General features: G+C 53.1%; 55 protein-coding genes (2 of these 55 running past the window's edge). 47 read left to right on the top strand and 8 right to left on the bottom strand.

Annotated elements, in window-relative coordinates; genetic code table 11:
* The 14 genes from mutS to glnA all read left to right on the top strand — a co-directional run.
* Positions 1-2,365: the 3' portion of a DNA mismatch repair protein MutS gene (gene mutS, locus MKY12_RS16765; protein ID WP_339248927.1), read on the top strand. It extends 494 nt beyond the left edge of the window; 2,365 of the gene's 2,859 nt are visible here — the last part of the coding sequence; the start codon falls outside the window, past its left edge; its stop codon occupies positions 2,363-2,365.
* Positions 2,366-2,813: 448 nt separating this feature from the next.
* Complete coding sequence (gene mutL / locus MKY12_RS16760; protein ID WP_339310015.1) at positions 2,814-4,910, top strand: DNA mismatch repair endonuclease MutL; 2,097 nt, start codon at positions 2,814-2,816, stop codon at positions 4,908-4,910.
* A 41-nt stretch (positions 4,911-4,951) separates the two neighbouring features.
* Positions 4,952-5,731: a class I SAM-dependent methyltransferase gene (locus MKY12_RS16755; RefSeq protein ID WP_339248925.1), complete on the top strand. Its 780-nt coding sequence runs from the start codon at positions 4,952-4,954 to the stop codon at positions 5,729-5,731.
* Positions 5,721-6,701 (top strand): tRNA (adenosine(37)-N6)-dimethylallyltransferase MiaA, encoded by a 981-nt coding sequence (miaA, locus tag MKY12_RS16750; protein WP_339248924.1) that lies wholly within the window; start codon positions 5,721-5,723, stop codon positions 6,699-6,701. The genes MKY12_RS16755 and miaA overlap by 11 nt, the downstream gene beginning before the upstream one ends.
* A 19-nt stretch (positions 6,702-6,720) precedes the next feature.
* Positions 6,721-6,960, top strand: a complete 240-nt coding sequence (hfq, locus tag MKY12_RS16745; RefSeq protein WP_036724623.1) for an RNA chaperone Hfq — start codon at positions 6,721-6,723, stop codon at positions 6,958-6,960.
* A 139-nt stretch (positions 6,961-7,099) separates the two neighbouring features.
* Complete coding sequence (locus MKY12_RS16740; protein ID WP_036724624.1) at positions 7,100-9,751, top strand: penicillin-binding protein 1A; 2,652 nt, start codon at positions 7,100-7,102, stop codon at positions 9,749-9,751.
* A 158-nt stretch (positions 9,752-9,909) separates the two neighbouring features.
* Positions 9,910-10,464 carry a DUF402 domain-containing protein gene (locus MKY12_RS16735; protein WP_036724625.1) on the top strand — a complete coding sequence of 185 codons (555 nt, stop codon included), beginning with the start codon at positions 9,910-9,912 and terminating at the stop codon, positions 10,462-10,464.
* 3 nt (positions 10,465-10,467) lie between these two features.
* Positions 10,468-11,124 (top strand): YdcF family protein, encoded by a 657-nt coding sequence (locus MKY12_RS16730; RefSeq protein WP_339248923.1) that lies wholly within the window; start codon positions 10,468-10,470, stop codon positions 11,122-11,124.
* A gap of 90 nt (positions 11,125-11,214) precedes the next feature.
* Positions 11,215-12,189 carry an AAA family ATPase gene (locus MKY12_RS16725; protein WP_209880048.1) on the top strand — a complete coding sequence of 325 codons (975 nt, stop codon included), beginning with the start codon at positions 11,215-11,217 and terminating at the stop codon, positions 12,187-12,189.
* Positions 12,190-12,221: 32 nt separating this feature from the next.
* On the top strand, positions 12,222-13,511 hold the full coding sequence (gene hflX / locus MKY12_RS16720; RefSeq protein WP_339248922.1) for a GTPase HflX: 1,290 nt from the start codon (positions 12,222-12,224) through the stop codon (positions 13,509-13,511).
* Between the two features lie 174 nt (positions 13,512-13,685).
* Positions 13,686-14,939, top strand: coding sequence for a methionine gamma-lyase family protein (locus MKY12_RS16715; RefSeq protein ID WP_339248920.1), 1,254 nt, complete (start codon positions 13,686-13,688; stop codon positions 14,937-14,939).
* A gap of 28 nt (positions 14,940-14,967) precedes the next feature.
* Positions 14,968-15,501 (top strand): ATP-binding protein, encoded by a 534-nt coding sequence (locus MKY12_RS16710; protein WP_339248919.1) that lies wholly within the window; start codon positions 14,968-14,970, stop codon positions 15,499-15,501.
* Positions 15,502-15,777: 276 nt separating this feature from the next.
* Positions 15,778-16,188: a MerR family transcriptional regulator gene (locus MKY12_RS16705; RefSeq protein ID WP_019910684.1), complete on the top strand. Its 411-nt coding sequence runs from the start codon at positions 15,778-15,780 to the stop codon at positions 16,186-16,188.
* 29 nt (positions 16,189-16,217) lie between these two features.
* Positions 16,218-17,546, top strand: a complete 1,329-nt coding sequence (gene glnA, locus MKY12_RS16700) for a type I glutamate--ammonia ligase (RefSeq protein ID WP_036724635.1) — start codon at positions 16,218-16,220, stop codon at positions 17,544-17,546.
* A 383-nt stretch (positions 17,547-17,929) separates the two neighbouring features.
* Here glnA and MKY12_RS16695 read toward each other — a convergent pair whose 3' ends face one another.
* A complete protein-coding gene (locus tag MKY12_RS16695) occupies positions 17,930-18,517 on the bottom strand; it encodes a GNAT family protein (RefSeq protein WP_339248918.1) in 588 nt (195 codons plus the stop codon).
* A gap of 367 nt (positions 18,518-18,884) precedes the next feature.
* A complete protein-coding gene (locus MKY12_RS16690) occupies positions 18,885-19,010 on the bottom strand; it encodes a hypothetical protein (RefSeq protein WP_339310013.1) in 126 nt (41 codons plus the stop codon).
* A gap of 191 nt (positions 19,011-19,201) precedes the next feature.
* Between MKY12_RS16690 and MKY12_RS16685 the strand changes: the two genes are divergently transcribed.
* The 4 genes from MKY12_RS16685 (at position 19,202) to MKY12_RS16670 (ending at position 20,495) form a co-directional block, all read left to right on the top strand.
* Positions 19,202-19,474: a hypothetical protein gene (locus tag MKY12_RS16685; RefSeq protein ID WP_339248916.1), complete on the top strand. Its 273-nt coding sequence runs from the start codon at positions 19,202-19,204 to the stop codon at positions 19,472-19,474.
* A 15-nt stretch (positions 19,475-19,489) separates the two neighbouring features.
* Positions 19,490-19,849, top strand: coding sequence for a hypothetical protein (locus MKY12_RS16680; protein ID WP_339248915.1), 360 nt, complete (start codon positions 19,490-19,492; stop codon positions 19,847-19,849).
* Positions 19,850-19,940: 91 nt separating this feature from the next.
* Positions 19,941-20,162: a hypothetical protein gene (locus tag MKY12_RS16675; RefSeq protein ID WP_036695469.1), complete on the top strand. Its 222-nt coding sequence runs from the start codon at positions 19,941-19,943 to the stop codon at positions 20,160-20,162.
* Positions 20,163-20,276: 114 nt separating this feature from the next.
* The gene (locus tag MKY12_RS16670; protein WP_036726416.1) at positions 20,277-20,495 is read left to right on the top strand and encodes a hypothetical protein; all 219 of its coding nucleotides are present in this window, start codon (positions 20,277-20,279) and stop codon (positions 20,493-20,495) included.
* A 79-nt stretch (positions 20,496-20,574) separates the two neighbouring features.
* On the opposite strand, the gene MKY12_RS16665 is transcribed toward MKY12_RS16670, so the two are convergent.
* Both MKY12_RS16665 and lexA read right to left on the bottom strand, forming a co-directional pair.
* The gene (locus MKY12_RS16665) at positions 20,575-20,913 is read right to left on the bottom strand and encodes a L,D-transpeptidase (protein WP_076079347.1); all 339 of its coding nucleotides are present in this window, start codon (positions 20,911-20,913) and stop codon (positions 20,575-20,577) included.
* A 188-nt stretch (positions 20,914-21,101) separates the two neighbouring features.
* Positions 21,102-21,728: a transcriptional repressor LexA gene (gene lexA, locus MKY12_RS16660; RefSeq protein WP_036695466.1), complete on the bottom strand. Its 627-nt coding sequence runs from the start codon at positions 21,726-21,728 to the stop codon at positions 21,102-21,104.
* Positions 21,729-21,925: 197 nt separating this feature from the next.
* Here lexA and MKY12_RS16655 point away from each other — a divergent pair, with 197 nt between their 5' ends.
* The 18 genes from MKY12_RS16655 (at position 21,926) to MKY12_RS16570 (ending at position 40,001) form a co-directional block, all read left to right on the top strand.
* A complete protein-coding gene (locus MKY12_RS16655) occupies positions 21,926-22,342 on the top strand; it encodes a LysM peptidoglycan-binding domain-containing protein (protein WP_339248914.1) in 417 nt (138 codons plus the stop codon).
* Positions 22,343-22,451: 109 nt separating this feature from the next.
* A complete protein-coding gene (locus MKY12_RS16650; protein ID WP_036695465.1) occupies positions 22,452-22,661 on the top strand; it encodes a DUF896 domain-containing protein in 210 nt (69 codons plus the stop codon).
* A gap of 47 nt (positions 22,662-22,708) precedes the next feature.
* Positions 22,709-23,236, top strand: coding sequence for a hypothetical protein (locus MKY12_RS16645; protein ID WP_036726420.1), 528 nt, complete (start codon positions 22,709-22,711; stop codon positions 23,234-23,236).
* A 35-nt stretch (positions 23,237-23,271) separates the two neighbouring features.
* Positions 23,272-24,057 carry an HAD-IA family hydrolase gene (locus tag MKY12_RS16640; RefSeq protein WP_339248913.1) on the top strand — a complete coding sequence of 262 codons (786 nt, stop codon included), beginning with the start codon at positions 23,272-23,274 and terminating at the stop codon, positions 24,055-24,057.
* A gap of 163 nt (positions 24,058-24,220) precedes the next feature.
* Entirely contained in the window at positions 24,221-24,697 is a 477-nt protein-coding gene (locus MKY12_RS16635; RefSeq protein WP_051478100.1) for a FixH family protein, read from the top strand.
* A gap of 109 nt (positions 24,698-24,806) precedes the next feature.
* Positions 24,807-28,244: a methionine synthase gene (metH, locus tag MKY12_RS16630; protein WP_339310011.1), complete on the top strand. Its 3,438-nt coding sequence runs from the start codon at positions 24,807-24,809 to the stop codon at positions 28,242-28,244.
* Positions 28,245-28,428: 184 nt separating this feature from the next.
* On the top strand, positions 28,429-29,379 hold the full coding sequence (gene rnz, locus MKY12_RS16625; protein WP_209873631.1) for a ribonuclease Z: 951 nt from the start codon (positions 28,429-28,431) through the stop codon (positions 29,377-29,379).
* Between the two features lie 293 nt (positions 29,380-29,672).
* A complete protein-coding gene (locus MKY12_RS16620; protein WP_339310009.1) occupies positions 29,673-30,461 on the top strand; it encodes a TIGR01457 family HAD-type hydrolase in 789 nt (262 codons plus the stop codon).
* 45 nt (positions 30,462-30,506) lie between these two features.
* Complete coding sequence (locus tag MKY12_RS16615) at positions 30,507-31,322, top strand: DNA-formamidopyrimidine glycosylase family protein (protein ID WP_036726428.1); 816 nt, start codon at positions 30,507-30,509, stop codon at positions 31,320-31,322.
* Entirely contained in the window at positions 31,312-32,163 is an 852-nt protein-coding gene (locus MKY12_RS16610; protein WP_036726429.1) for a deoxyribonuclease IV, read from the top strand. Before MKY12_RS16615 ends, MKY12_RS16610 begins: the two co-directional genes overlap by 11 nt.
* Positions 32,164-32,165: 2 nt before the next feature.
* Entirely contained in the window at positions 32,166-32,489 is a 324-nt protein-coding gene (locus MKY12_RS16605) for a thioredoxin family protein (RefSeq protein ID WP_339310007.1), read from the top strand.
* A complete protein-coding gene (locus MKY12_RS16600) occupies positions 32,489-33,271 on the top strand; it encodes an ATP-binding cassette domain-containing protein (protein ID WP_339310005.1) in 783 nt (260 codons plus the stop codon). The genes MKY12_RS16605 and MKY12_RS16600 overlap by 1 nt, the downstream gene beginning before the upstream one ends.
* Complete coding sequence (locus MKY12_RS16595) at positions 33,268-34,305, top strand: SAM-dependent methyltransferase (RefSeq protein WP_339310003.1); 1,038 nt, start codon at positions 33,268-33,270, stop codon at positions 34,303-34,305. Before MKY12_RS16600 ends, MKY12_RS16595 begins: the two co-directional genes overlap by 4 nt.
* Positions 34,306-34,433: 128 nt before the next feature.
* Positions 34,434-35,960 (top strand): serine/threonine-protein kinase, encoded by a 1,527-nt coding sequence (locus tag MKY12_RS16590; RefSeq protein ID WP_339310001.1) that lies wholly within the window; start codon positions 34,434-34,436, stop codon positions 35,958-35,960.
* A 145-nt stretch (positions 35,961-36,105) separates the two neighbouring features.
* Positions 36,106-37,665: an ABC-F family ATP-binding cassette domain-containing protein gene (locus MKY12_RS16585; RefSeq protein ID WP_339310000.1), complete on the top strand. Its 1,560-nt coding sequence runs from the start codon at positions 36,106-36,108 to the stop codon at positions 37,663-37,665.
* 79 nt (positions 37,666-37,744) lie between these two features.
* Positions 37,745-38,812 carry a ThiF family adenylyltransferase gene (locus MKY12_RS16580; protein WP_339309999.1) on the top strand — a complete coding sequence of 356 codons (1,068 nt, stop codon included), beginning with the start codon at positions 37,745-37,747 and terminating at the stop codon, positions 38,810-38,812.
* A 15-nt stretch (positions 38,813-38,827) separates the two neighbouring features.
* Positions 38,828-39,130, top strand: coding sequence for a Dabb family protein (locus tag MKY12_RS16575; protein ID WP_036726439.1), 303 nt, complete (start codon positions 38,828-38,830; stop codon positions 39,128-39,130).
* A 112-nt stretch (positions 39,131-39,242) separates the two neighbouring features.
* A complete protein-coding gene (locus tag MKY12_RS16570) occupies positions 39,243-40,001 on the top strand; it encodes a winged helix-turn-helix domain-containing protein (RefSeq protein ID WP_339309998.1) in 759 nt (252 codons plus the stop codon).
* A 74-nt stretch (positions 40,002-40,075) separates the two neighbouring features.
* Here MKY12_RS16570 and MKY12_RS16565 read toward each other — a convergent pair whose 3' ends face one another.
* Together MKY12_RS16565 and MKY12_RS16560 are read right to left on the bottom strand one after the other, a co-directional pair.
* Complete coding sequence (locus MKY12_RS16565) at positions 40,076-40,630, bottom strand: C40 family peptidase (protein WP_209873661.1); 555 nt, start codon at positions 40,628-40,630, stop codon at positions 40,076-40,078.
* A 281-nt stretch (positions 40,631-40,911) separates the two neighbouring features.
* The gene (locus MKY12_RS16560; protein ID WP_036726443.1) at positions 40,912-41,553 is read right to left on the bottom strand and encodes a thiamine diphosphokinase; all 642 of its coding nucleotides are present in this window, start codon (positions 41,551-41,553) and stop codon (positions 40,912-40,914) included.
* A 166-nt stretch (positions 41,554-41,719) separates the two neighbouring features.
* Here MKY12_RS16560 and MKY12_RS16555 point away from each other — a divergent pair, with 166 nt between their 5' ends.
* Entirely contained in the window at positions 41,720-42,181 is a 462-nt protein-coding gene (locus MKY12_RS16555; RefSeq protein WP_036726628.1) for a low molecular weight protein-tyrosine-phosphatase, read from the top strand.
* A 213-nt stretch (positions 42,182-42,394) separates the two neighbouring features.
* On the opposite strand, the gene MKY12_RS16550 is transcribed toward MKY12_RS16555, so the two are convergent.
* A complete protein-coding gene (locus MKY12_RS16550) occupies positions 42,395-43,126 on the bottom strand; it encodes an alpha/beta hydrolase-fold protein (protein WP_076079333.1) in 732 nt (243 codons plus the stop codon).
* Between the two features lie 265 nt (positions 43,127-43,391).
* Here MKY12_RS16550 and pdhA point away from each other — a divergent pair, with 265 nt between their 5' ends.
* The 7 genes from pdhA to MKY12_RS16515 all read left to right on the top strand — a co-directional run bounded on the left by pdhA (position 43,392) and on the right by MKY12_RS16515 (position 51,800).
* On the top strand, positions 43,392-44,459 hold the full coding sequence (pdhA, locus tag MKY12_RS16545; protein WP_036726447.1) for a pyruvate dehydrogenase (acetyl-transferring) E1 component subunit alpha: 1,068 nt from the start codon (positions 43,392-43,394) through the stop codon (positions 44,457-44,459).
* A gap of 15 nt (positions 44,460-44,474) precedes the next feature.
* Entirely contained in the window at positions 44,475-45,452 is a 978-nt protein-coding gene (locus MKY12_RS16540; RefSeq protein ID WP_036726449.1) for an alpha-ketoacid dehydrogenase subunit beta, read from the top strand.
* Positions 45,453-45,558: 106 nt separating this feature from the next.
* A complete protein-coding gene (locus tag MKY12_RS16535; protein WP_339309997.1) occupies positions 45,559-47,214 on the top strand; it encodes a 2-oxo acid dehydrogenase subunit E2 in 1,656 nt (551 codons plus the stop codon).
* 3 nt (positions 47,215-47,217) lie between these two features.
* Positions 47,218-48,630, top strand: coding sequence for a dihydrolipoyl dehydrogenase (lpdA, locus tag MKY12_RS16530; RefSeq protein WP_076079331.1), 1,413 nt, complete (start codon positions 47,218-47,220; stop codon positions 48,628-48,630).
* A 243-nt stretch (positions 48,631-48,873) separates the two neighbouring features.
* Positions 48,874-49,668 carry a thymidylate synthase gene (gene thyA / locus MKY12_RS16525; RefSeq protein WP_339309995.1) on the top strand — a complete coding sequence of 265 codons (795 nt, stop codon included), beginning with the start codon at positions 48,874-48,876 and terminating at the stop codon, positions 49,666-49,668.
* A complete protein-coding gene (locus tag MKY12_RS16520) occupies positions 49,665-50,156 on the top strand; it encodes a dihydrofolate reductase (protein WP_339309993.1) in 492 nt (163 codons plus the stop codon). Before thyA ends, MKY12_RS16520 begins: the two co-directional genes overlap by 4 nt.
* 156 nt (positions 50,157-50,312) lie before the next feature.
* Positions 50,313-51,800: a glutamate synthase subunit beta gene (locus MKY12_RS16515; RefSeq protein ID WP_339248884.1), complete on the top strand. Its 1,488-nt coding sequence runs from the start codon at positions 50,313-50,315 to the stop codon at positions 51,798-51,800.
* 115 nt (positions 51,801-51,915) lie between these two features.
* On the opposite strand, the gene MKY12_RS16510 is transcribed toward MKY12_RS16515, so the two are convergent.
* The gene (locus MKY12_RS16510) at positions 51,916-53,916 is read right to left on the bottom strand and encodes a methyl-accepting chemotaxis protein (protein ID WP_339248882.1); all 2,001 of its coding nucleotides are present in this window, start codon (positions 53,914-53,916) and stop codon (positions 51,916-51,918) included.
* 523 nt (positions 53,917-54,439) lie between these two features.
* Here MKY12_RS16510 and MKY12_RS16505 point away from each other — a divergent pair.
* The 3 genes from MKY12_RS16505 to MKY12_RS16495 form a co-directional block, all read left to right on the top strand.
* The gene (locus tag MKY12_RS16505) at positions 54,440-56,170 is read left to right on the top strand and encodes a proline--tRNA ligase (protein WP_339248880.1); all 1,731 of its coding nucleotides are present in this window, start codon (positions 54,440-54,442) and stop codon (positions 56,168-56,170) included.
* Between the two features lie 66 nt (positions 56,171-56,236).
* On the top strand, positions 56,237-56,650 hold the full coding sequence (locus MKY12_RS16500; RefSeq protein WP_339248879.1) for a hypothetical protein: 414 nt from the start codon (positions 56,237-56,239) through the stop codon (positions 56,648-56,650).
* Positions 56,651-56,753: 103 nt separating this feature from the next.
* Positions 56,754-57,671 carry the start of a DNA topoisomerase 3 gene (locus tag MKY12_RS16495; RefSeq protein WP_339248878.1) on the top strand. It continues 1,362 nt past the right edge of the window, so 918 of the gene's 2,280 nt are visible here — the first part of the coding sequence; its start codon is at positions 56,754-56,756; its stop codon lies beyond the right edge, outside the window.

Raw genomic sequence — 57,671 nt, 5'->3', positions numbered from 1 at the left:
TGGCATCTACGAGCCTGCGGAGATTATCGGGGATTCAGCCCTGCTGGAGGAGCTGCGCAGTGAAGCTTCCCTGTTGGCCAAGCCTGTGGTCTATACGCCGTGGGACAAGCAGGAGGAGGCGCTGGCCCGCCGCCAGTTCGGCGAAGCGGCCTGGGTCCGGCTGGAGAAGGAGCGCTGCCGTGCCCTGGCGCTGCTGATCTCCTATTTCAGCGAGACCCAGCGCCGTTCACTGGGACAGCTTACCCAGATTTCTCCTTACGAGCCGGGGAATTATATGATTCTCGATCCGTTCACCCGGCGTAATCTGGAGCTGACCGAGACCGTGAGGGAACGCTCCAAAAAAGGCTCGCTGCTCTGGCTCCTGGACCGCACCGAGACCTCGATGGGCGGCCGCCTGCTGCGCCGCCGGATCGATAAGCCGCTCTTGCAGCGCGCGCCGATTGAGCGCCGTCTGGAAGCCGTCGACTATCTGTATAACCAGTTCATCGTCCGCGAGGATCTGCGCGGGGCGCTGAAGGAGATCTACGATCTGGAGCGGCTGGTCGGGCGGATTGCCTTCGGCAGTGCGAACGGGCGCGATATGAACGCACTCAGGCTGTCCCTGGCCCAGATTCCTGCGCTGAAGGAGATGTGCCTGACCTCTGGCTCTTCTACCTTAAGGGAGATCGGTGCGTCTATGGATGAATGCGCGGAGCTTCGTGAGGATATTGAACGGGCGATTGTGGAGGATGCACCGGTGTCCGTGCGTGACGGCGGAATCATCCGCGCGGGCTACCATGAGCGTCTGGACGAGCTGCGGGAAGCCAGCAGCAGCGGCAAGCGCTGGATTGCTGAGCTTGAGGCGAAGGAACGCCAGGTGACCGGGATCAAATCCCTCAAGATCGGCTATAACAAAATTTTCGGTTATTATATAGAAATTACCCGTTCCAATCTGTCCTCGCTGCCGGAAGGCCGCTATGAGCGCAAGCAGACACTGGCTAATGCCGAGCGGTATGTCACCCCGGAGCTGAAGGAGAAGGAAGCGCTGATCCTGGAGGCCCAGGATAAGATGACAGATCTGGAATACAGTCTGTTCACCGAGCTGCGCGAGCGGATCAGCAGCCAGGTTCCGCGCCTGCAGGCGCTGGCCGAGAAGGTGGCGGAGATTGATGTGTATCAGTGCCTCGCAGCCGTCAGCGCGGAGCACCGGTTCGTGAAGCCGAAGCTGTCCGACAGCTACGATCTGCGGGTTGAAGGCGGACGCCATCCGGTCGTGGAGGCGGTGCTGAAGGATTCGGCATTCATTGCGAACGGCAGCACACTCAGTAAGGACGAGGGGAATATCCTGCTGATTACAGGACCGAACATGGCCGGCAAAAGCACGTATATGCGCCAGGTGGCGCTCATCTGCATCATGGCCCAGATCGGCTGCTTCGTGCCTGCAGCCAGCGCCGAGGTGGCGCTGATCGACCGCATCTTCACGCGGATCGGTGCAGCCGATGACCTGATCGGCGGCCAGAGCACGTTCATGGTCGAGATGGCAGACATTCAGGTCATGACCGAGAAAGCAACCGCTCGCAGCCTGATCATCATCGATGAGCTGGGCCGGGGGACCTCGACCAGTGAGGGGATGGCGATTGCCCAGGCGGTGATCGAATATGTGCATGATACCATTGCCTGCAAGGCACTGGTATCCACACATTTCCATGAGCTGGCCCATCTGGAGCAGAGCCTTAGCGGTCTGCGGAATTATTCGATGGCGGTCCAGGAGAGCGGCGACAAGGTGAACTTCCTCCGCAAGCTTGTGCCGGGAGCTGCGGACAGCAGCTACGGGATCTATTGTGCAAGGCTGGCTGGATTGCCAGAAGGAATTATTGACCGGGCCTACGGGCTGCTCCAGAGCATTGAACAGGCTTCTCCGCCGGGCGCCGCAGCGCTGAATTACGGTACGGGTTACAGTAACCGGAGCGGGGGCGGAACGGTTATACAGGAGCATCAGGCTACCGCTGCGCAGACGCCGGATGCCGGACAAGGAGCTGCCTCAGGCAGCCACTCCTATTCGGCTGAACGCACCGCGCAAGCTCCAGTACATCCGGACCCGTATTCCGAAGCAGCAGCTTCTATGGCTGCCGGACAGCGGGAGGCTGCCGTATCCCTTGCTTCTCCTGTAGAGGAAGAGGACAATGAAGTGGTACAGTTGTCTATCTTTGGCGAGGAAGAGCCGCGCAAGAACCGCAAGGGCGGAGCCGTGGCACCTGCCGTCAAAGACAATCCGCTGCTCAAAGAGCTAATCACCGCCGTGCAAGGCGCGGATCTGATGAACATGACCCCGCTGCAGGCGATGGGCCTGCTGAATGAGCTGAAGCTTAAGGCAAGGGAGCTGTAGTTCAGCGGAACTGCTGCCGTTGAAGGTGTGTTTAAAACCGAATACGATTTGCTGTTACAGCGGAATAAGTAGCAAATATATGTGAAAAACAGCATACATTGTGCTCGCAAGCAGACACACGGCCCGAATATATGTGAAAAACAGCATACATGGTGCTCGCGAGCAGGCACACGGCCCGAATATATGTGGAAAACAACATACATGGTGCTTGCAAGCAGGCATATGGCCTAAATATATGTGAAAAACAGCATACATTGTGCTCGCGCGAAGGTAATCTTATTCATCCGTTAGAATGATTATCTCTCTGATACGGTACGTCCTTTAAAAGGACCGCAAAGGACGGCAATGCCAGTTCTACTTGTTCAAATAAGGCTTTTACAGTCCGTTTTTTACAGTCCGTTAATGTTCAATATTATCTATAAAATAAATACATGCGGGGTGAACGAATATGGCTAAAATTCATGTGCTGGATGAGCATATTGCCAACCAGATTGCTGCCGGGGAGGTAGTCGAGCGTCCTGCTTCTGTGGTGAAGGAGCTGGTCGAGAACGCAATCGATGCGGGCAGCACCCGCATTGAAGTCTCTGTGGAAGAGGGGGGACTGCAGAGCATCCGGGTGAAGGATAACGGCTCGGGGATCGAGCCGGAGGACTGCGAGACCGCCTTCTACCGCCATGCGACCAGCAAAATTGCCAGCGGCCGTGATCTCTTCCAGATCACCAGCCTTGGCTTCCGTGGAGAAGCGCTGGCGAGTATCGCAGCGGTATCGAAGCTGACCCTGCTGACCGCCAGCGGAGACGATGGTAAAGGGCGGGTGCTGGACATCGAGGGCGGAAGGCTGATCCGTAATGAAGATGCAGCTTCCGGCAAAGGCAGTGACCTTACCGTGCGGGAGTTGTTCTATAATACGCCTGCCCGTCTCAAGTATATGAAGAGCATCCAGACCGAGCTGGGCCATATCTCCGATGCCATGTACCGGATGGCCTTGGCCCATCCGGATATCTCCTTCACCCTGCAACATAACAGCAATCAATTGCTGCATACGCTGGGCAACGGAGACCTGCTGCAGGTAATTGCCGCTGTGTATGGCACCTCAGCCGCCAAGGCTATGCTCCCGGTGTCGGCGGAAGATCCGGACTTCCGGATCTCCGGCTATATCAGCCGTCCCGAGTGGACACGCTCGAACCGCAATGCGGTGACGACGCTGGTCGGGGGCCGTTACATCCGCAGCAACGGGCTGAACGCGGCGATCATGCGCGCTTACCATACGCTGCTGCCGATTAACCGTTATCCGCTGCTGGTCCTGAAGCTGGAGATGCACCCGTCACTGGTGGATGTCAACGTGCATCCGGCCAAGCTTGAAGTACGCTTCAGCAAGGAACCTGAGCTGTACGGGTTCATAGAGCAGCAGCTCCGCTCGCTGCTGATGGGCCAGAGCCTGATTCCGCGCCCCACCAAGGAGATCATCGGCGGCAAGAACAGCAGCTCCTTCATTCAGGAGCAATTCGCCTTCTCCAAAGGCGCAGCTCCGGGCAGTATTCAGCAAGGTACGGAAGCGGGCGGTGCGGACAAGTCAGCAGATCCGCGCAGCTACGGCCAGGGAATGCCTGGCGGTGCTGGCGTCGCAGCGGGCAACCAGCTGCCTTCCAGCGGAGGGAGCGGCGCTCCGTTCTCTGGCAGCGCTGGTCGATTAACCGGCCCTGCCGCTGGAGGATCTTATGCTGCTGCCCAAGCATCCGGGAATACCCAGCCTTATGGCGGCAGCAATGCACAGGAGCAGCAGCAGGCCAGAGAGACGGCCGCTGCATACAGCGGCGGGAACGCCACCCAGGGTTCATACCGCCAGCCGTCCTCCGGCCCCCGCGACAGCTACCGCCCCCAGGCAGCTATGGCTGGCCGGGGGCAGCAGCCGGCAGCCGGGGAGCTGTACGCTCCTGCGGAGCAGAGCGGCACTGGTCTTCCACAGTTTCCCGAGCTGAATTATATCGGCCAGCATCACGGAACCTATATTATCGCCCAGAATGACAGCGGGCTGTATTTGATTGACCAGCACGCTGCGCATGAGCGGGTGAATTATGAATTTTATTATGAGAAATTCGGCAAGCCTGAAGATGCCTCACAGGAGCTTTTGCTGCCGATTACGCTGGAGTTCACGCCTTCGGAGAGCAGGCAGCTTAGCGAACGGCTGCACTGGTTCGAGCAGGCGGGGGTTGTGCTTGAGCATTTTGGCGGGCAGACCTTCCTGGTCCGTTCCTTGCCGTACTGGTTCCCGGAAGGGGACGAGAAGGCGGTAATTGAAGAGATGGCAGAGTGGGTCTTAAGCGAACGGTCGATTGACCTCGCCAAGCTGCGCGAGAAATCCTCTATTCTCTGCTCCTGCAAGGCTTCGATCAAAGCCAACCAGAAGCTTACAGAGCTGGAAGTGGAATCGCTCCTCACCCGGCTCGCGGCCTGCCGCCAGCCTTATACCTGCCCGCATGGACGCCCGATCGTTGTGTCGTTCTCGGCCTATGATCTGGAGAAGCTGTTTAAGCGCGTTATGTAGTGGCTATATTGTACATTTATTGAGTGCAGAACGGAGGCAACATGATTATAACGACGGGCTTTGACCCGATACCGCAAGTGGTGGCCCGGGCCCGGGAGCTTGCGGACCGCACAGGCTGCGCCTATGCTCCGAGAGCGAAATTCTCGATGAGCAAGCTGGTGGAGCATTACGGGGACGAACAGATTCTGGTAGTTTTGCAGGAGGCCGTCCGGCTGATTACGCCGGGAATGCCGCCGATGGAATTCCATCCCAGCATGGGCTTTGTCCGCGCCAAAAGAATCTTAAGAGGCGAGCCGGACCCTATGATCGATGCCGCAGGCATGCTCCCCGGCGACAGCGTGCTGGACTGCACGGCCGGACTCGGAGCGGATTCGCTGCTGTTCGCAGTCACCGGAGGGGAGACCTCCAAGGTGACGGCACTGGAGAGCTCGCTGCCGTTGTATGCTCTCCTGCTGGAAGGGATGAGCGGGTATGTCTCTGGCCAGGTGAAGGTGAACGAAGCGCTGCGCCGTATTGATGTGCAGCACGGGGACCATCTGGAATACTTGCGGGCCCAGCCGGACAAGAGCATCGACATCGTATACTTCGATCCGATGTTCCGGGTGCCGCTGACGGATTCGGCGGCGATCTCGCCGCTGCGGCAATTCGCGAATCCTGCTGCATTGTCAGCTGATAGCGTGGCTGAGGCAACCAGGGTTGCGCGCAAGACGGTGCTGCTGAAGGAGAAGGCACTGAGCGGAGAGTTCACCCGGCTGGGCTTCAAGGAGCTGCTGCGGGCCAATGCCAAAACATCGTACGGGGTGATTACCATTGACAACTAAGAAGAAACGCAAAGTGCTTGTACTGCTGGGTCCGACAGCGGTCGGCAAGACCAGACTGAGTCTGGAGCTGGCCGAGGCTCACGGAGCCGAGATCATCTCCGGGGATTCGATGCAGGTCTACCGCGGGATGGATATCGGTACGGCCAAGATCACGCCTGCCGAGATGAAGGGCATTCCCCATCATCTGATTGATATTCATGATCCGCAGGATGCCTATTCCACAGCTGAATTCCAGGAGCAGGGAGCACGGCTGATTGAGGAGATCAGCGCGAGGGGCAAGCTGCCTTTTATTGTGGGCGGTACTGGACTGTATATTGAGTCGTTATGCTACGGCTTCCGCTTCTCCGAAGCGGTGGCTGACGAGGCTTTCCGCGAGCAGCAGGAGGCCTACGCCGAGGAGCATGGGGCTGATGCCCTGCATGCCCGTCTGGCAGCGGTAGACCCGGCCAGTGCGGAGCGGCTGCATCCCAATGACCGCAGGCGGATCATCCGCGCGTTGGAGATTTTTCACCAGACGAACGTCCCGTTATCCGACTCGCTGGCCGGCCAGAACAAGGAGTCTCCCTATGAATTATGCCTGATCGGTTTGACAATGGACCGGAAAATACTATATAAACGTATTGAAGAGCGAATCGATCAGATGCTGGCGGAGGGCCTCGTGCCTGAGGTGCAGCGGCTGCTGGATCAAGGCTACGGCAGGAGTCTTGTGTCTATGCAGGGTCTGGGCTACAAGGAAATTGCCGCCTACCTGGAGGGGGAGATGACGCTTGAGGAAGCCGTGGTGCTGCTGAAGCGTGATACCCGCCGGTTTGCCAAGCGGCAGTTGTCATGGTTTCGCCACATGAAGGAGATTCAGTGGATTGACGTCCTGGAGAGCCAAAACTTTTCTGAGAATTTTGCGAAATTAAATGGTATAATAGCAGGAAAGTTTCTTACAGGTCTTGAATATACTTCTGAACAATCTAATTGAACCATTGGGGGTACGTCATATGAACAAGTCCATTAATATTCAAGATACGTTCTTGAACCAGCTGCGCAAAGAGAATATCCCTGCTACAGTATATTTGACCAACGGCTTTCAAATCCGGGGAATTATCAAAGCGTTCGACAACTTCACCATTGTCATCGACAGTGACGGGCGCCAGCAGATGGTGTACAAGCATGCGATCTCCACATTTACGCCGCAGCGAAGCGTATCACTGATGCAGGACAATAACAGCGAGAATTAAGATTTTACCGTCTTGAAGCGAAACCTTTTTGTTTATAAATCGTTTGAATAGAGAGTGCGAGAGAGCAACCTGAGAAGGTTGTTCTTTTCATTCGTGAACATCATTTACGTTTTTTCCGTTAAGGGAGTCAGGAGGCAGTATGTCCAGAGACCAGTTAACCCGGAGCGGCGGCAACAGAAACAGAGGAAGTCAGCCGCCAAGCTCCCAAGGGAAGCCGAAGAAAAAAAAGAAAAGATTCTTAACCAAAAAGCGTGTACTGTGGAGTTTGTTTTTTTCAGTTGCGCTAGCTATTTTTTGTGCGCTGGGCGGTTATTTGTTCATCATGCTGAACGGGCAGAAGCTGCTGGATGAGAACAGGGACAAGCTGACGATCAATCCGCCGACACAGATTTTTGACCGGAACCGGAACCTGATCGGAGAGCTGTCATTGGAGAAAAGCGATCCGGTGGAATATGAGGATCTTCCCCAGATGCTGGTTAAAGCATTCGTAGCCACCGAGGATAAACGGTTCTTCGAGCATAACGGGGTGGATCTCTGGTCCATCGGACGCGCGGCCGTTAAGGATATTGCGGCCCGCAGTATGGTAGAAGGCGGGAGTACAATTACCCAGCAACTGGCGAAGAACATCTTTCTGAACCGCGACAAGACCTTCTTCCGTAAGGCGACCGAGGTGTCGATTGCCGTTGCACTGGAGAAGCAAGAATCCAAAGAGAGTATTATCACGATGTATTTGAACCGGATTCCGTTCGGCGGAACCACTTATGGGATTAAGGCCGCTTCCATCCGTTATTTCGGGGAAAGCGATCTGAATAAACTTGAGCTTTGGGAAATAGCCACTCTGGCTGCAATGCCCAAAGGGCCGTCCCGCTATAATCCGTTGCGTAACCCTGAGCTGTCGAAGGAACGCCGGGGCGTAGTGCTTCAACTCATGTATGAGCAGAAGCTGATTACCAAGGAGCAGATGGACGAAGCGAAGGCCGTGGATTACAACTACAAGCCGCCTGAGAAGAAGCAGCGTTACCAGGCATTCATTGATTATGCGATTGGTGAGGCTGAGGACAAATTCGGGCTGACCGAGGATGATCTCAATATCGGCGGGTATAAGATTTATACAACCATGGATAAGCATGCCCAGGAGACGATCGAGGATGCTTTTGCCGACAGTGATAACTTCGAGAAAAGTGTGGACGATGAGCTGGTTCAGGGCTCAATGACCATTGTGAATCAGGAGAATGGCAGCGTTGTAGCCTTGATGGGCGGACGTAATTATGAGAAAAAAGGCTACAGCCGGATCGATGGCAGCCGCCGCTCACCGGGTTCTGCCTTCAAGCCCCTGGTATCCTATGCACCGGCACTGGAATCCGGCAAATTCACGAATGATTCCATGCTGAGCAATGAGAAGCAGTGCTTCGGCAAATATTGTCCGAACAATCTGCACGGGTACTCGAAGTCGATCAGCATGGGCGATGCGCTGACGAAGTCGGAGAATATTCCGGCGGTCTGGCTGCTGAATGAGATCGGTGTAAATACCGGCTTCCAGTTCGCCAAGAAGCTGGGGATCAACCTGAAGGATGAAGACAAGAACCTGTCGCTCGCCCTCGGCGGGATGAGTGAGGGAACGAACACGATGGAGATGGCCCAGGCCTACAGTGCGTTCGCCAATGGCGGAGAACTGCGGGAGGCATACTCCATCAAGTCTATAGCTGACGCTGATGACAAGACCGTCTACAAGGCGAACACCAAGGCAGACCGTGTGATGAGTGAACAGACGGCCTATCAGATGACAGAGATGATGCAGCGTGTTGTACAGGACGGTACAGGTAAAAAAGCAAAAATTAACCGTCCGGTAGCCGGTAAGACCGGTACAACACAAAGCGGATATAAGGGCATCAGCTCGAACCGTGATGTCTGGTTCGTCGGCTATACGCCGGAATGGACGGCAGCGGTATGGATGGGCTACGACAAGCCGAGCAAGACCCATCTGCTGAAGAACAGCAGTCCGCTGGCCGCTGCCTTCTGGGGCAAGGTCATGGAGAAGGCGCTCGAAGGTGTGCCTGCCAAGCAGTTCCCGGTACCGAAGGGCGCTGCTGTAGAGGTAGAGGCTACGCCGACGCCTGAAGCGGTATCGGCGGTAACGGGCTTCCAGGCTGCGTATGATCCATCCACGATGACGGTCAATATGAGCTGGAATCCTGCTGCGGCCAGCGGTGTAGAATACCGTATTTACCGCCGCGAGACGTCTGAAGCAGACTTCACCCCGCTCATGAACACCATGGCCTCGAATATCGGGGACATCAGTGCGATGCCGGGACTGTCTTACGAATATTATGTTACTGCATATTATCAGGAACTAGATCAGGAGAGCGAGCCTTCTGAGACTATAACGGTGTCCGTTCAGGATGAGCTTCAGACCCCTGAGCCAGAGATGACGCCTGACCCGAATCTGCCTACGGATAACCCCGATAACGGCGGCGATTCCGGAAATGGAGAGAACGGCGGCAATCCGCCTGACAATGGACCTGGGAATAACGGATCAGGTAATAATGGTCCAGGCAATCACGGTCCAGGTAATAACGGCAATGGTCAAGGAGGGGATAACGGCAGCGGAGCAGCCACAACCCCGCCTGAGATGACACCGCCGCCTGCGGCTGCCACGGCAGAGCCACTACCGACACCGGAGGCGACGACCGGTACTGTCGATCCTGGAATCATCCCTGACCCGAATGCCGGAACCGATCCGGCAAGTGATCCGGGCAGCGGTTTTGTTGAAGGACCCGGCAATGTACATTAGACTGACTTGAAGTCAAATTCATAGCATTAACGATTACCCTGACAGCTCCGGGAGCTCTGCGCTATGCAGAATTGCCGGATGTCGGGGTTTTCTTGTTTTGAGTGTCTCTGCAAAATGTGTTAAGCTGAATGCACCATTATCAGAAGAGGGTTATTCATATGAAACGTAAATTCGGAGACCGGGCCAACTGGCGCAGGATTACCCGCCGCCATTTTGCCTGCCGCTATGTGGAGACCCGGGAGTTCAGCGGTTATATCACACTCTACACTATATACGGGCTGAAGGAGCCGCTATGGAAGAGTTACGGCAGGCATACATACCGCATTGCGGACAAGGGATATTCATGGCTGCAGTATTTTCCCAAGGACAGCCACTATATTGTGACGGCCATGTTTGATGAACGGCAAAATATTGTGCAGTGGTACATTGACACCTGCAAGGTCCAGGGCGTGACCGATCAAGGGGTTCCCTGGTTCGACGATCTGTATCTGGATGTTGTAGTGCTGTGGAATGGTGAAGTATTTCTGCTGGATGAGGATGAGCTGGAGGAAGCGCTGGAGCGGGAAGATATCACGGACAGTGATTATCAGTTAGCCTGGTCAACAGCCAATTCAATTCTGCGTGCGATAGACGCTCATGCCTTTCCGTATTTCTCCCTTTCACTGAAGCATCGTGCCGAATTGTTTCATCACGGAGAATTTAGGAGGAAGTAGATCATGGATTGGTATGTCTACCAACGGGGTTCATCCCCGATCCGCAAAGTGTCGCGCAAGCGCCGCCACCGCACGAAGAGGGTGCTGCTGGTCTCGCTGCTGGTACTGATTGTGGCCGGATTCATCTGGTGCGGAGTAGTCTTTAACAGAATTAACAGTGCAGCAACCACCTCGCCCATGGTGAAGGCGGACGCCGGAGTTATTCTGGGGATGTCGATGTGGGGCGATGAACCGAGCCCCGGGCTGAAGGAACGGCTGGATTATGCGCTTGAGCTGTATAAGTCTGGTGCATTCAGCCATTTTGTTGTCTCTGGAGGGCTGGATCAGCCGGAGTATAAGTACACGGAAGCCGAAGGCATGCAGAGGTATCTGGTTGCCCATGGAGTACCTGACAAGGTGATCTATCTGGAGGACCAGTCTACCAGCACTTACGAGAACCTGCTGTTCAGCAAGACAGTCATGCAGCAGGAGGGATTGTCTTCAGCTGTCGTGATTACCCATGATTTTCATGGCCGCCGCGCCTTGGAGACTGCGCGTAAGCTGGGGTATAAGAACCCGGAGCTTGGCGTCACGGAGTCTAAAGTGATGTCGATGCTTAAGTATAAGTCCCGCGAGATTCTGGCCTACACCAAATGGAAATTGCAGGAGCTGTCGCTGTAAATCTGCTAATTTCCAAAACTGCTAATAACGCCTTTTATACTGGAATAGACTGGTTAGAGCAAGTCAGACCTGTATAATGAGGTGAACTAGGTGAACGGACATGTAGCGGCGGCAAGCAGCGGACGGGAAGAACGCAGACCGTCCAGGCAGATTAACATTGTGCTGAATAATCAGGCTCCGGCCCCGGTGTCCGGCTTGCCGGCTGATAGCGCAGGCGGCACGGCAGCTCCCAAGCCCGGCAGCCATAGCGGACTGTTCCAGGAGCTGAGCCGGGAGCTGGATGCACTTGTAGGTCTGGATAACATCAAAGAGCTGGTCTTCGAGATCTATGCCCTGCTGCAGGTGGCCCAGATGCGCAGTGAAGCCGGACTTGCCACCGGAGGCCAGGCCTACCATATGGTATTCAAGGGCAATCCGGGGACTGGCAAAACCACGGTTGCACGGATTGTGGCGAAGCTGTTCCAGCGGATGGGTGTGCTCAGTAAAGGGCATCTGATTGAAGTAGAGCGCGCAGATCTGGTAGGCGAATATATCGGACATACTGCCCAGAAGACGCGGGATCTGGTGAAAAAAGCGCTCGGCGGTATTCTCTTCATCGATGAAGCTTACAGTCTGGCCCGCGGCGGAGACAAGGATTTCGGCAAGGAGGCCATCGACACGCTGGTCAAATCGATGGAGGACCACCGCAGCCAGTTTGTCCTGATTCTGGCCGGGTATTCCGGCGAGATTGACTATTTTCTGATGAGCAATCCGGGCCTGCCCTCGCGGTTTCCGATCCAGGTTGAATTTCCCGATTATACCATCGACCAGCTGCTGCAGATTGCCGAGCTGATGGCCAAGGACCGTGATTATATTTTGATGCCGCAGGCCATACTCAGACTCAAGCAGCATTTGCTTATGGAGAAGACAGAGAGTCTGCATGCTTTCAGCAATGCAAGATATGTACGCAACAGTATTGAGAAGGCGGTACGCGCACAGGCTGTGCGGCTCTTGAACCAGTATGAGAGTACAAGTCCGGGCAAGCAGGAGCTGATGACGCTGCGGACCGAGGATTTCAAAGGATAGTCCAGGAAGAATAGATGAGGAGCATGGAATGAATGGCAACTACAACACATGACACAGAGACAGAAGTGCAGGACCGGGCGATTCTTGTCAGTCTGGTGACTGACAAGATCAAACGTACCGGGATTGACCCTGAGCTCTCGCTTCAGGAACTGGTACAATTAGCAGAGACCGCCGGGGTAGAGGTTCTGGATGTACTGCGGCAGAATAAGGAGACCCCGGATTCCAGGTGGTTTATCGGTAAAGGCAAGGTGGAGGAGCTTCGGATGGCCGCTGACGGGCTTGGCGCGAATACCGCGATCTTCGATCAGGAGCTGTCCGGGGCGCAGGTGCGTAATCTGGAAGAGGCGCTGGATCTCAAAATCATTGACCGTACGCAGCTGATTCTCGATATCTTTGCTGGACGGGCAAAGACCAGGGAAGGGATCATCCAGGTAGAGCTGGCCCAGCTGTCTTATCTGCTGCCGCGCCTGTCCGGGCAAGGCAAGAATCTGTCGCGTCAGGGTGGCGGAATCGGTACGAGAGGTCCCGGAGAGAGCAAGCTGGAGACGGACCGCCGGCATATCCGTGAGCGGATTACAGAGCTGAAGCGCCAGCTGGATGAGGTGGTCAAGACCCGTGAGCTGCACCGTGAACACCGCCGCAAGAGCGGTGCGGTTCAGGTGGCACTGGTAGGCTATACCAACGCGGGCAAATCCACGCTGCTGAAGCAGCTGACCGATGCCGATGTGTACATCGAGAACCAATTGTTCGCTACCCTTGACCCGACTTCGCGTGTGCTTCAGCTTCCGGGCAGCAAGGAGGTCGTGCTTACGGACACCGTCGGCTTCATTCAGAATCTGCCGCATGATCTAGTAGCCTCCTTCCGCGCTACGCTGGAGGAAGTCAATGAAGCCAATCTGGTGCTGCATGTGGTGGATTCCTCTTCTCCGATGCGTGAGGAGCAGATGGAGGTCGTTCAGACGATTCTGCAGGATCTGGGCGCGGCAGGCAAGCCGCAGATCGTATTGTTCAACAAAATCGATCTGTGTCAGCCGGAGCAGCTGGAGATGCTCCCGACCGGTGAAGGCTTCCTAAAGATCAGTGCTTTTAATGAGGAGGACCTCTCACGGATCACGGAGATCATCAACGATCAGCTGGCCGGGGATACTCTGATCTTCCGCATTCCCGGTGACCGCGGGGATCTGTCCTCTCTGCTCTACCGGGTGGGCGAGGTGCTTGAACAGGATTATGACGGAAGCGATGTACTCTATAACGTGAGACTGAATAAAGAGGACTACGATAAATGGAGCTATAAGCTGGCTGAATTCGTGGAGCCGCAATAATTGCTCAGCTGAACCGTTTGAAACTGACTTGGCTGGTGAGAGAGGAAGCATCTATATCAACGCATTGCAACAGTCTGCTTTGGAGATTGATCCAGGCAGGCTTTGCTGTGCGGGTTTTGCCTGATGCAGAAGCGAGGCCTTATTATACACAATGTTAGGAGAGATGAAGGGAACATGGCAGGATTTGCAGAGGATTTATTACAGGCAGCGGAAGCTGCAGAGCTAGAAATCGAAGGTGCGGTCAAGGCGCTTGACCGGATTGTGGATCATAATCAGTGGAAGGTGATCGAAGCCTTTCAGCGCCAGCATGTGAGTGATTTTCACTTCGCGGGCTCTACCGGATATGCTTACAACGACCGGGGGCGTGAGGTGCTGGATTTGGTCTATGCCGAAGTATTCGGTGCAGAAGCGGCGCTGGTCAGACCGCATTTCGCTTCAGGAACTCATACCATATCTACCGCTCTGTTCGGTGTGCTGCGGCCCGGAGATGAGCTTCTGTACATTACAGGACGTCCCTATGATACGCTGCACAAGGTAGTTGGCAAGCCAGGAGACGGGACAGGCTCGCTGGCGGATTTCGGTATCGGCTACCGGGAGACTGCGCTGACAGAAGAAGGTAAGGTTGACTGGGATGAGGTCGCCTTAGCGATAAATGACAAGACCAAGGTGATCGGAATCCAGCGTTCGCGCGGCTATGACTGGCGTTCGTCCTTCACGGTCGCTGAGATTGGCGAGATGGCAGCACGGGTAAAAGCTATTAAGCCGGATGTCATCGTATTCGTGGATAACTGCTACGGAGAATTCACCGAGACGCTGGAGCCGCCGCAGGTTGGCGCTGATCTGGTCGCCGGTTCGCTGATCAAGAATCCCGGCGGCGGGATCGCTGAGACCGGCGGTTATATCTGCGGCCGCGCAGATCTGGTGGAGCTGGCGGCCTACCGCCTGACAGCCCCAGGAATCGGCGGCGAGGTAGGGGCGATGCTGGGCACAACGCGAGGCCTGTATCAAGGCCTGTTCATGGCCCCGCACACGGTGGGACAAGCCGTGAAGGGCAGTATTTTCGCTGCGGCGGTGTTTCAGCGCTGCGGCTTCATCACCAAGCCTGCCTGGCATGAGCCGCGTACGGATCTGATCCAGGCGGTGGCTTTTGACGGACCCGAGCATCTGATCGCCTTCGTACAAGGTATCCAGCGCGCAGCAGCGGTAGACAGCCATGTCGTGCCTGAGCCTTGGGACATGCCGGGGTATGAGCATCCGGTCATCATGGCTGCCGGGACATTCATCCAGGGCGGAAGCCTGGAGCTGTCAGCCGACGCGCCCATCCGCGCACCGTATATCGGATACATGCAGGGAGGATTAACCTATTCTCATGTCAAATACGGCGTGTTAATGGCCTTGCAGAGTATGAGGGAGCGCAAGCTGCTGTAGTTCTCGAACACATAGGAGGCAGAGGCCGATGTACGAAGCAGAAGCAATCGAGGGATTGTTGCAGAAAAGGAGTGCGGACAAGGCTCCACTAGTCGTCATGATGTGCGGAGTAGCGGGTTCGGGCAAAACGACTTTTGCGCTTAAGCTGGAGCATGAGGGGTTCGTCCGGCTGTCCATCGATGAGGATATCTGGAGTACATATGGCCGCTACGGGATAGATTATCCTGAGGAGGAGTACGAATCCTTGAAGGAACAGTCGGAACGCAAGCTGCGCAAAGAGCTGGTGCAGCTGGTTCAGGCGAAGCGTCATGTGGTGGTGGATTTCAGCTTCTGGCAGCGGCAGCGCCGGGATGATTACAAGCATCTGATCGGGGAGTATGGCGGGAAATGGGCTGTGATCTTCCTCAAGGTACAGCTTGAAGAGCTACGGCGGCGGCTCCTGTTAAGAAGCGAGCGGATGGATGCCAATGCGGCATTCACCATTACCGAGGAGATTCTGACCCGTTTCCTGAACGGATTCGAGACTCCGGCTGGAGAAGGGGAATGGGTCGTTGAAGCGTGACATGCCATGAAACATGTACAGTAAGCCTTTAAGGCCCCCGCAAAGCACCTATTTCGTCATCGGAACTAAAGCCCTGTTATGTGGGCGGATTTTGCCTGCGGATTGCTCTTTGTGATATACTTCGGGGAACCAAATCCCATGCATCGGACACTTTGATCTGTTAATCTCACAATGGGTGAAAGAAATCTTGTGAGAAAAACTCACATACCATTGACACGCCATATAAGGAAATGTACAATGAGATGAGAAAAAGATCATTGGAAGGTTGGATGAGTCATGGGTGATGAAATCCGCAGAAATATGGCATTATTTCCGATTGGAATCGTAATGAAGTTAACAGATCTATCCGCCAGACAAATTCGTTATTATGAGCAGCACAGCCTGATCGTACCTGCGCGTACCTCCGGCAACCAGCGTTTGTTCTCTTTTAATGATGTGGAACGTCTGCTTGAGATCAAGGCGTTGATTGAGAAGGGTGTTAATATTGCCGGCATTAAGCAGGTGATGAATCCTGTCTCGAAGGAATCTGAAGAAGCTACGGTTATTACCCCTGACACAGAGGTGAGACGTAGAGAGTTGTCTGATTCGCAGCTTCACCGTCTGCTGAAGCAGGAGCTGGTTTCCGGTAAAAGACCGGGACAAGTGTCTCTAATTCAAGGTGAGCTATCCCGGTTTTTTAATAAATAATATAGAGCTGTTGAAAGGGAGAGGGTAACGTGAGCTTTACTAAAGAGGATATTCTGCGCATTTCCAAGGACGAGAACGTCCGGTTTATTCGCCTGCAATTCACCGATTTGCTGGGAACGATCAAGAATGTAGAGATTCCGGTAAGCCAGCTTGAAAAAGCACTCGACAATAAAATGATGTTCGATGGCTCTTCCATCGAAGGTTATGTGCGGATTGAAGAATCCGACATGTATCTGTATCCTGACCTGAGCACCTGGGTTATCTTCCCTTGGGTGACTGACAGCCGTGTGGCACGTCTGATTTGTGATGTGTACATGCCGGATGGCACACCGTTTGCCGGAGACCCGCGTGGTATCCTCAAGCGTTGTCTGCAGGAAGCGGAAGAAATGGGCTTCACAGCTATGAATGTCGGACCGGAGCCGGAATTCTTCCTGTTCAGAACAGATGAGAAGGGCAATCCGACTACAGAGCTGAATGACCAGGGTGGTTATTTCGATCTGGCGCCGATGGATCTTGGGGAGAACTGCCGCCGCGAAATCGTATTGACACTGGAAGAGATGGGCTTTGAAATTGAAGCCTCCCACCACGAAGTGGCTTCCGGCCAGCATGAAATTGACTTCAAATATGCCGATGCCATCAAGGCAGCGGATCAGATTCAGACCTTCAAGCTTGTTGTGAAGACGGTAGCCCGCCATCACGGCCTGCATGCAACCTTTATGCCTAAGCCGCTGTTCGGTATGAACGGATCTGGTATGCACGCTCACCAATCCCTGTTCAAAGGCAAAGAGAATATGTTCTACGATGAGAGCGATAAGCTGGGACTTAGCAAGACTGCCCGTTATTACATGGCAGGGATTCTGAAGCACGCACGTGCTTTTGCAGCGATCACTAACCCGACTGTCAACTCTTACAAACGTCTGGTGCCTGGTTATGAAGCACCTTGCTATGTAGCCTGGTCTGCAAGTAACCGCAGCCCGATGATCCGTATTCCGGCTTCGAGAGGACTCAGCACACGCGTTGAGGTTCGTAACCCGGACCCTGCGGCTAACCCTTACCTTGCACTCGCTGTTATGCTGAAGGCAGGTCTGGATGGAATCAAGCGTCAGCTCGATCTTCCAGCTCCTATCGACCGTAACATCTATGTGATGTCCGAAGAAGAGCGGATCGAAGAAGGCATCCCAAGTCTGCCAGCCGATCTGAAGGAAGCCCTGAACGAAATGATCCGCAGCCACGTGATCACAGAAGCCCTTGGCGAACACGCCCTGGCCCACTTCTACGAGCTGAAGGAAATTGAATGGGACATCTACCGCACCCAGGTTCACGAGTGGGAAAGAGATCAGTACATGACGCTTTACTAGGATACAGCAGCCCTTGGCGCTATTCGCGCCGGGGGCTTTTTATATTTTTTAGAGAGTATGATTTACATCTGTCCGGGGATCTAGTGCTCTTACGTATGTGGGGTTCAAGATGTATACAAAAAACCGAACACAATTGGCGGCCGCGAAGGGTTAGTTAGATTGTGGTGAAGACATACCAAAAAAGCAGGCTTCCTAAAGCTAGCACAGCAGTCATACCAAGCAGCACTCCAATAATGACTTTTTCAGATCTGTTGTATTTCTTCAATTTGATCACCTCAACAAACTCTAATATAAAAAACCAACAGCTCTCTTTTACCGAGAAATAAATCCCGGACTGCTGTTGGTATATGGAACTGAACGTCTCTGATTAGGTTAATGTATGATTATATATTTTGGTGATCCTTATGATGAAGATCCCTATATTCATTCTTTGTTAAACCAAACAACATAGAATCATGATATTTACCATTGATATAGAAGATTTGACGTCGGACTCCTTCTTGAACGCATCCTACTTTTCTAAGCATAGCAGCCGATGCCTTATTTCCGTCCAGAACATAATCATTAAATTTATTAAGTCTACGCTCGAAAAATGCATATTTTAAAAGCATGTGCACTGCCCTGGTACCGTAACCCTTACCTCGATAGGGATGATCAATTACAATACCTATGCTGAAAGTACCATTCCTCTCGTCAATGCTGTTTAGATTAATACCACCTACCGTTTCACCGTTCATATTTTCAATAGTAAACATGATTCGGCCATTAGTGGACGAAAATTCAACGTTCTCTTCAACGAATTTCTTCGCACCCGAGATTGTAGGCGGCAATTCAATAGTACATTCCAGAAAACGACGGGCAGGGGTATCGAATGCAGTTAAATATATACTTTCCCAATCCTCAGCCTCTATTGAACGCAATCTAATTTCATCATCCTGCCAATAATAGTTTGTATAATCTATATTTCGCATAAGTACACCTCCAAATAATATCACGATTCTATAAGTTTATCTCATGAAATATATATTTTGGAGGTGCTTTTTGATTATAAGTAATCTTAACATGATGACATTACTTAGATGGTGAAGTTCTAAGATTATTGTTCAAAGTCAAACGGGGGAGGGCGGAAGATCTGCTACATTAGTATATAAGTTATTCCGAAGTATGTTTATAAAAAAGGCGCCTACTCCCACCAAACGTAGTATGTGCCTAGCTGCTCTGTAAGTTGGTTAATCGTAGCGAGGATCTCTGGCGAATATTCGGTGATCAGAACGCCTTGGATGAGCGGCATTGCCTTAAGCGAAAATCCATTCAACGTTTCCTCCCAGGTTTAATAGATTATTCTTCGAGAGGAATCGGGGGCCGGATGATATACCATAGCAGTCCATAAGCTATTCCGAAGTAAAGGATTACACCCAGTATGGATATGGACAGAAGAATGATGATAACTTTATTTCCATTCATACATTTACCTCCTACATAAAAAAAACTCTCCCGATTTTTAGTATGGGGGAGAGGAGTGATGATGACGACTGAACAAAGCTCTCACATCATAATATAATGGAATTATAACTCCAGATCAAATCATTTTACATACTATTCCATCTCCTATATACTTAACCAGAAGAGAATTCTAGTGGCAGACATGGGAGCGGATGATGAAGAATACATATAAGATTATGCTTTCGCTGATGCTCATCCTGGCGCTAACATGTCCGGTGGCTGGGGCGGAAGGAGCGGCTGTGCCAGCGGAGACCCAAGCTAGGCTTATGGAGCAATATGGGCTGGATGCGCCGGCTCTGCCGTTGTGGGATTGGAGCAGCGTTGATGTCGGGGGCAGTGGCATTACAGGTGGGATGCTGTTCGTCTACCGGATGATGTTGAATCCGCTGGGGGTCATGTTGCTAGAGATACTATATATTCTGTAGTAGAGGGGAAAAAGAATGAATTCGCGTTATGATACGCCAAGCCCTGTACGCAGAGTCCGCAGGAGATCGGGCGGTAAGTCGTTACTGGTTCTTATCCTTGTTCTGATTGTGATGGCGGTTACGAATCCGGGAAAGGAAGCATTCAGTGAATATTCTGTAAAGAATCTGGAAAATACGCTCGGTCAGGAAATAGGCGACGGAATTACCAAGCAGGTGGCCCAGCCTGTAATTGAGTCTTTGACCGTGAGGGATAACTACATTTTGTTTTCTGTATTCAGTGTACCGGACCTTAAGAATACCAATTTTTTTACCCGGGATGGCGGGGCCACGAAGAAGTATATCGGATTGTTCAAAATCCTGTTTATTAAGCTGTAAATATGGTTTACATATTGTTCCATGACCCGGTATAATTGAATAGATTCGAGACGGAATCTTTAATATGGTTGTGGAACAAGGAGGAACGAAGTTGAATACGGCTTATAAAGTACTGTCCAGTGATGCTGATCTATTCGCTGCCGCACTGGCACAGGTACAGGTCTACGTCGTTCAGCTGGTTGATGGCAAACCGCATGTGATTGCTGATTATGCCGGACCTGTACAGAAATGGACACCGGAGTACATTGTGCTGGCCGGAATGACTTATAGACGCGATGAATTTGAATTCCGGGTACGATTGAACAAGAAGTAAGCAGATTCGCTGCCCACTACCTGCAGCTCTAACTAACATTACTGCCGAATCACACAATCTTTGGAGCCATTCTTGGCATCTCTTATACTATCCAAGTGTAAAAGAGGTGTAAAGATGAGCCAAAGAGAACGTAACCGGATTCGCAGAGCCATTAATGTCCTGCTGACACAGCGGGCAATCCTGCTGGAGAGACTGGAAGAGATCAATGAGAATCTGCGCAGGGTGCCTAGAGGTTCGCGGGCCAGAAGAGAACTGCTGGCAGCCAGAGAATCGATCCGCGAGGCCATCCGTTTGAATACGGTGGCTATCCGTCTGTTGAGAAGTGTGCTGTAGTCTGTATCCGCTCTAATTTATATGAGTCACAGGAACCCTTGGGACGCAATCTGGCGTCTCAAGGGTTTTTGCGACGTTCCTATTCCCGGATGGTGACACGGGTACCTATGGGAACGAGGGCGGCTAGAGCCAGAACATCTGCGTTATACATTCGAATACAGCCGTGTGAGACCATGTGGCCGATGGAGGATGGGTCATTGGTTCCGTGGATGCCGTAATGCGGCTTGGACAGTCCCATCCAGAAGGCACCGAACGGACCGCCCGGATTGGGCTGTTTGTTAATGATGGTGTATTCGCCTACAGGCGAGACGGTTAACATTTTGCCGATGCCGACAGGGAAGCCTCTGGTGACAACGTCATTATCCAGCAGATACAGCATGCGCTGTGACAGATCGACGATAATTCGGTAATTGGGCATACAGATCAGCACTCCTTTGTAACAGGATATGTGCGGAGCTATGCAGCGGTTCGCAGAAAAAATGGCCAAAAAGCTGAATGCGAACAAATGTTTGTATACAGCTTTTTGGCCACCACACGAAGTAAAATGAACATAAAACAGGCTGCTTCGCATGGTGCGGAGCAGCCTGTTCTTAAGCGGGGAGTAGATTAGTGGATATCGCGGAATAATCCGATGACCCGGCCCAAAATTGTAACGCGGTTGAGGCGGAGAGGCTCGTACGCCGGATTCTCCGGCTGCAGCCTGATATGATCCCGTTCCTTGTAGAAGGTCTTGACAGTTGCTTCATCTTCTTCGGTCATCGCTACAACAATATCGCCGTTGTCGGCAGTCTGCTGCTGGCGCACGATGACATAATCCCCGTTCATAATTCCGGCATCCACCATACTGTCACCAAGGACAGATAGCATAAATACCTTGTTATCACCTACATAATGAGCAGGCAACGGGAAGTAATCCTCAATATTCTCTGTTGCTGTAATAGGAACACCAGCTGTAACCTTACCCACTACCGGGATGCGGGTAACGGTCTGGACGAATTGATGCACATTCTCTGAATCTTCCTGGCCGAGTAATTCAATGGCACGCGGTTTCGTTGGGTCACGCCGGATCAGGCCCTTCTTCTCAAGCCGGTCCAAGTGACCATGCACGGTTGAGCTGGAGGCCAGGCCGACAGCCTCGCCAATCTCGCGGACGGACGGAGGATAACCCTTGCTGCGGACTTCATTACGTATAAATTCCAGGATCGCCAGCTGACGACTAGAAATCTTTGACATCGGTATCAACCCCATATACTATGTTTGGGAAAATTATAACATAGAACTTCCGTTCGTACAAACATAAGTTCTAAAATGAGGAAAATAAGAGAACGGAAATAAAGAGAACAAATGTTCCGAAAAAACTATTGATCGAAACACATGTTCGTGTTATATTATTTTCGAAAGCAAGAACATGTGTTTGGAGGATGATAATCATGTTAAAGTATAGTACATACAACAGCATCTACAATAATGAGGATATCAAGGTGTCCGCTCCCAGTAATCCAACTGCTCATAGTTATGTAACCAAGATCAAGGACGGTATTCTTCATAGTCTCGCTGCGCTCTCATCACTATTCCGTCAGGTCAGCCTGATGAAGCTGGTCCTGGTGCTGATGCTTGTTATTTCGGGATTCACTGTGGTGGGGAATGTTTTTGCCGGTTCGGTCTCGTCGATGAAGCCGGATAAGCGGATCGTAGTCGAACGCGGGGATACCTTATGGAGTATTGCGTTAAGCAACAAGCCTGGGGACATGAAGACAGCCGTATATATAGAAGGAATAATGAAGAGTAATCATTTGGAGAACAGCGTCATTAAGGCCGGAGATATTCTGACTTTACCTTTATACTGAAGGAATGCAGCAGGCTAATGATCGACTCGGAGAGCTTTCAGGGGGTAGACCTTGACAAGCTCTTTTTCTCATGGCAAAGTTAAAATGAATTTAGAGGGAGGGAAACGTATTGAATATTGACGAATTGGTCGCACGCATCAATGAATTGGCACGCAAAGCTAAGAACGGCGGCCTGAATGAAGAGGAACTGGCTGAACGTGCCAAGCTCCGCGAGATTTACCTGGGGAATATCCGCACTAACTTTCGGGCCCAGCTTGATACCATCGAAATTGTGGACAATCCGGAGCATGAAGAAGGCAATAACGGACTTAAGCATTAGCCTGTTGCCTTTTCATAGATAATACAGGATGACTAGGGGGAACTTACATGGCCCGTTCTTGGGAAAGAATGGTTCAACGCAACACGAAGCAAATTAACCAGCAAAGAAAGAAGCAGGGGAAGGACTCCATTTACACTTCCAGCACTAAGACTGCCGCGAAAAGCATCGATATTTTCAAAGGCCGAAATATCGTATTCCCCGTTGTACTGATGCTGCTCGGTATCATGTTCTGGGTGGTCGGCTCAATTGACGAAGCCAAAGGAAGCGGGATTCTGGCCAACTGGCTGGGTGTAGTGCTGTACTTCCTGCTCGCTGCGCTGCTGTTCTTCCGCCGTCCGTTTCTTAAGGTTGAGCGTGCGCGTATCTCTACTATTAAATACAACCGCGAACGCTTCCTGGCTGCGGCGGATATTGAGAAGATCACTTTATCGCGCAGTGTAGTTACCATTAAGTATAAGGGTAAGCGCAAGCAGTGGATTTTCTCCAAGCTGATTAACCGTTATGACACTGCTGCGATGGGGGAACGCCTGGAGCAGTTCGCCAAGAACAACAACATTGAGGTCGTGCACGAATAGCAAGACAGACCAGCATATAGGGAGTGGGAGAACAAATGCCGATTACCGCCGTTCTATTTGACCTTGACGATACTCTGCTGTGGGATGACCGCAGTGTGGAAGAAGCCTTCCGCTATGCTTGTGAGGCTGCTGGAGATTCCGTTGATCCCGGGGAGCTGGAAGCTGCTGTACGCAGGGAAGCCCGTACACTTTACGAATCCTATGAGACGTATCCGTTCACGAAGCTGATCGGTATTAACCCGTATGAAGCGCTGTGGGCGAACTTCACTGCCGGTGAGCAGCCTGAGTTCCGTCAACTGGAACAGCTTGCCCCTGTCTACCGTAAGGAATCCTGGCGCCGTGGCCTGGCCTCACTCGGGGTAGAGGATGAAGCGCTGGCTGCACAGCTGGCTGACAAGTTCGCCGCAGAGCGCCGCAGCCGTCCTTATATCTATGAGGAGACGCTTCAGGTGCTGGACGAGCTGCGCGGTAAGGTGAAGCTGCTGCTGCTGACGAACGGCTGCCCGGCTCTTCAGCAGGAGAAGCTGGATGGTGTGCCGGAGCTTACCCCGTATTTTGACCACATTGTGATTTCGGGAAGCTTCGGCAAAGGCAAGCCGGACAAGGGAATCTTCGAGCATGCGCTCGGACTGCTGGATATTACTCCGGAACAAGGTATAATGGTGGGCGATAAGCTTACGACAGATATTCTTGGGGGCTTGTCTGCCGGACTGACTACGGTCTGGATCAACCGAAATAGCAAAGCCTCCGACCCGGAGATTACACCGGATTACCAGATCAGCCATCTCTCGGAGCTTCTGCCGCTGGTAGACTCCTTATAATTGAATTCTATGAGGCCAGTATCCTATTTTCGGATATTGGCTTTTTTTATAAAGATATGACTATTCTCATGTTCACGAGTGAATCATGCAGCTTCTTTAAGGCAAATTGAATAAAATGTGTATAATAAGAAGAGTAGCGATCTGACTTTCATTGTAATATAGAATGGATATGTTCGTGGATGAAGAAGAATCTACCTATGAACCGGGAGGACTTCAGATGATGAAGCCAAGGATACGCAGGGGACTTATATGCATTGTGATGGGGATGACGCTAGCCGGATGCTCGGGGAATAAGGAAGATGAGATGCAGATGCATGCTGCGGCCAATTCCTCCATGTCACCGATTAAGGTGGAGCTGAGCTGGACCCCGGAGGAAGTAACCGCAGGGACGGCAGTTAGCTTCAAGGCTGTGGTGACACAGGATGGTGAACCAGTGGATGATGCGAGAGAAGTAATGTTTGAGGTCAACGAGGCAGCGGATAAGACCAAGAAGGTTGAAATCAAGGGTGAAAGTGCCGGAGAAGGGGCTTATGTCGGGGAACATACCTTTGCAGAGGCAGGCGAATTCAGTGTCACTTCACATGTGACTGCCCGGACGCAGCACTCCATGCCAAGCAAGAAACTTGTGGTAGCGCCGTAATAGAAATGAAATCAATGGAAATACAAATAATGCAGGGTGGAAAGGAAGGCTTTCCGAAATCCCTTTATTCTGCTAAAATTACTCTAATGTTTCACTGGGGGGATGGAAAGTGGCCAAATACACACTTGCTGAGAGCTTGCAGCAGCGCATATTGATACTGGATGGAGCTATGGGTACCATGATTCAACAGGTGCCGCTCACCGGCGAGGATTTCGGCGGGGATGACCTGGATGGCTGTAATGAAATGCTGGTGCTGACCCGGCCGGAGGTTATACAGGACATTCATGAGAAATACCTGGAGGCCGGTGCGGATCTGATTGAGACGAACACCTTCGGTGCCACTTCAGTGGTGCTTGCCGAATATGATATACAGGACCGTGCCCGGGAGATTAACCTTGCGGCCGCCAGACTTGCACGTAATGCCGCAGATAAATATGATACACCGCAGCGCCCGCGTTATGTTGTAGGAGCTATGGGACCGACCACCAAGACGCTCTCTGTCACCGGGGGAGTCACCTTCAAGGAGCTTATAGACAGCTATGAAGAACAGGCGGTTGCCTTGATCGACGGCAAGGTGGACGCGCTGCTCCTGGAGACATCCCAGGATACCCTGAACGTGAAGGCTGGAAGCATTGGCATCCGTAACGCCTTCGAGAAGAGCGGAATTACGCTGCCGGTGATGATTTCAGGAACGATTGAACCTATGGGAACTACACTTGCCGGTCAGAATATAGAAGCCTTCTATATTTCGCTGGAGCATCTGAAGCCGGTGTCCATCGGACTGAACTGTGCTACCGGACCGGAGTTCATGCGGGATCATATCCGTTCGCTGTCCGCGATCTCTTCAGCGGCCGTCAGCTGTTACCCGAACGCAGGTCTGCCGGATGAGAACGGGAATTATCATGAATCCCCGGATTCTCTGGCCCGTAAGCTGGGCGGCTTCGCTGAGAAGGGCTGGCTGAACATTGCCGGCGGCTGCTGCGGAACGACTCCTGATCATATCCGGGCGATGGCTGAAGTGATGGCGGCTTACCCGCCGCGTAAGCTGGACGGCCAGCATCCTCCGGCCTTATCGGGGATAGAGCCGGTGTACGTGGAGAGTGAGAACCGTCCGTATATGGTCGGTGAACGGACCAATGTCCTCGGTTCCCGGAAGTTCAAGCGTCTAATCGTCGAGGGGAAATATGAGGAAGCTTCGGAGATAGCCCGTGCCCAGGTGAAGAGCGGCGCACAGGTTATTGATGTCTGCGTGCAGGACCCGGACCGGGATGAGACGGAAGATATCATGCGGTTCCTGGAGCTGGTGGTGAAGAAGGTCAAGGTGCCGTTAATGATCGATACGACGGACCCGAAGGTCATTGATCTGGCCTTGCAGTATTGTCAGGGTAAAGCGATCATTAACTCCATTAACCTTGAAGATGGTGAAGAGAAGTTCGAGCTTGTCACGCCACTGATTCATAAATACGGAGCAGCGATTGTAGTTGGCACTATCGATGAGACCGGTCAGGCCATCCTGGCTAAGGACAAACTTGAGGTGGCCAGACGTTCCTACGATCTGCTTGTCAACAAATACGGTCTGGCTCCCGAGGATCTGATCTTCGATACCCTTGTGTTCCCTGTAGGAACCGGGGATGAGCAGTATATCGGCTCCGCCAAGGAGACGATTGACGGCATCCGTCTGATTAAGGAGGCTATGCCTGCTGTTCACACTATTCTCGGTATCAGTAATGTCTCCTTCGGTCTGCCGGAAGCCGGCCGCGAGGTGCTGAACTCGGTATTCCTGTACGAGTGCACCAAGGCCGGTCTGGATTATGCCATTGTGAACACCGAGAAGGTGGAGCGGTACGCATCGATCCCTGAAGAGGAGCGCAAGCTCGCAGAAGAGCTGATCTATAATACGAATGACGATACCTTGTCTGCGTTCGTGGCGGCTTTTCGCGGCAAAAAGGTCGAGAAGAAGGAGAAGATCTCCAATCTCTCCCTGGAGGAGCGCCTAGCTTCCTATGTGGTAGAAGGCACTAAGGAGGGGCTGATCCCGGATCTAGATGAAGCGCTGAAGACCTCGCCTCCGCTGGAGATCATTAATGGACCGCTGATGGCGGGGATGTCTGAGGTCGGACGGCTGTTCAATAACAATGAATTAATCGTGGCAGAGGTGCTCCAGAGTGCGGAGGTCATGAAGGCCTCAGTAAGCCATCTGGAGCAGTTCATGCAGAAGGATGAGACCTCGGTTAAGGGGAGAATCATGCTTGCGACCGTCAAGGGTGATGTGCATGATATCGGTAAAAACCTGGTCGAGATTATTCTCTCCAACAACGGTTATGAGATCGTCAATCTGGGGATCAAGGTTCCGCCAGAGAATATTATTGAAGCCTTCCGCAAGGAAAAGGCTGACGCCATCGGCTTGTCGGGACTGCTGGTGAAGTCGGCGCAGCAGATGGTGCTGACTGCGCAGGATCTGCGGTCCGCCGGTATTGATGTGCCGATTATGGTGGGCGGTGCGGCACTGACCCGCAAATTCACCAAGACCCGAATCCGTCCGGAATATGACGGACTCGTCTTATACGCGAAGGATGCCATGGACGGTCTGGATATCGCCAACCGGCTGATGAACCCGCTGGAGCGGGTGAAGATTGAGGAGGAGGTCCGCGAGGAGGCTGAGGCTGCCGTAGCTGTCGCTCCGCAAGCGCCGCTTCCCGAGCTTACGCGCGCAGTCCGCTCCAAAATCTCGGCTGATGCCCCGGTGTTCATCCCGCCTGATCTGGAGCGTCATGTCCTGCGGAATTATCCGCTGGGACATGTGATTCCTTATGTGAATATGCAGATGCTGCTCGGCCATCATCTCGGTCTGCGCGGCTCTGTAGAGGCGCAATTGGCAGCGCGGGACCCGCGTACGGTAGAATTGAAAGAGACCGTTGACGATATTCTGCATCAGGCGATGCTCGAAGGCACGATCGTCCCGCATGCGATGTACCAGTTCTTCCCGGCCCAGTCACGCGGGAATGACATTCTGATCTATGATCCGCAGGATCAGGCTAAGGTGCTGCATACCTTCACCTTCCCGCGCCAGAATGTGGAGCCGTATCTCTGCCTTGCTGATTTCCTGAAGCCAGTGGAGAGCGGAGTTATGGATTATGTTGGCTTCCTGGTGGTTACTGCGGGACATGGTGTCCGTGAATTATCGACTGAACTTAAGGATAAGGGTGATTATCTCCGTTCCCATGCTCTGCAGGCAGTCGCTCTTGAAGTCGCAGAGGGTCTGGCTGAACGTGTCCATCATATGATGCGCGATACCTGGGGATTCCCGGACCCGGCAGATATGACTATGAAGCAAAGACATGGCGCGCGTTACCAGGGCATCCGTGTATCCTTCGGCTACCCGGCCTGCCCGGATCTGGAGGATCAGGGGCCGTTATTCAAGCTCATGAAGCCTGAGGATATCGGCGTGCAGCTTACCGAGGGCTTCATGATGGAGCCGGAGGCTTCGGTCTCGGCGATGGTCTTTGCCCACCCTGAAGCGCAGTACTTCAATGTGGAGAAGCTCTGAGCCATCCACATGCTAACCGGCCAGAAGGGGCTTTGCCCCGACTTTTCGGAACCTCCCGTTACCGGGAGGTTTTTTGCTGCAAAAGATGCTTTTGCAGCAAAAACAGAGTAGAATTCTTGTCATAAGAACAGACAAGATCACAAAAAATAATGAAGACATCAGAGCGAGAGAGAGGAGGGGCATAATGGAAATCTATTTTCTCGGAACGAATGCCGGGGTGCCGACGCTGCAGCGCAATGTGACGTCGGTTGCACTCCGGCTGCTTGAAGAACGGCGAACCTTCTGGATGTTCGACTGCGGGGAAGGGACACAGCATCAGGTTCTGCGCTCGCCGCTGCGGCTGGGCAAGCTGGAGAAGCTATTTATCACCCATCTGCACGGTGATCATCTGTTTGGCCTGCCCGGACTCATCTCCAGCAGGGGCTACCAGGGCGGGACTTCACCGCTTACGGTGTACGGACCTCCCGGGCTCAAGGCATATCTGGACATATCGCTGTCTGTCAGCCAGTCCCGCATTCCTTATAAGCTGGAGATTGTGGAGCACAGCGGCGGGCTGATTTTTGAGGATGAGACCTTCAAGGTGGAAGCAGGACTGCTGGAGCACCGGATTGACAGCTATGGCTACCGGGTTACGGAGAAGGACAGTCCGGGTAACCTGAATACGGAGCTGCTGAAGAGCTATGGACTGAAGCCGGGACCGCTATATGGCCGGTTAAAAAAAGGTGAGGATATCACGACTGATGAAGGCGTGCTGATCCGGGCGGCCGAGGTGATTCATGCACCCAAGCGCGGACGTATCGTAGTTATTCTGGGAGATACCCGGCCTTGTGCGGGCTCATTGCCGCTGGCGCAGGATGCCGATCTGATTATTCATGAGGCGACATTTGCTCATAGCCTGGCAGAAATGGCTCATCAATATCATCACAGCACTGCACAGCAGGCTGCGGAGCTGGCAAGGGATGCAGGCGGGGCTGAGCTGATCTTGACCCACTTCAGCTCGCGTTACACTTCGCAGGAGGAGCTCGCTCCGCTGCTGAAGGAAGCGCAGGAGATCTTCCCGAATACGCTGCTGGCAGAGGAATTCTGCACCTTCCCGGTCTACCGGAGAACCCCGGGAAATGACGCTGCGGACTGAATTATTTTCCGGGAAAGCGCAGGAAATGACAGGCCTATGCCAAAAATAGCCGGGCGCTGCAGGAGTTCGCTAGCGTTCGACGAAGAACGTTAAATTTAAAGTAAAAGCTGAGGATTAAGCGTACGAAGCAGTAGAGAAAATGCCGAAACGAAGCGGCTAAAAATCGCAGGCAGGCGGGCAATAAATCCATTCACAGCTCACTTCCCGGAGAAGCCGCCGCTGCTCTGAAATATAATTCATAGGGTTAATAATAAATGAGATGAACCACCGAGTTCGAATCGACAGGAGGGGTTATGAACAATATCGGAGGCTTGTTAATTGATCTGGATGGCACCTTGTATCATGGCGGAAGAATGATCCCCGGAGCCCAGCGGCTGATATCAGCGCTTCGTGCGGCGGAGATTCCGTTCCTGTATGTGACGAATAACTCTTCAAGAACACCGGCGAGTGTAGCTGCGCATTTGCGCGGAATGGGCATTGAAGCCAGGCCCGAGGAGGTCTGCACTTCATCGCTGGCTGCGGCGCGTTACATTGCCGGAGAATCTCCGGGAGCATCCGTGGCGATACTTGGAGAAGAGGGGCTGGTGGAAGCCTGCACAGAGGCAGGGCTAACCCTGGTCTCCGAGCATCCGCAGTATGTTGTGCAGGGGATTGACCGTTCTTTTACATATGAAGCACTAGCCCGCGCCTCGCGTTGGATTCGTGAAGGAGCCAGATTCGTCCTGACCAATCCCGACCTGATGCTTCCCTCCGATGACGGAGTGATGCCCGGTGCAGGTACGATAGGTGCAGCTATTGAAGCAGCCAGCGGAGTGGCGCCCGTGGTCATCGGCAAGCCCGAGACGTACCTGGTGACATATGCGACATCTCTGCTCGGCATCAAGCCGGAGGATGCGGTGATGGTGGGCGACAATATGAGAACGGATATCTTGGCGGGTGCCAATGCAGGTTGCCGGACCGTACTGGTGCTTACGGGACTTACCACCCGGGATAATCTGGTGCATTACCAGCAGCTGACCGGAGTCAAGCCTGATGAAATTTGTGCTGATTTAGCTGAACTTATGGTACTGCTCGGTGTATAATGACAAAGGTGACCATTTGACCATCCAAGAAGGGAAGATGACAATATGCCGGAATTGCCGGAAATGGAGAATTACAGAAAGCTGCTTAGCCAGCATCTAATAAACGTACCCATTACAGGGGTAACCGTAAATAGAGAAAAGACTATCAATATGGAGACTGAAGAATTCGTGAAGGGATTGGTCGGTGCCCGAATTGTATTCGTGGAACGCCGCGCCAAGCATATCCTCTTCCACCTGCATGACGGCCGCAGACTGCTGCTGCATCTGATGCTGGGCGGGCTACTGTTCTATGGTACAGAGGAAGAACGTCCTGACCGTACTACACAGGTTGAGCTTGCGTTCGGTGAGCATATCCTCTACTTCATGGGACTGCGTTTGGGCTATCTCCATCTGCTGTCTGTCAAGGAGGGTGAAGCGGCAATGGGGAAGCTTGGACCCGAGCTGTTGGACCGCCGGATGACGGCCGAACGCTTCGCCGGACTGCTCAAGGGACGGCGTGGCGCGCTGAAGAGTCTGCTGGTTAACCAGCATGTTATGGCCGGAATCGGCAACTGCTATGCTGACGAGATTGCTTATGAAGCCCGTCTGCTACCATCTACGCTTGTTCAGAACCTGTCACCGGAAGCGGTGACCCGGCTGTACGACAGCGTGCGTAAGGTGTTAACGGATGCCACTGAAATCGGCGGGTATATGGAAATGCCGTTCATGACCGGCGACACCGTGACCGGTTCTTATAATGATGCCTGTAAAGTGTATGACCGCGAAGGCGAGCCTTGCCTGCGCGGCGGGGGAACCATAGTGAAGACAGAGCTGTCCGGACGCAAGGTATTCTATTGCCCGGATTGCCAGCATGACGCATAGCCCCTTCATAGGGGCGCATGTCAGCATACGCGGCGGGTACGGGCAGGCTGCCCGGTCCGCCAGGGAGAGCGGGGCTACATGTTTTCAGTATTTTCCGAAGAATCCGCGCAGTCTGAAGCTGAAGCCGGTAGACTACCGCGATGCAAGCAGCTGCGCAGAATACTGCCGGGAGCAGGGGATGGCTTCCATTGCCCACACCCCGTATCCGACGAATCTGGCTGCTGGTCCGGGCGACAGAGAGGTGATGATTGCCTCCCTGCGCAACGATCTGGAGATTGCCGAGGCGTGCGGATCGGTGGGCATTGTGGTGCATTTCGGTCATTTTGCCGGGATGGAGCCGTTACAGGGTTATCAAAAAATTATACAATGTATGAACGAGGTGCTGGCAGACTGGACCGGACGAACCAAGCTGCTGCTTGAGAATATGGCAGGGAATCATGGGTATGAAGGCATGACGCCCGAAGAGCTGGTTAAGGTCCGTGAGCTGTGCCGCTACCCGGAGAAGATCGGCTTTTGCTTCGATACCTGCCATGCTTTCGCTGCAGGCATCTGGAATCCGGAGCAGACGGACGAGCTTATCGTACGCGGTGAGAAGCTGGGGTACTGGGCGAATCTGGCGGCTGTGCATTTGAATGACTCCCGGTTCCCCTACGGCTCAAGGCGGGACAGACATGCTGGAATCGGTAGCGGATACATCGGGGGTGCGGCGCTAAGCCAGCTTGTGAAGATGGAGTTCCTGGCTGATAAAGTGATCGTTATGGAAACAGAAAAGGGACCGGATGGCACGCACAGAGCGGAGATTGCTGCTGTGAGGACCTGGTTTGAGGCGGGGGAGGATTGAAGATGAAGGAAATGAATCAGCCGGAGCTGCTGGAGCTGCTGGCCACGAAGGGCGAGCCGCTTGTCCTGTTCCTGCATACCCCGCTATGCGGAACCTGTAAGGCAGCCCGGCGGATGATTGAGGTGGCGGAGCATCTGCTTCCGCCTAATCTTGTGATTGCTGAGGGGAATGTGAATATGCTCCCTGATCTGGTGAACACCTATCAAATCTCAAGTGTGCCCGCTCTGCTGGCCGTATCTGCTGACCGCAGCACTGAACCGGACATCATCTATTCCATTCACTCTGTTGAACGGGTGCTGGCATACATAAGGAGAGTGACATTATAATGATATCTTTACAACATCTGTCCCTGCGCAGGGAGGAGAGCCTGATTCTTGACGATGTATCCCTTACTATGAAGCAGGGGGAGAACTGGGTCATTCTCGGGCGTAACGGCTCCGGCAAAACCACCCTGCTGGAAATGATGACCGGCTACCTGTTCCCCAGCAAGGGCTCTGTTGAAGTGCTGGGGTACAAGTACGGTCAATGTGATCTGCGCGAGGTGCGCAAGCGAATCGGTTATATCGGCCCGTCCCTGATGGAAAAGCTCTCGCTGACCGACCCGGTCTGGGAGGTTGTAGCTACTGGTGCCTATGCGTATTTACGCTTCTACCAGGAGATTCCGCAAAGTGTGAAGGACCGGTCGCTTAAGCTACTGGAGGAGATGAACCTCGGCGAACTGGCTTATCATCCGTTCGGCTTGTTATCCCAGGGGGAGCGTAAGAAGGCTATGCTGGCCCGCTGCCTGATCGCAGAGCCTAAGCTGCTTATTATGGACGAGCCTTGCGCCGGTCTTGATTTATATGAACGGGAGAAAATGCTTGCCGAGATCGACAAGCTGCGGCAGCATAACGTTGGAGTGGTGTATGTCACCCATCATGTGGAGGAGATTGTTCCGCTCTTCACTCACGTGGCGCTGATCCGTGACGGGAAGCTGGCAGGATCCGGTCCCAAGGAAGAGGTGCTGACGCAGGAGATGCTGATGGCTACCTATGATCTTCCGGTCAAGGTTGAATGGGATAACGGACGTCCCTGGATAAAAATAAGTTCTGGAGGCCAAGCGATTTGAACGATGCTACGGAAGACAAGATCATTTCAAGATATATCTGCACAGCGAATCATGGCTTCGCCCCCTATGCACAGGAGGAGCTTAGACGCCTGTTCGGAGCGGTGAAAAGCACCTTGCTGCTGCCGGGAGAAATCTTCCTGGCCACGCTTGAGGCGGAGCCGGAGGAGGTAGTGCAGCGGCTGGCACAGAACCTGCCGATCTTCTTGCGCCACATCCAGCCTGTTGATTTCCAGGACACCGGCGATCTGCCAGCTCTGGAACGGCTGGCGGTATACTTAAGCCGGCGTTCGGAGCTGCAAGGCGAGAAGGTGTCGCTGCATGTCCGTAAAGGCTCGTCCTCCTTCTGGGAGCAGAGTCCTGGTGAGCTGCGTGAATGGCTGCAGGGCAGGCTTGACAGCCTGGACGCCGAGTTCACCGTGCAGGAGCCCGCTTGGGTGATTTCCGTCTATGCGGACGGTGACGCGTTGTATGCCGGTGTATCCCGGCCGGAGGCGAACCTGTCCAGCTGGAATGGCGGCATGATCCGCTTCCGCAAGGAGGATGGACAGATCTCACGGGCCAAATTCAAGCTGATGGAGGCGGAGAAGGAATTCGCCATTCCGTTCTACAGCTTCAAGAATGCGGTCGATATCGGCGCTTCTCCAGGCGGCTGGACCTCGTTCCTGCTGGAACGCGGTCTCAAGGTTACCGCTGTTGATCCGGCGCTGATGCACGAATCCTTACGTAAGAATCCGGCACTCAAGATTCTGCGCAAAAATGCCGGAGAGGTCAAATTCCGTGAGAACGAATTCGATCTGCTGGTCTGCGATATGAGCTGGAGCCCTAAGCTGATGGCGAAGCTGGTCACTGAACTGCTGCATAGCCTGACACCGGGCGGCAGCGCGATTGTTACCGTGAAGCTGATGCACAAGAAGCCAATGGCGGTGATCAAGGAGATCATCACCATGTTTGAAGGCCAGCGGATGCAGGTCCAGCGTGCGAAGCAGCTGTTCCACAACCGGGACGAGATTACACTTTATATGATTAAGTATTAATTCATATTTGCAGGATTATGGGAAAGCATCCCGCAGTCTGCACCTCCGGCTTCTTGCCGGTTCCGGTGCGGGCAGTGGGGGCTTTTTTTTGCGTTATACAACATTCTATATGAACAGGCGGGGAAGAGATGGAATTCACAGGAAAGTTAAGTCCCAGACAGATTCTGGGAGGGCGTTATTATGTAACCGGGCTGATAGGAACAGGCGGAATGAGCCGGGTATATCTCGCGGAGGATGTACGGCTGCCGGGTATGCTGCGGGCCATTAAAGAGAGCGTCATCCGGGAGGGGAGTTATGGTGCGGGCGCCATTCAGGCGGAAGCGGAGCTGTTAATCTCGCTACGTCATCCGCTGCTCCCGCAGATTGCGGATTTCTTTCCGCCGGACGCTGACGGCTACACCTACCTGGTGATGAATTATATCGAGGGCATCACCCTGCATCAGTATATGGCAGAGCATCCCGCTGCAATGACGGGAGAGCGAATCCTCAGCTATGCGCGGCAGCTGCTGGAGGTACTGCATTATTTGCACAGCCATGAGCCGCCAATTATCTACCGGGATCTCAAGCCTTCCAATATCATGCTGACTGGAGAGCATGAGTTGAAGCTCATTGACTTCGGGATTGCGCGCAGGCTGAGGGGCGGCTCCGGTGAGGATACGGAGAAGCTAGGAACAGCCGGATTCGCGGCCCCGGAGCAATACGGCGGCGGGCAAAGCAGCCCGGTATCGGACCTGTACGGGCTTGGTGCGCTGCTGCTGTATATGGCTTCCCGCGGGGAGTTCAGCGCCTGGCAGCCCGGGATGGAGCGGAAGCTGCAGGGTCAGCTCCCGGGCCGGATGATTCCGGTCATACGGCGGTTGCTGCGGCATCACCCGGAGGAACGCTATGGCAGTGCTGAGGAGGTAAGGGCGGCTCTCCAGCAGCTGGAGATTGGCGGTGCGGGGGAAGCCAGACATGAGCGTGAGCGAACGAACATGCTCAAGGCTGCGGAGGACAAGCAAGCGCAGCAGTCTACTGCGGTGGTGGCCGTATTAGGGGTGTCCCCCGGAATTGGGACCACACATACCTCGCTTGCTGTCAGCCGCTGCCTGTCGCCCTCAGGACGGACGGCATGGGTAGATTGTAATCACGGTTCGCAGGTATTTAACCGCATGAAGGAAATGGCGGGAGGTCCTGAAATAAGCGGTGTTCAGGGGACACAGGAGCAGCCGTTCACCTGGATGGGGGTAGACTACTGGAAGCTTCCCCCTTCGGAAGGACTTACGCACCTGCAGGATCAAGCCTATGCTTATATCGTCCTGGATCTTGGAACCGGCGGCGGGGAGGGGGCGCTGGAGGTGTTCACCGGCAGCAGATTCCCGTTATTGATTGCCTCGGGTGCGGATTGGCGGCTGGAGGATACCCTGCACTGGCTGCGCCGCAGAGGTCTGATTCCCCGGCCGGAATGGCGGATCTGTCTGCCGCTGGCCGGGGAGCCTACCGTATCACTGCTGGCTTCCCTGCTTGAACCTGCCAGCGTATACAGCCTGCCGCTTCAGCAGGACCCTTTTCAGAGTAAAGGGAAGCTGGTTCAGGCCATTAGGGGGCTGATTGGTCCGCTTAAGGGTGCACGTTTTCCTGCAAAGAATATTAGATTGTTTCAGAAAAAGAGCTGAACGCTCAGAGCTTTTTGACAGTTTTTCAGAAATCGGGCTTTATTTCTATTTCAGTGCAGGGTGCAGGTGTGCTAGAATGGAGCGATATCTATAATTATTGAACCTCTTGGTATTTACAATATAGAATGGAGCTTGCAGAGAATTTATGAGTTTACTTAGTGTAGAAGACGTTTCCCATAATTTCGGGGACCGGGTGTTGTTCAAGGATGTGTCCTTCCGTCTGCTGGATGGAGAGCATGTGGGAATCGTGGGTGCGAACGGCGTGGGCAAATCGACGCTGATGAATATTTTGACCGGCAAATTATTGAAGGACAACGGTAAGGTGGAATGGACGCCGCGGGTCCGTTACGGATATCTGGATCAGCATACCCTGCTTACCGCCGGTAAAACCGTGCGCGATGTGCTTAAAGATGCCTTCCTGCCGCTGCTGGAGCTGGAGCATGAGATGCTGGCGATTACCGATCGAATGGGGGAGGCGACGCCCGAGGAGCTGGACCTGCTGCTTGAGCAGATGGGCGACATTCAGGAGCAGCTCGATATCGGCGACTTTTACCTCATCGATGTGAAGGTTGAAGAAATGGCGAACGGACTGGGCCTGACGGCGATCGGTCTGGACCGGGATGTCACTTCCCTGAGCGGGGGACAGCGGACCAAGGTTCTGCTGGCGAAGCTGCTGCTGGAGAAACCGAATGTACTGCTGCTCGATGAGCCTACCAACTATCTCGATGTGGAGCATATTGACTGGCTGACGAATTATCTGAAGCAATATCCGTATGCGTTCATGCTGATCTCCCATGATACGGAATTCATGAACAAAGTGGTCGATGTGATCTATCATCTGGAGTTCTCGAAGCTGACCCGCTATACGGCCAATTACGAGAAGTTCCTGGAGATGGCGGGGATGAACAAGGCCCAGCATATTGATGCGTACGAGAAGCAGCAGGATTTCATCAAAAAGCAGGAGGACTTCATTCAGCGCAACAAAGCGCGTGCCTCCACCTCAGGCCGGGCCAAGAGCCGCGAGAAGCAGCTTGGACGGATGGAGCGGATTGACAAGCCGGAAGAGGCGATGAAGCCTACGTTCCAGTTCAAGGAGAGCCGGGCCAGCGGAAAGACGGTGTTCGAGGGCGTTGATTTCGAGATCGGGTATGACAGTCCGCTGCTGCCAAGCAAGCTGAATATGATGATTGAACGCGGTGAAAAGATTGCGATTGTCGGCTACAACGGGGTCGGCAAATCGACGCTGCTCAAAACGATCCTGGGTGTCATCCCTACGTACAGCGGAAAAACCTACCTTGGTGATTATCTGAGTTCTGCCTATTTCCAGCAGGAGCTGAAGGCGGAGAATATCACGCCGATTGAAGACGTATGGAATGAATTCTCCGGTCTGACCCAGAATGAAGTGCGTGGCCATCTGGCCCGCTGTGGTCTCAAAAACGAGCATATCACCCGTCCGATGAACATGCTGAGCGGCGGCGAGCAGGCTAAGGTCCGCCTGTGCAAGCTGATGATGCGTGAGAGCAACTGGATTCTGTTCGATGAGCCTACGAATCACCTTGATATTGTAGCCAAGGCTGAGCTTAAGCGGGCGCTTATGGAATACAAGGGAACGATTCTGCTGGTGTCTCATGAACCGGAATTTTACGAGGATTGGGTGACGAAGGTCTGGAATGTGGAGCAGTGGTCCGCGCAGACCGTATACTAATGGAGTCCGGGAAAAGTGGAGGTTTGCGCTTTTCCCGGTTTTTTACCAAAAACCTACGTACATAGGGGGCTTTTCAGAGATGGGTCCTGATCAAAACACGCCGCTTCCAGCTTCTTTGGCCGGCAGGGACGGCAGATATTCAAGACAGGTCCGCTTCGCGCCGTTCGGCGCAGCAGGACAGCAGGGGCTGGCACGTTCGTGTGTGCTGGTCGTTGGCATGGGGGCACTGGGAACAGGCATCGCCGAGACATTGGCCCGCTGCGGGGTAGGGCGGCTTATCCTTGTTGACCGTGACTATGTGGAATGGAGCAACCTGCAGCGCCAGCAGTTGTATACGGAAGAAGACGCCCGTGTGCGGACGCCCAAGGCGGCTGCAGCCCGTACCCGGCTGATGGCGGTCAATTCGGAGATTGTGATTGAAGCCCATGTGCTCGATGTGCGTGCAGAGGAGCTGGAGAGTCTGCTTCCCGGCGTAGATCTGATTATGGACGGGACCGATAACTTCGATACCCGGCTGATCATTAACGACCTGGCGCAAAAGCACGGCATCCCCTGGATCTACGGAGCCTGTGTCGGAAGTTACGGCATTACGTATACGATTCTGCCGGGTGAAACCCCCTGTCTGAATTGTCTGCTGGGCACTATCCCGCTCGGTGGGGATACCTGCGACACGGCGGGCATTCTTCCGCAAGCGGTGCAGATGGTTACCACGAATGGAACGGCTGAGGCGCTGAAGCTGCTCGGCGGATTCAAGGACAAGCTGCGCGGCAAGCTGCTCACCTTCGATATCTGGCGTAATGAGCAGCAGGAGATTGGGGTTCAGATGGCGAAGAAGTCGGACTGTCCCTCATGCGGTGAATCACGGAACTATCCGTATCTGTCAGCCTCTAACACAGAGCGCAGTGATGTGCTGTGCGGCAGGGATACGGTGCAGATCCGTCCGGCACACCGCAGAAGTCTTGATCTGGAGGAGACGGCCGCCCGCCTGTCCAGGCTTAGCAGCGGCAAGGTGGAGAGCAATCCGTATCTGGTTTCTTTTACAGAGGAGCCGTACCGGATGGTTGTGTTCGCAGACGGGAGAGCCTTAATACATGGAACCAGTGATATCGCTGCCGCCCGCAGCTATTATCACCGGTATTTCGGATAATGGAGGAGAAACGTAATGAACAAGGGAACCATCCGTCATATGGCTGTATTTACACTGAAATCTGCCCCGGATTCGGAGGAGACCAGAGCTTTCCTGCGGGATGGTGCTGAGATTCTTAGCGCTATTCCGGTGGTGGAGAATTTCGAGGTGCTGCGTCAGGTCAGCGCCAAGTGTGAGCACCAGTTCGGCTTCTCGATGGAGTTCGCCGATCAGGCGGCTTATGATGCCTACAATAATCATCCGGCGCATCAGGCTTTTGTGGCAGAGCGCTGGGACACCCAGGTGGCCGCATTCCAGGAGATCGATTTCGTACTATAATTAGTGCCGAAAAGAGACCATTCCCCCGAATGGTCTCTTTGTTTTGCGGGAATTCTAGGTATCATCTGCGGCGGCACAGCCGGTGCAAGACTGGTACAGGGGGACTATCCCGGTGAATGAAAAGATAGCATGGTATATACCCGGTCCGCGCCCGGATAGCCTTGAAGCTGATTCAGACAGAGAGGATAGGGCTGCCGGCCATATCGGGCTTGAGGAGGCCATCCATAGCCTTGGTATAAGAACAGCAATAAGCGAAGACCTGGATAGTCTTCGCTTATTGCTCTCAGGCGGTGAGCCTGTGCTTCTGCTCGCGGAGCTGGAGGAACCCGGAGGCTGGGCGGGCTGGGAAGCTGTCTCGGAGGCGCGGAAGGAGGGGATGGTTCTGCCGGTGATGGTCATATCCGGAGGGGCGCCTGGAGTGAAAGGGGAAGCGGCTGTCTCCGTATTCGATGCCGGAGGCAACGAATACATGGAGAAGCCTGTACATACCGGTGAGTTCAAACACAGAATATTGAATCTGCTTAAGCTGACAGGCCGCCGTAGAGATGCGGCCTCGCTGCTTAAGGTGGACGGATTGCTCCTCGATCGCGGACGCCGGCAGGTCATCCGGGATGGAGCCGAGCTGAAGATGACCCCCAAGGAATTCGACCTGCTGTATTATCTGGCAGAGAATCTGGGTGAAGTCTGTCCCCGTGCTGAAATATTGCAGCAGGTATGGGGGTATCATTTTCAAGCGGATACCAATGTGGTGGATGTGTACATCCGGCATCTGCGACTGAAGGTGGATAAAGGCCGCCGGAATAAACTGATTCATACGGTGCGTGGAACCGGATATGTACTGCGGACACCGGAGAGCGGGGCCACAAGCTGACGGCCGCTGCAAGCAGCTCTCCGGCTAATAGACATGTACTCTCTTGGTACAAGCTATAATAGATCTTCTGGCTGTTACAGTACGCGGCGTGATTTCAGGTAGGTTTTTTTCCAGTTACCCGAATTCAGATCTGAAATGGTCACGCCGGGTGAGCCGTAAGTGTGAAGGATCTTGCCATTGCCGGCATATACAGCCACATGGGTGACGTTCTTGCCATTGGCCCGGCTTCCGCTGGAGAAGAACACCAGATCGCCGACACGCAGATTGGCCTTGCTGACCGATTTACCCACTTTAGATTGGGCAACGGACGTACGGGGCAGATCTACACCATATTTTTTGAAAATATATTGAGTAAAGGAGGAGCAGTCAAAATAACGTGTAGTTGAAGTGGAGGCACCGAACTGGTAACGCGTACCCAGATACTTTTTACCGAAGCTGACCACTTTGGAGCCAGTGGAAGATGCGGATACAGAATCGGCACTTACAGAATCCGCAGATACAGCATCAGCGGATACAGCTGAAGCGGCAGCAGGGGCTGTTCCTGCTCCGGTTGCGAGTAAGGCGCTGAACCCGATTGTTGTGCACAGACCAATTGTCATTGCTTGCTTGAACCAGTGTTGTTTATTCATGTTGTATACCTCCAAGGTTGTAATGAATTCTAGTAGTTTCGTTCGTCTGATTCGTAGTATAGCAGGTTATGACAGGCCTAAATTATGGAAGAGATGGGCTAAATGCAGGCGGGATATGCAATGTAAGCGTTTTATTAAAATCACATTAAAAGTTACAAAATATTAATATTTTCGTAGTGAGTTCGCCGAAAAAAGCCGGGAAACCCTTGATGCACAAAGGGATTCCCGGCTTTACGATTTTGAAACAAAGGTTACAGCGATGTCTCCAAAAATCTATGTATTCAGTCCTTGCTCTGAATAATTAGCAGAAGTCCGCTCTCAATATGAACGGTTCCGCTCTGCTCCAGCAGCACATTGCTCACGGCCAGGGATTGCCCTAACTTGAGGGTGGCGTTCTCCAGAGGATATTGGAAGCCCTGAAGGGTGATGCCTGTTACCTCGGGAGTCAGAGGCAGCAAGGAGACATAGGAATACCCCCGTTCCTCTACAACCGCCTGAGAGCCGGTAAGTGTAATGTAGTTGTTCGCATCCATAATAGAGCAGGCTACCTGCCGTTGCAGTGCTCTTGTCATCATTTGAATGCTGGCCAGCGTATGGTCCATGCGCGTACCCGTTACCCCGATCATCAGAATAGACTGCGGCTGGAGGTTCAGGGCAAGATCCAGGGCCATTTCACTGTCGGTAAGGTCTTTGTTGACCGGATCACAGCTTATAGTCTTCTTGCTTCCCGCCTGAATCCGCTCCAGTGCCTCAGGAGAGACAGAATCGAAATCACCAACGGCAAGCTGGGGGGTGAAGCCATGATCAATCAGGAACAGCGCTCCCCGGTCAGCACCGATAATATAATCCTCTTCATCTAATAAGCGCAGGCATTCCGCGGTCAGTTCACCGCCTGCAACAATTACAATACGCCCGGATGGCAATAGCTCCCCCTCCTTGTTGTTCAATTAAGTTCATCATCCTGAACAGTATATAGCAGTTTCAAAAGTTGTACAATTGCCGCGCTGACGCTAAAATAGGGTTAGTGCGTCTGACCGCACCCATCCATTACGGATGATAAGGAATGCTTGAGCGCAGGAGGTGAGAGGGATCGTTAACGTGTTGTTTGTATGTCTGGGGAATATTTGCCGTTCGCCGATGGCGGAGGCTGTGCTGCGCAGCAAGATTGAACAGCGTCAGCTTACGGATCAGATTACAGTGGATTCTGCAGGAACGGGAGACTGGCATATCGGGAAAGCGCCACATGAAGGGACAAGGCGTATCCTTGATCTGCATGGCATCAGCTATGAGCATATGAGAGCAAGGCTGGTAGCCAGTGAGGATTTCGAGAGATTCGAATATATCATCTGCATGGACAAGTCCAACGGGGAGAATGTGCGCAAAATTCCCGGCGGTGAGCAGTCCAAGCTGTTGTTCTTCATGGATCTGTTGCCGGATGAGGAGCTGCGTGAAGTGCCTGACCCGTATTTCACCGGTAATTTCGAGCAGGTCTATGATTTAATCAACGCCGGTTGTGATGTGCTGCTGGAACGGATTATTCAGGAGAAATAAATTATCCTTCTATTTCTCGCTGAAACGGTACCGTCCTTTAAAAGGACGGCAAAGCCGCTTCCACTTGGCAGGCATAGTGCTACAGCCGGACCGGTTGCCGTCCTTATGATTTAAGGAACGGCACCGTATGTCCGATTCGTGATGAAAGCGCAGTCAATCGTACTGCATACATAAGTTCGTAAGATGTTCACTTTTGGGGTTCTATTTGCTGTTTCAGGAGCTGAAGAAATAGAGTAATGATTCCGGGAGCTCTTTTTGCCAAAAACCCCAAAGATGCTGGCCGTCCTTCTCGCGGTAGGACACCGTGGCTCCCTTGGCTTCAAGCATGGCCTTGGTCTCCCGGTTCATCTCCACGAAATCATAGACGCCGGTATCGGTCTTGTAGTCGCGCTCTTGAAGCCCTACAACCATGTTGATCTGAAGCCAGGAGAGATCTTCCTCTTGTGATAACAGCTCGCGGGTCTCGGGATAGTAGGCGCCGGAGAGGCTGAGCACACGGCTGAATAATCCCGGATACGCCAGCGCCAGGTGGAGGGAGACACTGCCGCCCAGGGAATCACCGGCTACGATCCGCTCCTCCGGTGTGCGCCGGACAGGATAATTATGTTCAATGAAGGGAATAATCTCTTCGGCGAAGCATGCAAGGTACTGCTTGAAGCGGCTGCCGAACGGAGCATATTCAGCGGTGCGGACTGCCACGTTCACTTCGACGCCCACTATAATGAAGGGTTCCACATCCTGCTCCAGAATCAGCTGACCAGCCAAGGTGGCAATCCGGCCGAAGTTGAAGAATTCTTCACCGTCCTGGCAGTAGACGACGGGATAGCTGAGTACTTCATTATATCCGGGGGGAAGATAGATACGCAGCTTGCGCTCTTCCTGCAGGTGTTCGCTCCACAGTGTTTGTTTTACAATTGTACGTTTCAGAAAAACAGGTTCGCTCATTGTCAAATCGTCACCTTTCATGTCGGATTTTGCTTAAGACTTAGTGTTGCGTTAAAATTAACCAAGCGGCAAATGTGGGATATATCATTTACTTGATAAATATCCTTCGATCTGTTATAGGATATTTAAATGCCTGTTATACATACAAAATTTATGGAAACATAAATTTTATGCGTATTTCTTTGACGAAACAGATACAACAGGTGTATAATAATTCTATAACAGAGACCACTGATATTCAAATTTTTTTATTGAGGTGAAGATAATGACTAGAGTTCCTTATGAAGTGTATACAGAGGACGTTGAAGCCCTTACGGTTCTTTCCCCGGATGGAGAAATTATCAACAAGGAAATGATGCCTAACCTTACCGATGATCAATTGAAAGAAATTATGTACCGTATGGTATTTACCCGTACCTGGGATGACCGTGCTGTCAACCTGGGCCGTCAAGGCCGTCTCGGCTTCTATGCACCGGTATCCGGTCAGGAAGCTACAATGATCGGCAGTGAGTACGCTTTGCAGAAGGAAGATTTCGTCTGCCCGGGCTACCGCGATATTCCACAGCTCGTATGGCATGGCCTTCCATTATATCAGGCATTCCTGTATTCCCGCGGACATCAGCATGGCGGACAGATTCCTGATGGCGTTAATGTACTTATGCCGCAGATCATTATCGGAGCACAGATTCTTCATGCTACCGGTATTGCTATGGGCTTCAAATTGAAGAAACAGCAGAACGTTGCAATCACATATACCGGTGACGGCGGTTCGTCGGAAGGCGACTTCTACGAAGGCCTTAACTATGCAGGAGTATACAAGCTGCCGGTGATCTTCTTCGTTCAGAACAACGGCTATGCCATCACCACTCCGTTCTCGAAGCAGACAGCAGCGAAATCCATCGCCCACAAGGCAGTTGCCGCAGGGATTCCCGGAATCAAGATCGACGGTATGGACGTCTTTGCAGTAATCTCTGCTGTACAGCAGGCTGCTGAACGTGCCCGCAAAGGCGAAGGCGCCACACTGATCGAAGCGGTAACCTACCGTTTCCGTCCGCATTCCCTCTCCGATGATGCCAGTAAGTACCGTACGAAGGAAGAAGAAGGCCAATGGAATGAGAAAGATCCGATTGCCCGTCTTGCCAAGTACCTGGAGAAGAAAGGCCTCTGGACTGAAGAGGACACTCTGCGCGTAAGAGAAGAAGCGAAAGCTACTGTCAACGAGCAGATTAAGAAAGCAGAACAGACCGAAAAAATGACCATTCCCGGCTTGATCGACAGCATGTTCGAGGTAACTCCGAAACATCTTGAAGAACAAAAAGCCGATTTTGAATAAGGGGGATATCAGGCAATGGCACAGATGAATATGAAAGAAGCAATTCGTGACGCAATGCGCGTTGAACTGACTCGTGACCCCAATGTTCTTATCTTCGGAGAAGACGTTGGTAATGTAGGCGGCGTATTCCGTGTAACGGAAGGGCTGCAGAAGGAATTTGGCGAGGAGCGCGTCTTCGATACACCGCTGGCAGAGTCTGCCATTGGCGGTTTGGCTTTCGGTCTTGGCGTGCAGGGCTTCCGCCCGATCGCTGAGATCCAGTTCGTAGGCTTCATTTTTGAAGCTCTGGATCAGATCGTTATTCAGGCAGCGCGCCTGCGCTGGCGTTCCGGGGGCAAGTACAATGCTCCTGTAGTCTTCCGCACTCCATTCGGCGGCGGCGTTAAGGCAGCCGAGCTGCATACCGATTCCCTGGAAGGTCTGATCGCCCAGAGTCCTGGGATCAAGGTAGTTATTCCTTCTAATCCTTATGATGCGAAGGGACTGCTGATCGCTTCGATCCGCGACAATGACCCTGTATTCTTCATGGAGCACTTGAACCTGTACCATGCTTTCCGGGCAGAAGTGCCTGAAGGCGAGTATACCGTTGAACTCGGCAAAGCGAATGTAGTACGTGAAGGTACGGATGTATCTATCATTACCTACGGCCTAATGGTACATACAGCGACCAAAGCGGCCGACCAGCTCGAAAAAGAAGGCATCAAAGTCGAAATTATCGACCTTCGTACCGTTAGCCCGATTGATATCGACACCATTGTGGCTTCCATCAAGAAGACTAACCGCGCGATTGTTGTACAAGAAGCTCAGAAGAGCTCCGGCGTAGCCGCTGAGGTTATTGCCCAGATTAACGAAAAAGCTCTGCTGCACCTGGAAGCCCCTGTGCTTCGTGTGGCAGGTCCAGATACAATTTTCCCGTTTGCTCAAATCGAAGATACTTGGATTCCTACCCCTGCACGTGTCATCACGGCAGTTAAGAAAGTCATGGAATTCTAGGAAGTAACGACCTTGCCGTCCTTGTATAAAGGGCGGCAGCCGTTTCTGTCTTCTATCAAACAGGACTGTTGGAATAACTCAACATAATTTATAGGAGGTTATCAAGGTGGCAAAATTTGAGTACCGGTTCCCTGAGCTGGGCGAAGGTCTGCATGAAGGCGAAATTATCAAAATGCATATCAAAGCCGGCGACAAAGTAACCGATGACGATATCGTAATGGAAGTTCAGAACGACAAGGCGGTAGTAGAGGTTCCTTGTCCGGTCAACGGCACAGTGCTTGAAGTCTTCACCAAGGACGGACAAGTATGCCGTGTAGGGGAAGTTGTAGCCATTATTGATGCAGAAGGCGACATCCCTGAGCAAGAGGGCGGCCATCCGGCAGAGCAGGCTTCCCAGGAAGCTGATGCAGCCAAGGGCGGAGCGGATACTACTTCTTCTCCGGCAACCAGCAGCCCGGCTACTGGCGGAGCAACGAACTTCGAATACAAGTTCCCTGAACTGGGCGAAGGCCTGCATGAAGGGGAAATCATCAAGATGCACATCAAGGTTGGAGACAAAATCACTGACGACGATATCATTATGGAAGTTCAGAATGATAAAGCAGTTGTGGAAGTTCCTTCTCCAGTCAACGGTACTGTAGTCGAAGTGTTCACCAAAGACGGCCAGATCTGCCGTGTAGGTGAAGTTGTGGCGATCATTGCTGCAGAAGGTGATGTTCCTCACGAGGAGGGCGGCCATGCTGAAGCATCCGGTGCCCAGGCAGCAGCTCCTTCCCAAAGTACTGCTCCGGCAGCGGCGGCAGCTCCAGCCCCTGACCGTGAAGTGTTGGCAACACCAAGCGTGCGCAAGTATGCCCGTGATAAGAGCGTAGATATCTCCAAGGTGAATGGCTCCGGCAAGAACGGCAAGATCACCCTGGAAGATGTGGAAGCCTTCCTGAAGGGCGGTTCTACAGCCCCGGCGGCATCGGCTCCAGCAGCATCTGCACCAGCAGCAGCAGAAGCGCCAAAAGCTAAGGCAGCAGCTGCACCAGCAGCTTCCTCTTCTGGAAATGCAAGTCTGGAAGAAGAACGTGTACCATTCAAGGGTATCCGTAAAGCGATTGCCAATGCTATGGTTAAATCGGCTTACACTGCACCACATGTTACCATCATGGACGAAGTGGATGTTACGGAGCTTGTAGCCTTCCGCGCCCGTATGAAGCCTGTTGCCGAGAAGAAGGGCGTTAAGGTTACTTATCTTCCGTTCATCGTGAAGGCACTCGTGGCCGCTTCCCGTCAGTTCCCTGCGCTTAACGCCATGATTGACGAAGCTACGAATGAAATTGTCTACAAGAAGTACTACAACATCGGTATCGCTACGGATACAGACAACGGCCTGATCGTTCCTGTCATCAAGGACGCTGACCGCAAGAGCATCTGGATGATCGCAAGCGCGATTACAGATCTGGCTGTACGCGGACGCGACGGCAAGCTGGCTCCGAATGAAATGAAGGGCAGCACGATCTCGATCAGCAATATCGGCTCTGCCGGCGGTATGTTCTTCACTCCGATCATCAACTTCCCTGAAGTTGCTATTCTCGGAACCGGACGTATCACTGAGAAGCCTGTTGTGAAGAATGGCGAAATCGTAGCAGCACCTGTAATGGCTCTGTCCCTGAGCTTTGACCACCGGATTATTGACGGCGCAACAGCACAGAATTTCATGAATTACATTAAGACCCTGCTTGCAAATCCTGATATGTTAGTTATGGAGGTGTAATTAATGGTAGTCGGAGACGCTTCAATCGAAATCGACACATTGGTAATTGGTGCAGGTCCCGGCGGGTATGTGGCGGCAATTCGTGCCGCCCAGCTCGGCCAAAAGGTCATCATTGTAGATAAATCGGAACTCGGCGGCGTGTGCTTGAACCGCGGCTGTATTCCTTCCAAGGCCCTGATCTCGGCCGCTCATCAATTCGAGGCTGCCCAGCACGGTGAAGTATTCGGTGTTACTGCCGAGAACGTTAAGGTTGACTGGTCTAAGACTCAGGCCTTCAAGAACGGCGTAGTCAAGAAAATGACTTCCGGCGTTACCAGCCTGATGAAGGGCAACAAGATCGAAGTATTCAGCGGAGAAGCTATGTTCATCAGCACAAACGAAGCCCGTCTGTTCAATGATCATGAATCCCCGCGTTACAAGTTCAATAACTGCATTATTGCAACGGGCTCCCGTCCGATTGAACTGAAGCCATTCCCGTTCGGCGGACGCATCCTGTCCTCCACGGAAGCGCTGGATCTGCCTGAAATTCCTAAGAGCATGATCGTTATCGGCGGCGGCTACATTGGTGCGGAGCTGGGTCAGATGTATTCCAAATTCGGCACCAAGGTTACCATCATTGAAGGTCTGGATACCGTTCTGCCTGGCTTCGACAAAGACATGACCCGTCTGGTTGCCAAGAATATGGCTAAGACCGGCATTGAAATTGTGACTAATGCCAAAGCCGAATCTGCGGTTCAGAACGACAAGGAAGTTACTGTAAAGTACTCCGTAGGCGGAGAGTCCAAAGAAGTGACTGCTGAATACCTGCTGGTAACCGTAGGACGCCGTCCGAATACTGACGGAGAGCTGGGCCTGGATCTGATCGGCGTTGAGCTGGATGACCGCGGTCTGGTGAAGGTAGACCATCAGGGACGGACTAATATTCCTAACATTTTCGCAATCGGCGATATCGTTCCGGGTCTTGCCCTGGCGCACAAAGCATCTTACGAAGGTAAGATTGCTGCGGAAGCCATTGCCGGACACAAATCGGTTGTAGATTACAAGGTAATGCCGGCTGTAGTCTTCACAGATCCTGAATGCTCCAGCGTAGGTCTGACCGAGAAGGAAGCTAAGGATAAGGGCTATGCGGTTAAGGCCGGCAAGTTCCCGTTCGCAGGCAACGGCCGTGCCGTGTCCCTGAATGCTCCTGAAGGCTTCATCAAGATTGTAGCGAAGAGCGACAACAATCAGGTGCTCGGCGCACAAATCGTCGGTATCGAAGCTTCCAACCTGATCGCTGAGCTGGGTCTGGCGATTGAAATGGGCGCAACGCTTGAAGATATCGCACTGACCATCCATGCGCATCCAACCCTTGGCGAGATCGTTATGGAAGCAGCTGAGCTGGTAGAAGGCCACCCGATCCACGTAATGAAATAATAACCGCTTAAGCTTATGCGGTAAGAACACAAGAGGATGTTCCCGAAGCCATGCAGATGGTCAGGGAACATCCTCTTTTGACTGAGGCCACTGTCGTGAACGTTCGGAAATAGCTGGCAGTCCGCCCAATCCGGGTAGAGAAATGTTTGTTTTTTTGCGTTTTTTTATCATTAGGGAAGTTACAACGACCGTCAGCTCATGGTAAACTGATAGAAGAAAAAAGAGAGTGGGGTGTGATACGGCTTGCGTAATTACTTGGATTTACTACAGGATATTCTCGACAACGGTACAGCTAAGAGCGACCGGACAGGTACAGGCACAGTGTCCGTCTTCGGGCGTCAGCTCCGCTTCGATCTGTCGAAGGGCTTCCCGCTGATGACCACCAAGCGCATTCATCTGAAGTCGGTGGTACATGAGCTTCTATGGTTCCTCAAAGGGGATACCAATACAACGTATCTGAAGGAGAATGGCGTCTCGATCTGGGATGAATGGGCCGATGAGAACGGGGAGCTGGGACCGGTATACGGTTCGCAGTGGCGGGCGTGGGAGAGTAAGGACGGGCAGCATATCGATCAGATTGCGAATGTGATTGAGTCAATTAAGCATAATCCCGATTCACGGCGACATATCGTCAGTGCGTGGAATGTAGGCGAGATCGAGCAGATGAAGCTTCCGCCCTGCCATTTCGTATTTCAGTTCTATGTAGCGGGCGGCAAGCTCTCCTGCATGCTTACGATGCGTTCGGTGGATACGTTCCTTGGGCTTCCGTTCAACATTGCCAGCTACGCGCTGCTTACCCATATGGTGGCGCAGCAGACGGGGCTTGAGGTCGGAGACTTCATCTGGTCCGGCGGAGATGTGCATATATATACAAATCATATGGAACAAGTGGCTACACAGCTTACACGGGAGCCTTATGCGCTGCCGAAGCTTAACATCCGCAGAGTACCGGACAGTATTTTTGATTATACCTTTGAGGATTTTGAATTTACCGACTATGTCTATCATCCGGGAATCAAGGCACCGGTTGCTATATGAGCATTACCATGATATGGGCGATGGCCTCAAATGGCGTAATTGGCAAAAATAATGATATGCCCTGGCATTTGCCGCTGGATTTCGCTTATTTCAAAGCTGAGACACTCGGCAAGCGGATGCTGATGGGCCGAAAAACCTGGGAGTCGCTGGGCAGCAAGCCGCTGAAGGGCCGTACCAGCCTGATTCTGACCCGCGATAAGAGCTTCGCACCCGAAGGGGCTGAGGTCATCCATACGCTGGCTGAGGCGCTGGCTGAGGGGCGCAAAGAGGATGAGCTGATGGTGATCGGCGGAGCCGAGATCTATAGCCTGATGCTGCCGTATGCCGACAAGCTGCGTGTTACACGGATAGAGGCGGAGATTGAAGGCGATACGAGATTCCCTGAGGTAGACTGGAGCCAGTGGAAGGAAGTTTCAAATACACCGGGACTCAAGAATGAGCAGAATCCGTATGATTATCGTTTTATGGTGTACGACCGCAAGGAGTGACAATGAAGCGTTTTCTCTGACACAAGATGTGAAATAGTACAAATAATCAGCAGATTAGTCCATTACAGTGCGAAAGTATTGAATGCTAATATAATTAAAATTAGAAATGGTGTACTATACATCAACACGAAGAGAACGGATGGGGGAAACGTATATATGTCTACACCTACTGGATTTATGGAGTATAAGCGCCAGCTCCCAGGGGACCGGGATCCCGAGCAGCGCGTGAAGGATTGGGAAGAATTCCACGAGCATCTGACCGAGGACGAGCTTCGGACCCAGGGTGCCCGTTGTATGGATTGCGGCACACCGTATTGCCACACCGGCATGGATATGAGCGGCGGTACTTCAGGCTGTCCCGTGCATAACCTGATTCCGGAGTGGAATAACCTGGTCTACCGTGGCTTGTGGAAGGAAGCGCTGGAGCGCCTGCACAAGACCAATAACTTCCCTGAATTCACCGGCAGCATCTGTCCTGCACCCTGCGAGGGCTCCTGTACCGTCGGTCTGATTGGACAGCCTGTTACGATTAAGACGATCGAGCTGGCCATTGTGGACAAGGGCTTTGAAGAGGGCTGGGTAGTCCCAAGTCCGCCGGAGAAGCGTACAGGCAAACGGATCGCCATTGTCGGCTCCGGTCCGGCAGGACTGGCCGCAGCCGCCCAGCTGAACAAGGCGGGTCACACGGTAACGGTCTTTGAGCGTAGTGACCGTATCGGCGGACTTCTGATGTACGGCATCCCGACGATGAAGCTGGACAAACGTGTCGTACAGCGCCGTGTCGATCTGCTGGCTGCAGAAGGTATCGAGTTCGTGGTTAACACTGAGATTGGCAAAGACATTCCGGCGCAGCAGCTGGTGGATGAATATGATGCCGTTGTCCTCTGCGGCGGAGCTACCAAAGCGAGACGCTTCAATGTGGAAGGCAATGATCTCAAGGGTGTAATGTACGCCATGGATTACTTGAACGGCACGATCAAGAGCTATCTGAATTCCAATCTGGAGGATGGCAACTATGTATCCGCCGCAGGCAAGGACGTAATCGTGCTGGGCGGGGGCGACACCGGCTCCGACTGTGTAGCGACTTCCTTGCGGCATGGCTGCAACAGCATCACCCAGTTCGGCACACATGACAAAGCGCCGCTTACGCGTGATCCGATTGCCAACCCTTGGCCGCAGTTCCCGAATGTCTACACCCTGGATTATGCCCAGCAGGAAGCCAAAGCGGTCTTCGGTGAAGACCCGCGTGAATTCTCTATCATGACGACGAAGTTCGTCGGCGATGAAGAAGGCAACCTCAAGGAGCTGCACACGGTGCAGATCCGCCGGACGGTGGACGAGACAGGACGGAAGATCTACCAGCCGGTTCCGGGCACCGAGGCTGTCTATCCGGCCCAGCTGGCGCTGATTGCGATTGGCTTCGACGGACCGGAGCAGGATATCATTGAGGAGCTTAAGCTGGATACGGACCGCCGTACCAATGTGAAGGCCCGTTATGGCAAATTTAACACGAACGTGGATAAAGTATTCGCAGCCGGAGATATGCGCCGCGGACAGAGTCTGGTCGTCTGGGCTATCAACGAGGGACGTGAAGCAGCGCGTGAAGTGGATAAATACCTGATGGGTTCGACTGTGCTTGCTTAACCCTATATGTACCAAAAAGCCGTCCTTCAGCATTGCTGAGAGACGGCTTTTTATTATGCTCTTATTATGCTGCTATATTATTGAATGGCCTTCACCGCTCACATGATTACGGGGGCTAGTCTTCCAGCTTGAACCGTTCAATCTTAAGCTGCAGATCGCCCGCCATCCTGGACAGCTCCGTAGAGGAGGCGGAGATCTCTTCCATGGAAGCTAGCTGTTCTTCTGTAGCTGCCGTTACACTCTGGAAGGCGTCTGAGGTGGATCGGGAAATACTGGAGATTTCGTGTACGGAAGCGGCGACCTCCTGCGCTCCCGCTGACATCTGCTCGGTAATAGCCGAGATGTCATGCAGCTGGCTGTTGATTTTGGCTGTAGACTGTTCAATGCTGTTGAAGGATTCCTTGGCTTCGGCGGTAACCTGAATACCCAGCTCAACATCAGCTGCGACGGTATGCCGGATCGCTTCATAGGTCTGGTCGATCAACCGGGTCATCTGCTGGAGGGTATCTTGAATATCTCCGGCGGTATTCTTCGATTGATCGGCCAGCTTCCGCACCTCAGCAGCCACGACGGCGAAGCCCCGGCCCTGCTCTCCGGCCCGGGCCGCTTCAATGCCGGCGTTCAGCGACAGGAGATTCGTCTGTACGGCGATCGCCGAAATTGCACTGCTCATCGCGGACACCTCATCGTTCAAGCCGTTTAATTGCCCGATCAGCTGCGAAGAGTGGTGGGTAGAGGTCCGGATGGCATCCATTTGCTGGCTGACCTGTTCCATCTTCCGGCTGCCGCTGCGCACATCTGCTTCAGTGCTTGCGGAAGAATCGACGATGGAGGCGGCGGCTTCGGCGATCCTTTGAATACCGGAGGACATTTCCTCCATCGCGCGCGAGGTCTCTGCCATGGCCGAGGTCTGTGTCTGCGCACCCTCGGAAGAATCCTGCACCAGTTCAGCCACGTAAGCGGTGGCTCTGGAGTTCTCTTCGGTGGTTGCATTCAATTGCTGGCTGGAGGCTGCGAGTTGTCCCGAGGTGTCCGAAATATCCGATACGATGCCGCGCAGAGAGCCTACCATGAGGTTGTAATTCTGTGCCAGCTGACCGATCTCATCCACCCGGTTCATCTGAATCTGCTCATTCAGATAGCCTTCGCTTACCCGCTGTGCAGAACGGTTCAGGCTGCGGATCGGCTTCGTGATGGAGCGGACAATCAGGTACATCAGGGTTAAGGCGACAAGCAGGGCAACGGCCAGAACCATAAGTCCGGTATAGATAATGGGCTGTGAGGCATCCGAGAATTCTTGGGTAGGCAGAATGCCGACAATTTTGAAGCCGGTGTTCGGATCGGTTGTATAATAACCCTGCATGTCCATCTCCGTGTCCGGATTGGTATAGTGCAGGTCCCCGCTGTCGTTTGCCAGCATTTTCACTATATAATCTGCTACATCCTCACCTGCTGCTTTGCCGGGATAAGAGACGAATTTATTATTACGGTCCACAATGTAGAAGTAGCCGGTTTCACCCGGATGGGTAGTATGGATTCTTTCACTCATTGCCTTGAGATTGAGGCTTGTGGTCACAACTCCTTTGCCATCCTCCAGCGAATGGGAGATGAACAGCGTATAATTGCCGGTTGTTGCGGAGACAAAAGGATCAATGATTGTAGTGGTACCGGCATTCTGCATGGACGCCTTATACCAGTCCCGTGTACGCGGATCATAATCCTGTTTGCCGGGGTCCGGAGCCTTCATCCAGGCACCTTGTTCGTTGCCCGCCGTAAGAATCTCAAGCTCAGGATGTGCCTTCATGAACTGATCGATGAGTGTGCGTGTTGCGGGAGCCTTCACATCGAGCCCGGAAGACTCAATCTGGCGGCTGAGCAAATCTACATTCCGCATAGCAGCGGATACATATGCTTGGATGGTCCCGGCGACCAGATCGACACTGGAATGCGTGGCTTTCTGCATTTTAAGCTCCAATTCCCGTTTCGCACTGGAATAGGAGGAATAACTGACCAAGAGGATCGGGATCACCAGCATAATGGTGAAAAGCATCATCATTTGTCTTTGCAGTGATCGCGATCTGAGCTTGCCGGTGAAGCGGTTGACTGACTTGAACATTGGAACGGTTCCCCCTCTGGTACATGGAAATCGGCTGGTAGCTAGCCGTTTCTCTCTAAATACCTCAACTCATATTCGGTTTATCGACACATTCTTTTCATATCTTGAGGATTTGGTGTAAAATATTTAATTGCATTCACAATCTATTCATCGCCCGCTTGACGCGGCCTCGAATATCGTATAGATTAAGAACCAACATTTATAACGTAACAGCGTTGACCAAGGACCTGGTATCCGTAAACGCCGTAAGCAGAGAGGGGATTCACCGGCTGAAAGATCCCCCTAGTGCGTAAGACACCAATCCTGCCTTGGAAGCTGCAGCTTATGCTGAAGATGGGCATAAGTCTGCCGGAACCGGCCGTTATCCGGATTAGAGGACCGCAGGCTTGGATAGTCTTGGGGTTGAAACAGGGTGGTAACACGGCGCATTCGTCCCTGACGGATGCGTCTTTTTTGCGTTCTCATTATGGCAGCGAAATGTTCTGGAGCTGGACACACTTTTCGACGAAAGAGGCTGATCTGTATGCGTCAAACCAATCTATTAGTTACCACTCTGCGCGAAGCTCCTGCGGAAGCAGAGACAAGGAGCCACCAGCTGCTGCTGCGTGCCGGATATATCAGGCAGGTGGCCGCCGGGGTATACACCTATTTGCCGCTCGGACGGCGGGTGCTGCGCAGGATGGAGCAGATCGTGCGCCAGGAGATGGAGTCCGCCGGTGCGCAGGAGGTTCTTATGCCTTCAATGCAGCCCGCAGAGCTCTGGAGAGAATCGGAACGCTATGAGGTGTACGGCAAAGAGCTGATGAAGCTCCAGGACCGTCACGACCGTGAGTTTGTGCTGGGTCCGACCCATGAGGAAGTGGTTACAGCGCTAATGCGCGCAGAGATCAGCTCTTACCGGCGGCTGCCGGTGACTGTCTATCAGATTCAGACGAAGTTCCGGGATGAACGTCGTCCGCGCTCAGGGCTTCTGCGGGGCAGGGAATTCCTGATGAAGGATGCCTATTCGTTTGATACGGATTGGGAGGGCCTGGATCTGGCCTATCAGGTGATGTACAGCGCTTATGAGCGGATCTTTGACCGCTGCGGCCTGAAGTACCGGGCGGTGCAGGCGAATGCCGGAGCGATTGGCGGCAAAGGCCAGAATCATGAATTCATGGCCCTGTCAGATATAGGTGAGGATACGATAGCTGTGTGCTCCCTGTGCGGATATGCTGCGAATCTGGAGCAGGCGGAAGTGCGGAGCGGAGCCGAACCGGATAGACAAGATTTTGCCGGACGCCCTGCCCCTGAGCGATTCCATACGTCTGCCCAGAAAACTATTCAGCAGCTGGAGCAGGAGAGTCAGCTCAGACCGCAGGAGATCATCAAGACCTTAATCTACACGGGCGGAGGCAAGACAGTTGCTGTGCTGGTCCGTGGAGATCATGAGGTGAATGAGCTGAAGGTGCAAAAGTACCTCGGCTGCGGTGACATTACGCTGGCTGATGCCATGCATGTGCAGGAGGCTGCCGGAACCGGAAGCGGTTATGTCGGTCCTGCCGGATTGTCTGTGCCTATCCTGGTGGATGCTGCTGTTGCAGCCATGACAGAAGCAGTCACAGGCGCGGGGGAAGAGGATTACCATCTGCGTGGAGTGGTGCCCGGCCGGGACTTTCCGCTGACGCAGGTGGGGGATTTCCGTAATGTGGTTGCCGGCGACTGCTGTCCGCAATGCGGCAAAGGGGAGCTGGATTTCCAGCAGGGCATCGAGGTAGGGCATGTCTTCAAGCTGGGCACGGTCTACAGTGAAAAGCTGGGGGCAGATTATTTGGATGCAGACGGCCGCACCCGGCCTATGGTAATGGGCTGCTACGGCATCGGAATCTCCCGCTTGCTGGCCGCAGTGGCTGAGCAGAACAACGATGACCAGGGGCTGATCTGGCCGCAGGGCCTAGCTCCGTATGCGGTTCATATTCTGCTGATGTCGGTCAAAGATACAGCGCAGCGTGAGCTGGCTGAAGCCCTGTATGCACGGCTGACCGCCTTGGGCATCGATACCCTGCTGGACGACCGCGATGAGCGGGCCGGGGTCAAATTCAAGGATGCCGGACTGATCGGCATACCGGTTGCGCTGGTGGTCGGCAAGCTGGCCGCAGAGCAAAGGATTGAATACATGGACCGGAGAACGGGTAACAAGGAAGTAATCGATATGGGCGAGGCCGTGCTGCGCGTAAGCGGTATGCAGTCCGCACCGGATACTACTTTTGCTTGAATTGAGGATTTGGTAAAATAGGGGAAATACCGCATAAAGCCTTCGCCCTGGAGAGGAGGAAAAAGCATGTTTGGACGTCTAAGACACAGGCTTGACAATGCCAGACAAATGCAGAAAATGCGTAACGAGCATCCCGAAGAGATTCGCCGCCTACTGGAAGAGCGGGCCAGGGAACAGCAAGTCCCGGTTGAATCTGTTCCCGTAAAGTCCGGGCCGTGGATTATCTTCTTCCGGTGTATTCTGTATCTTCTGACCGTGCTAATTGTGTTGATTACCTTCATCGGGGGGCCGCAGAGTAATGCGCCTGTCTTCACCATACTTTCCTTTGGTCTGCTGCTGGCTGTTCTGTATCTGATAGCGGGGCTTGCCCAGCCTGCAATCGTATTTTTCCGCAAGCACTGGTCCCGGGGAGATGTACTTGAGCTGTTCAGCCTGATCATCGGGGCGCTGCTCATTCTGATGGCGATATTTCGCCCTTAAGCGGCAGGCCTCAATAATGAGCAGCGGATTTTGGGGTCCAGGAATGGTATAATAGACTACTGGACAACTTTTGTAATGAACCGAGGGTAAGGAGCGATTATTGTTGAAGACACTCATTATTGCGGAGAAACCGGACATGGGGCGGAATATCGCCGCCGCAATAGAACCGAAGGCCAAAAACTACCGTTCCTATCTGGAAGGGGAGCAGTACATTATCACCTGGGCGATTGGGCATCTGATTGGCCTGGCAGAGCCCGAAGCCTACGACAATAAATATAAAAAATGGAACATTAATGACCTGCCGATCATTCCCGAGGAGTTCAAGCTGCTGCCCAATGCACGCACCATGGACCAGCTGAAGGTGATCGGGGAGCTGGCGAAGCGCAGCGATCTGCTGGTGAACTCCTGCGATGCCGGGCGTGAGGGCCAGCATATTTTCTCATTGATCCAGCGTTACCTGGAGCTGAACCAGCCGGTGAAGCGGCTGTGGATCTCCGACCTGACGCCGGAGACGATCCGCAAGGGCTTCCAGGAGCTGAAGGACGGGTCGGAATATGAGAATCTGACCAAGGCTGCCCGGGCGCGCAGCGAGGCGGACTGGCTGATCGGGATGAACGGCTCGCGCGCTTTTACCACCAAGCATAATGTGCTGCTCTCTGTAGGCCGGGTACAGACCCCGGTGCTGGCGCTGATCTATGACCGTCAGAAGACCATTGAAGCGTTCTCCTCGCTGAAGTTTTTTGAGGTGGAAGGGCATTTCACCCAGAATGAGCTGACGTATAAGGGCATGTGGCAGGGTGACCGGTTAACGGATGGTGCGAAGGCAGAGGCACTTGCGGCCAAGGTCAAGGGCAAGCCTGCCCGGATTGTTCTCTATGAGGTCAAAGAGACCAAGGAATATCCGAACAAGCTGTACGATCTGACGCTGCTGCAGCGCGAGGCGAACGGGAAATATGCCTTTTCCGCCAAAAAAACACTGGATATCGCCCAGGCGCTGTATGAGAAGCATAAGGTAATCTCG

Source organism: Paenibacillus sp. FSL M7-0896 (assembly GCF_037975415.1).
Classification (GTDB): Bacteria; Bacillota; Bacilli; order Paenibacillales; family Paenibacillaceae; genus Paenibacillus_AQ; species Paenibacillus_AQ silagei.
This window is presented reverse-complemented; position numbering and strand designations above follow the sequence as displayed.

What these genes read in the sequence shown, in the direction of transcription:
- mutL (WP_339310015.1), top strand. Translation starts at nt 2,814, where the DNA reads ATGGCTAAAATTCATGTGCTGGATGAGCATATTGCCAACCAGATTGCT.
- MKY12_RS16755 (WP_339248925.1), top strand. Translation starts at nt 4,952, where the DNA reads ATGATTATAACGACGGGCTTTGACCCGATACCGCAAGTGGTGGCCCGG.
- hfq (WP_036724623.1), top strand. Translation starts at nt 6,721, where the DNA reads ATGAACAAGTCCATTAATATTCAAGATACGTTCTTGAACCAGCTGCGC.
- MKY12_RS16740 (WP_036724624.1), top strand. Translation starts at nt 7,100, where the DNA reads ATGTCCAGAGACCAGTTAACCCGGAGCGGCGGCAACAGAAACAGAGGA.
- MKY12_RS16735 (WP_036724625.1), top strand. Translation starts at nt 9,910, where the DNA reads ATGAAACGTAAATTCGGAGACCGGGCCAACTGGCGCAGGATTACCCGC.
- MKY12_RS16730 (WP_339248923.1), top strand. Translation starts at nt 10,468, where the DNA reads ATGGATTGGTATGTCTACCAACGGGGTTCATCCCCGATCCGCAAAGTG.
- hflX (WP_339248922.1), top strand. Translation starts at nt 12,222, where the DNA reads ATGGCAACTACAACACATGACACAGAGACAGAAGTGCAGGACCGGGCG.
- MKY12_RS16715 (WP_339248920.1), top strand. Translation starts at nt 13,686, where the DNA reads ATGGCAGGATTTGCAGAGGATTTATTACAGGCAGCGGAAGCTGCAGAG.
- MKY12_RS16710 (WP_339248919.1), top strand. Translation starts at nt 14,968, where the DNA reads ATGTACGAAGCAGAAGCAATCGAGGGATTGTTGCAGAAAAGGAGTGCG.
- MKY12_RS16705 (WP_019910684.1), top strand. Translation starts at nt 15,778, where the DNA reads ATGGGTGATGAAATCCGCAGAAATATGGCATTATTTCCGATTGGAATC.
- MKY12_RS16695 (WP_339248918.1), bottom strand. Translation starts at nt 18,517, where the DNA reads ATGCGAAATATAGATTATACAAACTATTATTGGCAGGATGATGAAATT.
- MKY12_RS16690 (WP_339310013.1), bottom strand. Translation starts at nt 19,010, where the DNA reads ATGAATGGAAATAAAGTTATCATCATTCTTCTGTCCATATCCATACTG.
- MKY12_RS16685 (WP_339248916.1), top strand. Translation starts at nt 19,202, where the DNA reads ATGATGAAGAATACATATAAGATTATGCTTTCGCTGATGCTCATCCTG.
- MKY12_RS16680 (WP_339248915.1), top strand. Translation starts at nt 19,490, where the DNA reads ATGAATTCGCGTTATGATACGCCAAGCCCTGTACGCAGAGTCCGCAGG.
- MKY12_RS16670 (WP_036726416.1), top strand. Translation starts at nt 20,277, where the DNA reads ATGAGCCAAAGAGAACGTAACCGGATTCGCAGAGCCATTAATGTCCTG.
- MKY12_RS16665 (WP_076079347.1), bottom strand. Translation starts at nt 20,913, where the DNA reads ATGCCCAATTACCGAATTATCGTCGATCTGTCACAGCGCATGCTGTAT.
- lexA (WP_036695466.1), bottom strand. Translation starts at nt 21,728, where the DNA reads ATGTCAAAGATTTCTAGTCGTCAGCTGGCGATCCTGGAATTTATACGT.
- MKY12_RS16655 (WP_339248914.1), top strand. Translation starts at nt 21,926, where the DNA reads ATGTTAAAGTATAGTACATACAACAGCATCTACAATAATGAGGATATC.
- MKY12_RS16645 (WP_036726420.1), top strand. Translation starts at nt 22,709, where the DNA reads ATGGCCCGTTCTTGGGAAAGAATGGTTCAACGCAACACGAAGCAAATT.
- MKY12_RS16640 (WP_339248913.1), top strand. Translation starts at nt 23,272, where the DNA reads ATGCCGATTACCGCCGTTCTATTTGACCTTGACGATACTCTGCTGTGG.
- MKY12_RS16635 (WP_051478100.1), top strand. Translation starts at nt 24,221, where the DNA reads ATGGATATGTTCGTGGATGAAGAAGAATCTACCTATGAACCGGGAGGA.
- rnz (WP_209873631.1), top strand. Translation starts at nt 28,429, where the DNA reads ATGGAAATCTATTTTCTCGGAACGAATGCCGGGGTGCCGACGCTGCAG.
- MKY12_RS16620 (WP_339310009.1), top strand. Translation starts at nt 29,673, where the DNA reads ATGAACAATATCGGAGGCTTGTTAATTGATCTGGATGGCACCTTGTAT.
- MKY12_RS16615 (WP_036726428.1), top strand. Translation starts at nt 30,507, where the DNA reads ATGCCGGAATTGCCGGAAATGGAGAATTACAGAAAGCTGCTTAGCCAG.
- MKY12_RS16610 (WP_036726429.1), top strand. Translation starts at nt 31,312, where the DNA reads ATGACGCATAGCCCCTTCATAGGGGCGCATGTCAGCATACGCGGCGGG.
- MKY12_RS16605 (WP_339310007.1), top strand. Translation starts at nt 32,166, where the DNA reads ATGAAGGAAATGAATCAGCCGGAGCTGCTGGAGCTGCTGGCCACGAAG.
- MKY12_RS16600 (WP_339310005.1), top strand. Translation starts at nt 32,489, where the DNA reads ATGATATCTTTACAACATCTGTCCCTGCGCAGGGAGGAGAGCCTGATT.
- MKY12_RS16590 (WP_339310001.1), top strand. Translation starts at nt 34,434, where the DNA reads ATGGAATTCACAGGAAAGTTAAGTCCCAGACAGATTCTGGGAGGGCGT.
- MKY12_RS16585 (WP_339310000.1), top strand. Translation starts at nt 36,106, where the DNA reads ATGAGTTTACTTAGTGTAGAAGACGTTTCCCATAATTTCGGGGACCGG.
- MKY12_RS16580 (WP_339309999.1), top strand. Translation starts at nt 37,745, where the DNA reads ATGGGTCCTGATCAAAACACGCCGCTTCCAGCTTCTTTGGCCGGCAGG.
- MKY12_RS16575 (WP_036726439.1), top strand. Translation starts at nt 38,828, where the DNA reads ATGAACAAGGGAACCATCCGTCATATGGCTGTATTTACACTGAAATCT.
- MKY12_RS16565 (WP_209873661.1), bottom strand. Translation starts at nt 40,630, where the DNA reads ATGAATAAACAACACTGGTTCAAGCAAGCAATGACAATTGGTCTGTGC.
- MKY12_RS16550 (WP_076079333.1), bottom strand. Translation starts at nt 43,126, where the DNA reads ATGAGCGAACCTGTTTTTCTGAAACGTACAATTGTAAAACAAACACTG.
- pdhA (WP_036726447.1), top strand. Translation starts at nt 43,392, where the DNA reads ATGACTAGAGTTCCTTATGAAGTGTATACAGAGGACGTTGAAGCCCTT.
- MKY12_RS16540 (WP_036726449.1), top strand. Translation starts at nt 44,475, where the DNA reads ATGGCACAGATGAATATGAAAGAAGCAATTCGTGACGCAATGCGCGTT.
- lpdA (WP_076079331.1), top strand. Translation starts at nt 47,218, where the DNA reads ATGGTAGTCGGAGACGCTTCAATCGAAATCGACACATTGGTAATTGGT.
- MKY12_RS16520 (WP_339309993.1), top strand. Translation starts at nt 49,665, where the DNA reads ATGAGCATTACCATGATATGGGCGATGGCCTCAAATGGCGTAATTGGC.
- MKY12_RS16515 (WP_339248884.1), top strand. Translation starts at nt 50,313, where the DNA reads ATGTCTACACCTACTGGATTTATGGAGTATAAGCGCCAGCTCCCAGGG.
- MKY12_RS16510 (WP_339248882.1), bottom strand. Translation starts at nt 53,916, where the DNA reads ATGTTCAAGTCAGTCAACCGCTTCACCGGCAAGCTCAGATCGCGATCA.
- MKY12_RS16505 (WP_339248880.1), top strand. Translation starts at nt 54,440, where the DNA reads ATGCGTCAAACCAATCTATTAGTTACCACTCTGCGCGAAGCTCCTGCG.
- MKY12_RS16500 (WP_339248879.1), top strand. Translation starts at nt 56,237, where the DNA reads ATGTTTGGACGTCTAAGACACAGGCTTGACAATGCCAGACAAATGCAG.